Origin of the sequence: Larkinella insperata (assembly GCF_026248825.1) — a bacterium.
GTDB classification, from domain to species: domain Bacteria; phylum Bacteroidota; class Bacteroidia; order Cytophagales; family Spirosomataceae; genus Larkinella; species Larkinella insperata.
Map to the genome: position 1 here is coordinate 3,562,639 of NZ_CP110973.1, position 57,671 is coordinate 3,620,309.

General features: G+C 53.3%; 51 protein-coding genes (2 of these 51 only partly in view). 29 read left to right on the forward strand and 22 right to left on the reverse strand.

The window, feature by feature from the left end; all coding sequences use genetic code 11:
* Both mgtE and rsmA read right to left on the reverse strand, forming a co-directional pair.
* A protein-coding gene (gene mgtE / locus OQ371_RS14275) for a magnesium transporter (RefSeq protein ID WP_265988693.1) crosses the window boundary here: on the reverse strand, nt 1-265 show its beginning. The gene continues 1,088 nt to the left of window position 1, outside the view; only the first 265 of its 1,353 coding nucleotides appear in the window; its start codon is at nt 263-265; its stop codon lies off the left edge, out of view.
* A 42-nt stretch (nt 266-307) separates the two neighbouring features.
* A complete protein-coding gene (gene rsmA, locus OQ371_RS14280) occupies nt 308-1,168 on the reverse strand; it encodes a 16S rRNA (adenine(1518)-N(6)/adenine(1519)-N(6))-dimethyltransferase RsmA (RefSeq protein WP_265988694.1) in 861 nt (286 codons plus the stop codon).
* A 121-nt stretch (nt 1,169-1,289) separates the two neighbouring features.
* Between rsmA and OQ371_RS14285 the strand changes: the two genes are divergently transcribed.
* The 8 genes from OQ371_RS14285 to OQ371_RS14320 all read left to right on the forward strand — a co-directional run bounded on the left by OQ371_RS14285 (nt 1,290) and on the right by OQ371_RS14320 (nt 12,902).
* On the forward strand, nt 1,290-1,901 hold the full coding sequence (locus OQ371_RS14285) for a hypothetical protein (protein ID WP_265988695.1): 612 nt from the start codon (nt 1,290-1,292) through the stop codon (nt 1,899-1,901).
* Nucleotides 1,902-1,985: 84 nt separating this feature from the next.
* Nucleotides 1,986-3,257, forward strand: a complete 1,272-nt coding sequence (locus OQ371_RS14290; RefSeq protein ID WP_265988696.1) for a hypothetical protein — start codon at nt 1,986-1,988, stop codon at nt 3,255-3,257.
* 85 nt (nt 3,258-3,342) lie between these two features.
* Entirely contained in the window at nt 3,343-3,717 is a 375-nt protein-coding gene (locus OQ371_RS14295) for a hypothetical protein (protein ID WP_265988697.1), read from the forward strand.
* A gap of 148 nt (nt 3,718-3,865) precedes the next feature.
* Nucleotides 3,866-5,362, forward strand: a complete 1,497-nt coding sequence (locus OQ371_RS14300) for a hypothetical protein (RefSeq protein WP_265988698.1) — start codon at nt 3,866-3,868, stop codon at nt 5,360-5,362.
* Nucleotides 5,363-5,459: 97 nt separating this feature from the next.
* Nucleotides 5,460-9,041, forward strand: a complete 3,582-nt coding sequence (locus OQ371_RS14305) for a hypothetical protein (RefSeq protein WP_265988699.1) — start codon at nt 5,460-5,462, stop codon at nt 9,039-9,041.
* A gap of 30 nt (nt 9,042-9,071) precedes the next feature.
* Nucleotides 9,072-10,361 (forward strand): hypothetical protein, encoded by a 1,290-nt coding sequence (locus tag OQ371_RS14310; protein WP_265988700.1) that lies wholly within the window; start codon nt 9,072-9,074, stop codon nt 10,359-10,361.
* A 115-nt stretch (nt 10,362-10,476) separates the two neighbouring features.
* On the forward strand, nt 10,477-11,841 hold the full coding sequence (locus tag OQ371_RS14315) for a WG repeat-containing protein (RefSeq protein WP_265988701.1): 1,365 nt from the start codon (nt 10,477-10,479) through the stop codon (nt 11,839-11,841).
* Nucleotides 11,842-12,134: 293 nt separating this feature from the next.
* Entirely contained in the window at nt 12,135-12,902 is a 768-nt protein-coding gene (locus OQ371_RS14320) for a WG repeat-containing protein (protein WP_265988702.1), read from the forward strand.
* Here the strand turns inward: OQ371_RS14320 and OQ371_RS14325 are convergent, their stop codons facing one another.
* From OQ371_RS14325 to OQ371_RS14335, 3 genes are read right to left on the reverse strand one after another with little or no spacing between them, the layout of a single operon-like run.
* Nucleotides 12,903-13,613, reverse strand: coding sequence for a hypothetical protein (locus OQ371_RS14325; RefSeq protein WP_265988703.1), 711 nt, complete (start codon nt 13,611-13,613; stop codon nt 12,903-12,905). It lies immediately after the preceding gene.
* Between the two features lie 9 nt (nt 13,614-13,622).
* On the reverse strand, nt 13,623-14,486 hold the full coding sequence (locus OQ371_RS14330; protein ID WP_265988704.1) for a hypothetical protein: 864 nt from the start codon (nt 14,484-14,486) through the stop codon (nt 13,623-13,625).
* Nucleotides 14,487-14,498: 12 nt separating this feature from the next.
* A complete protein-coding gene (locus OQ371_RS14335; RefSeq protein ID WP_265988706.1) occupies nt 14,499-14,828 on the reverse strand; it encodes a PKD domain-containing protein in 330 nt (109 codons plus the stop codon).
* 225 nt (nt 14,829-15,053) lie between these two features.
* Between OQ371_RS14335 and OQ371_RS14340 the strand changes: the two genes are divergently transcribed.
* From OQ371_RS14340 to OQ371_RS14350, 3 genes are all read left to right on the forward strand, one after another.
* Nucleotides 15,054-18,776: a PAS domain S-box protein gene (locus OQ371_RS14340; protein ID WP_265988708.1), complete on the forward strand. Its 3,723-nt coding sequence runs from the start codon at nt 15,054-15,056 to the stop codon at nt 18,774-18,776.
* 8 nt (nt 18,777-18,784) lie between these two features.
* Complete coding sequence (locus tag OQ371_RS14345; RefSeq protein WP_265988710.1) at nt 18,785-19,171, forward strand: RidA family protein; 387 nt, start codon at nt 18,785-18,787, stop codon at nt 19,169-19,171.
* Between the two features lie 147 nt (nt 19,172-19,318).
* Complete coding sequence (locus OQ371_RS14350) at nt 19,319-19,651, forward strand: winged helix-turn-helix transcriptional regulator (protein ID WP_265994310.1); 333 nt, start codon at nt 19,319-19,321, stop codon at nt 19,649-19,651.
* A 45-nt stretch (nt 19,652-19,696) separates the two neighbouring features.
* On the opposite strand, the gene OQ371_RS14355 is transcribed toward OQ371_RS14350, so the two are convergent.
* A complete protein-coding gene (locus tag OQ371_RS14355) occupies nt 19,697-20,470 on the reverse strand; it encodes an outer membrane beta-barrel protein (protein WP_265994311.1) in 774 nt (257 codons plus the stop codon).
* Between the two features lie 244 nt (nt 20,471-20,714).
* Here OQ371_RS14355 and lysM point away from each other — a divergent pair, with 244 nt between their 5' ends.
* Nucleotides 20,715-21,188, forward strand: a complete 474-nt coding sequence (gene lysM / locus OQ371_RS14360) for a peptidoglycan-binding protein LysM (RefSeq protein WP_265988712.1) — start codon at nt 20,715-20,717, stop codon at nt 21,186-21,188.
* 68 nt (nt 21,189-21,256) lie between these two features.
* Here lysM and OQ371_RS14365 read toward each other — a convergent pair whose 3' ends face one another.
* Complete coding sequence (locus OQ371_RS14365; RefSeq protein ID WP_265988713.1) at nt 21,257-21,622, reverse strand: VOC family protein; 366 nt, start codon at nt 21,620-21,622, stop codon at nt 21,257-21,259.
* 479 nt (nt 21,623-22,101) lie between these two features.
* Here OQ371_RS14365 and OQ371_RS14370 point away from each other — a divergent pair, with 479 nt between their 5' ends.
* Entirely contained in the window at nt 22,102-23,883 is a 1,782-nt protein-coding gene (locus OQ371_RS14370) for a tetratricopeptide repeat protein (RefSeq protein WP_265988714.1), read from the forward strand.
* An 87-nt stretch (nt 23,884-23,970) separates the two neighbouring features.
* Here the strand turns inward: OQ371_RS14370 and rny are convergent, their stop codons facing one another.
* From rny to OQ371_RS14395, 5 genes are all read right to left on the reverse strand, one after another.
* Nucleotides 23,971-25,542 (reverse strand): ribonuclease Y, encoded by a 1,572-nt coding sequence (gene rny / locus OQ371_RS14375; protein ID WP_265988715.1) that lies wholly within the window; start codon nt 25,540-25,542, stop codon nt 23,971-23,973.
* A gap of 135 nt (nt 25,543-25,677) precedes the next feature.
* Entirely contained in the window at nt 25,678-25,971 is a 294-nt protein-coding gene (locus OQ371_RS14380) for a cell division protein ZapA (RefSeq protein ID WP_265994312.1), read from the reverse strand.
* Between the two features lie 62 nt (nt 25,972-26,033).
* Nucleotides 26,034-26,384 carry a hypothetical protein gene (locus tag OQ371_RS14385; RefSeq protein ID WP_265988716.1) on the reverse strand — a complete coding sequence of 117 codons (351 nt, stop codon included), beginning with the start codon at nt 26,382-26,384 and terminating at the stop codon, nt 26,034-26,036.
* Nucleotides 26,385-26,426: 42 nt separating this feature from the next.
* Nucleotides 26,427-28,856 (reverse strand): phenylalanine--tRNA ligase subunit beta, encoded by a 2,430-nt coding sequence (gene pheT, locus OQ371_RS14390; protein WP_265988717.1) that lies wholly within the window; start codon nt 28,854-28,856, stop codon nt 26,427-26,429.
* 149 nt (nt 28,857-29,005) lie between these two features.
* Complete coding sequence (locus tag OQ371_RS14395; RefSeq protein ID WP_265988719.1) at nt 29,006-29,632, reverse strand: DUF1684 domain-containing protein; 627 nt, start codon at nt 29,630-29,632, stop codon at nt 29,006-29,008.
* A gap of 170 nt (nt 29,633-29,802) precedes the next feature.
* Here OQ371_RS14395 and OQ371_RS14400 point away from each other — a divergent pair, with 170 nt between their 5' ends.
* From OQ371_RS14400 to OQ371_RS14425, 6 genes are all read left to right on the forward strand, one after another.
* A complete protein-coding gene (locus OQ371_RS14400) occupies nt 29,803-30,180 on the forward strand; it encodes a sugar 3,4-ketoisomerase (RefSeq protein WP_265988721.1) in 378 nt (125 codons plus the stop codon).
* Nucleotides 30,177-31,292: a DegT/DnrJ/EryC1/StrS family aminotransferase gene (locus tag OQ371_RS14405; protein ID WP_265988723.1), complete on the forward strand. Its 1,116-nt coding sequence runs from the start codon at nt 30,177-30,179 to the stop codon at nt 31,290-31,292. Before OQ371_RS14400 ends, OQ371_RS14405 begins: the two co-directional genes overlap by 4 nt.
* 211 nt (nt 31,293-31,503) lie before the next feature.
* On the forward strand, nt 31,504-32,109 hold the full coding sequence (locus tag OQ371_RS14410) for a riboflavin synthase (protein WP_265988725.1): 606 nt from the start codon (nt 31,504-31,506) through the stop codon (nt 32,107-32,109).
* Nucleotides 32,110-32,163: 54 nt separating this feature from the next.
* The gene (locus OQ371_RS14415; RefSeq protein WP_265988727.1) at nt 32,164-32,946 is read left to right on the forward strand and encodes a PASTA domain-containing protein; all 783 of its coding nucleotides are present in this window, start codon (nt 32,164-32,166) and stop codon (nt 32,944-32,946) included.
* A 3-nt stretch (nt 32,947-32,949) separates the two neighbouring features.
* Nucleotides 32,950-34,860 carry a T9SS type A sorting domain-containing protein gene (locus tag OQ371_RS14420; protein WP_265988729.1) on the forward strand — a complete coding sequence of 637 codons (1,911 nt, stop codon included), beginning with the start codon at nt 32,950-32,952 and terminating at the stop codon, nt 34,858-34,860.
* A 42-nt stretch (nt 34,861-34,902) separates the two neighbouring features.
* Nucleotides 34,903-35,211, forward strand: coding sequence for a rhodanese-like domain-containing protein (locus OQ371_RS14425; protein WP_265988730.1), 309 nt, complete (start codon nt 34,903-34,905; stop codon nt 35,209-35,211).
* 92 nt (nt 35,212-35,303) lie between these two features.
* Here the strand turns inward: OQ371_RS14425 and miaA are convergent, their stop codons facing one another.
* Nucleotides 35,304-36,221, reverse strand: coding sequence for a tRNA (adenosine(37)-N6)-dimethylallyltransferase MiaA (gene miaA / locus OQ371_RS14430; protein WP_265988732.1), 918 nt, complete (start codon nt 36,219-36,221; stop codon nt 35,304-35,306).
* Between the two features lie 106 nt (nt 36,222-36,327).
* Between miaA and OQ371_RS14435 the strand changes: the two genes are divergently transcribed.
* The 3 genes from OQ371_RS14435 to OQ371_RS14445 are packed head-to-tail and all read left to right on the forward strand — an operon-like array spanning nt 36,328 to nt 39,485.
* A complete protein-coding gene (locus OQ371_RS14435) occupies nt 36,328-37,011 on the forward strand; it encodes a DUF4230 domain-containing protein (RefSeq protein WP_265988734.1) in 684 nt (227 codons plus the stop codon).
* Nucleotides 37,012-37,014: 3 nt separating this feature from the next.
* The gene (locus tag OQ371_RS14440; RefSeq protein WP_265988736.1) at nt 37,015-39,030 is read left to right on the forward strand and encodes a M1 family aminopeptidase; all 2,016 of its coding nucleotides are present in this window, start codon (nt 37,015-37,017) and stop codon (nt 39,028-39,030) included.
* An 8-nt stretch (nt 39,031-39,038) separates the two neighbouring features.
* Nucleotides 39,039-39,485 carry a VOC family protein gene (locus OQ371_RS14445; RefSeq protein WP_265988737.1) on the forward strand — a complete coding sequence of 149 codons (447 nt, stop codon included), beginning with the start codon at nt 39,039-39,041 and terminating at the stop codon, nt 39,483-39,485.
* Between the two features lie 54 nt (nt 39,486-39,539).
* Here the strand turns inward: OQ371_RS14445 and OQ371_RS14450 are convergent, their stop codons facing one another.
* Together OQ371_RS14450 and OQ371_RS14455 are read right to left on the reverse strand one after the other, a co-directional pair.
* A complete protein-coding gene (locus tag OQ371_RS14450) occupies nt 39,540-42,191 on the reverse strand; it encodes a DUF7133 domain-containing protein (protein ID WP_265988739.1) in 2,652 nt (883 codons plus the stop codon).
* 92 nt (nt 42,192-42,283) lie between these two features.
* A complete protein-coding gene (locus OQ371_RS14455) occupies nt 42,284-43,894 on the reverse strand; it encodes an NFACT RNA binding domain-containing protein (RefSeq protein ID WP_265988740.1) in 1,611 nt (536 codons plus the stop codon).
* 90 nt (nt 43,895-43,984) lie between these two features.
* On the opposite strand from OQ371_RS14455, the gene OQ371_RS14460 reads away from it, so the two are divergent.
* Nucleotides 43,985-44,236: a hypothetical protein gene (locus OQ371_RS14460; protein WP_265988742.1), complete on the forward strand. Its 252-nt coding sequence runs from the start codon at nt 43,985-43,987 to the stop codon at nt 44,234-44,236.
* Between the two features lie 128 nt (nt 44,237-44,364).
* Nucleotides 44,365-45,552: an AGE family epimerase/isomerase gene (locus tag OQ371_RS14465; protein WP_265988744.1), complete on the forward strand. Its 1,188-nt coding sequence runs from the start codon at nt 44,365-44,367 to the stop codon at nt 45,550-45,552.
* A gap of 6 nt (nt 45,553-45,558) precedes the next feature.
* Here the strand turns inward: OQ371_RS14465 and OQ371_RS14470 are convergent, their stop codons facing one another.
* Together OQ371_RS14470 and OQ371_RS14475 are read right to left on the reverse strand one after the other, a co-directional pair.
* Nucleotides 45,559-46,320 carry an MBL fold metallo-hydrolase gene (locus OQ371_RS14470; protein ID WP_265988746.1) on the reverse strand — a complete coding sequence of 254 codons (762 nt, stop codon included), beginning with the start codon at nt 46,318-46,320 and terminating at the stop codon, nt 45,559-45,561.
* 67 nt (nt 46,321-46,387) lie between these two features.
* Nucleotides 46,388-46,765: a response regulator gene (locus tag OQ371_RS14475; protein WP_111627195.1), complete on the reverse strand. Its 378-nt coding sequence runs from the start codon at nt 46,763-46,765 to the stop codon at nt 46,388-46,390.
* Nucleotides 46,766-47,157: 392 nt separating this feature from the next.
* On the opposite strand from OQ371_RS14475, the gene OQ371_RS14480 reads away from it, so the two are divergent.
* On the forward strand, nt 47,158-47,598 hold the full coding sequence (locus tag OQ371_RS14480; RefSeq protein ID WP_265988748.1) for a WapI family immunity protein: 441 nt from the start codon (nt 47,158-47,160) through the stop codon (nt 47,596-47,598).
* A gap of 139 nt (nt 47,599-47,737) precedes the next feature.
* Here the strand turns inward: OQ371_RS14480 and scpA are convergent, their stop codons facing one another.
* From scpA to OQ371_RS14495, 3 genes are all read right to left on the reverse strand, one after another.
* On the reverse strand, nt 47,738-49,900 hold the full coding sequence (scpA, locus tag OQ371_RS14485; RefSeq protein ID WP_265988750.1) for a methylmalonyl-CoA mutase: 2,163 nt from the start codon (nt 49,898-49,900) through the stop codon (nt 47,738-47,740).
* 18 nt (nt 49,901-49,918) lie between these two features.
* Nucleotides 49,919-51,295, reverse strand: a complete 1,377-nt coding sequence (locus tag OQ371_RS14490; protein ID WP_265988751.1) for a methylmalonyl-CoA mutase family protein — start codon at nt 51,293-51,295, stop codon at nt 49,919-49,921.
* A 127-nt stretch (nt 51,296-51,422) separates the two neighbouring features.
* The gene (locus OQ371_RS14495; protein ID WP_265988752.1) at nt 51,423-51,578 is read right to left on the reverse strand and encodes a hypothetical protein; all 156 of its coding nucleotides are present in this window, start codon (nt 51,576-51,578) and stop codon (nt 51,423-51,425) included.
* Between the two features lie 139 nt (nt 51,579-51,717).
* Between OQ371_RS14495 and dnaA the strand changes: the two genes are divergently transcribed.
* The 3 genes from dnaA (at nt 51,718) to OQ371_RS14510 (ending at nt 55,199) form a co-directional block, all read left to right on the forward strand.
* Nucleotides 51,718-53,127, forward strand: coding sequence for a chromosomal replication initiator protein DnaA (dnaA, locus tag OQ371_RS14500; RefSeq protein WP_265994313.1), 1,410 nt, complete (start codon nt 51,718-51,720; stop codon nt 53,125-53,127).
* Nucleotides 53,128-53,208: 81 nt separating this feature from the next.
* On the forward strand, nt 53,209-54,168 hold the full coding sequence (locus OQ371_RS14505) for a GNAT family N-acetyltransferase (RefSeq protein ID WP_265988753.1): 960 nt from the start codon (nt 53,209-53,211) through the stop codon (nt 54,166-54,168).
* Nucleotides 54,165-55,199 carry a GNAT family N-acetyltransferase gene (locus OQ371_RS14510; RefSeq protein WP_265988754.1) on the forward strand — a complete coding sequence of 345 codons (1,035 nt, stop codon included), beginning with the start codon at nt 54,165-54,167 and terminating at the stop codon, nt 55,197-55,199. The genes OQ371_RS14505 and OQ371_RS14510 overlap by 4 nt, the downstream gene beginning before the upstream one ends.
* On the opposite strand, the gene OQ371_RS14515 is transcribed toward OQ371_RS14510, so the two are convergent.
* Complete coding sequence (locus tag OQ371_RS14515) at nt 55,196-55,999, reverse strand: DUF3108 domain-containing protein (protein WP_265988756.1); 804 nt, start codon at nt 55,997-55,999, stop codon at nt 55,196-55,198. The two genes, OQ371_RS14510 and OQ371_RS14515, sit on opposite strands and share 4 nt — an antisense overlap.
* Before the next feature lie 100 nt (nt 56,000-56,099).
* Entirely contained in the window at nt 56,100-57,143 is a 1,044-nt protein-coding gene (locus tag OQ371_RS14520; RefSeq protein ID WP_265988758.1) for an aminopeptidase, read from the reverse strand.
* A 245-nt stretch (nt 57,144-57,388) separates the two neighbouring features.
* On the opposite strand from OQ371_RS14520, the gene OQ371_RS14525 reads away from it, so the two are divergent.
* Nucleotides 57,389-57,671: the beginning of a Nal1-like putative serine protease gene (locus OQ371_RS14525; protein ID WP_265988759.1), read on the forward strand. It continues 806 nt past the right edge of the window; 283 of the gene's 1,089 nt are visible here — the first part of the coding sequence; it begins with the start codon at nt 57,389-57,391; the stop codon falls past the right edge of the window.

A 57,671-nucleotide genomic window follows, 5' to 3' on the forward strand; every position in this document is an offset into this window, starting at 1 on the left:
CGTACTGCGCCAGTTCTCCGGAGGTGAAACTTTGCAGAAACTCCCGCCGGTCAATGACTTCCAGGTTGGCCAGGATTTCGGCTCCCACTTTCTTATCGAGCAACGCCAGCAGATACCGGGCTGATTCGGTATCCAATTCGTAGAGAATTCCGGAGATATCGGCCGGATACAGCTCTTCCATCTCCGTCCGCAACGTCGCGTCGTCGTGCGTGTCGATGGCCGTCTGAATGTGCTCTACGTATTCTTTGGTAAGCTCGAACGTCATGTATGGCAAGAGTGAATGATGGACGATGAATAGACCGATTGCTTATTTCATCGTCTCCTGTTCATCATTCATCAGTAACGTTAATTGAACAAATTCCGCCACGCCCAGCTGTTCGGCCCGTTTGTCGAGCAGCGGGTGAGAGAGCAGGCTTTCCGGCGGATTTAGCGGTTTCAGCGCGTTCCGGAGCGTTTTCCGGCGGTTGTTGAAACCCTGTTTGACGACCTGCTTAAATTTCTTTTCGTCGCAGGGCAGGGCCACCACGCTGTTCCGGCGCAGGCTGATAACGCCCGACTGCACATTGGGCGGGGGCGAAAAAACGCTGGCGTCGACCGTGAATTCGTATTTGATGTCGTAGTACGCCTGCAGTAAAACGCTCAGAATGCCGTAATCCTTGTTACCAGGGGGCGAAGCAATCCGCTGCGCTACTTCCCGTTGCAGCATACAAACGACTTCCGGGACCTGCTGGCGGTATTCTAATACTTTAAATAGAATTTGCGACGAAATGTTATACGGGAAGTTGCCAATAATGGCCAGCGGCTCCAAAAACTGGGTCGACAGGTCCATTCTGAGGAAATCGCCTTCCAGGATGCGACCGTGCAGCGCTGGAAAGTGGGCGTTCAGGTAAACAATCGATTCGGTGTCGATTTCGACGACGTGGGTGGTGTAGGGCAGACCGTCTTTCAGCAGGTACTGCGTCAGAACGCCCATACCGGGTCCGATTTCCAGAACGGTTTTGTAGCCGTTGTGACCGGTTAGCAGTCCGGCGATGCGTTCGGCAATGCTGAGGTCTTTTAAAAAATGCTGACCCAGGTGTTTTTTGGCCCGGACGGCATCGTCGCGGCCGGGTGCCGACCGGTCGGGTTTGGTTGATTTTGATTTTTTTCCGTAAGAACGATCAGACATATATCCACCATTTTGAGTTACAAAGGTACGCTTACCAAGTGATGAACGGTATAAAATCCGGTGGCATTTGCTGGGAGATTTGGTTAATTTTACGGCTTTCGGGTCGATCCGTCATTAATTCATGCAGAAGGGCGTTATTCATTACGATGAGTTGACCGAATGCGGGCTGTTTAAAGATGCCAGCGGCCAAATCTATGTGTTCCGGAAAGGTGACCCGGTTTATCAGCGGGTGTGGACGGATCCAACGCCGGAAAAACCGTTGGTTGCCGCCCCCTCCAGAACCGAGCCCGGCCCCGCCCGGCCCGCTGTGATGGCCGGGAAACCGTTGCTGGCAACCCCGCAATCCCGTTCTGCCGTACTGCGGACGAGCCGGTTGAAGTTTCTGAACTGGGCGGGCATGGCATTGTCCGGACTGGCTCTGCTGTTGCTGATCAACATCGGGGGCGAACCCCGTAAAGACGGTATGGGCACGAATCCAAAGCTCATCGAATCGATTTGGGCCGTTGCCGCCGGGGGGTTGCTGCTGGTTCAACTGATTTATTTCAGCATTGGGGCCGCCCGATCACGAATACGTACGAATTACTGGGGAATTGTCGTTTGTACAGTATTTGCCAGTTTGCTCATGCAGGGTTGCGAAAACTACCAGGCCGACCGGGTGGCCGACGTTTACACCATCATACTGGGCATTCTGTTGATAGTCGTTTATTTGCTGCCGAGGCAGAAAAATGGATGACAGTATTCCTTATTTATAGTTAACTACCGGAAGCGGCTGCGGTAAGCTTGCTTCCCGATACAAAATATACGACGCACACAACGAATGAATCAGTCATCTTTCCGGGCCAACGGCCTGTTTTTTTTAGTACTTCTTCTGCTGTTCCAGGGGTGTGGCCGAAAAGAGAAAAAAGCCGAGAAACAACCCGAAACCAAACCCGCGGGCATTAGCAACATCCTGTTTTTCATGGAAACGTCGGCCAGCATGGGCGGCTACCTGAAAGGAGAAACCAACTTCAAAGTGGCTGTATCCGAACTGGTCACCAAAATGAATCAGGTGGCCCCGGTTGAAGTATGGACCATTGCCGGAAAGCCGCAGCCATTTGTCGGAGGCTACAATCAGTTTGTAGTAAACCTGGCGACAACGCCCCTGGCCAACGAACGGAGTTCGGAACTGCACAAAATCTTCAAGCAGGTAGGGGAGAAGGCCAAAGGAAATACCGTTGCGCTGCTGGTGTCGGACTGTATCCTTTCGTTTCCGGATGCCGAAATCAAAAAGAACCCCGAAATCAACCGTCAAAACGCGGAAAGCGTCCTGAAAAGCCAGGTGAACGACCAGTTTGCGGCCCTGAAAAAACAGGGCGTCAGCGCGACGGTTTTTGCCTACAGCTCCGGTTTCAACGGTACCTACTACGACTACCAGAACAACAAACACAAACTGACGGGCGAATCCCGGCCGTTTTACGTCTGGGTCATCGGCAAACAGGAATTGGTGGCCGATCTGAACCAGAAACTGAATGAAATGCTCATCACCAAACCCGCCAAACAACTGGATTTCGGCGCCAGCGGTGCGCTGAAGCAATACGATCTGTTCTTTTCCCTCAACAAAAAAGGCAACTGGCGGGCCGAGAAAGCGGGTATTTCCGAACTAGCGGTCAAACCCGCTAAACCGGCTGAATTTGCGGTGGGCGTTAACCTGGGCGCTTTGCCGACCTACGCGCAGGCCGAGGATTACATCCGGAAAAATCTGGCAGTAACGTCGTCCAACGCGACTGTCAAGCTGGTCAATGTTCAGAAGAAAGAAAAGGTGCCGACCGAACGCATCAAAGAGCGGGAATTGAAGCTGCTCAACCAGAACTCGCACGTTCTGACGTTCCGGGTCGAAAATCTTTATGATGAAAAAGCCGATGTAGCTGTTAAATTGCCGGTCCGATTCGACGACTGGTACGCCACCGGCTGGTCGACGATGGACGACCGGACGCCTTCGAGCCGGTTCAACAAAACCTTTGCGCTGGTCCACCTGATGAACGGTGTCAAGGAAGCCTACCAGTCGTCGGCCAACGATTTTCTGGTCCTGAATCTTACGTTGGAAAAATAAAATACCTCAATCCTGAAGGAGTCTGGCGGTGTACGTGCCGGTACCTTCGGGGGTGAAATGCAAACAAATACTAACCGCTACCCCAATGTTTGTAAACCTCTATGAACTCTGGCTGGGCCAGAACAACGACCCCATCTACGCTGACGAAATTTTTACCCCGGTTGGGCTCATTACGCTCTTATTCTCACTAGCGTTAGCGGCATTATTCTACCTGATTCTGGGCCGTTGGAAATCTGTTTTTTACCGTACGTCTCACTGGATCATCACGCTGGTCGTCGCCGGTATTTTCGGATACGCCTACGCGCTCTGGTACGCTCTGGACGCAACCGATGCGGAAGAGACCGATAGCTACATGCAGGGCTTTGGCGGAGTAAACTTATTGTATGCTCTAATTTACTTCTTTGTTTTTTCGTTACTCCTGAAGCGGTTTTCCATTTTTGCGAAACGAACTCCTTTCTGAACCCGGATTACCCAGAGTAAAGAAGTAACGGAACGTATCCGCACCGGAACGGCCCCGAATCAAGGATTCGCTACGAGATTCCGCGGTTTGTCAAATTCCGGTTAATTCTTTAATCCTGCCGCATCCCGGTTCCAGACTAGATCTGTCTATGAAACTATTTCTCTTCGGTATTGGCGGGACGGGCGCCCGCGTCCTTCGCTCGCTGACGATGTTACTGGCGGCTGGCGCCAAAGCCCCCGCGGATCTGACCATCATCCCCATTCTGCTTGACATGGACATGCAGAACGGGGACACGGAACGGGCGCTGCGGGAAGTTGAACTCTACCGCGCGATCCGCCGGGCGGCTTACAAAGACACGGCGGCCAGCCAGGGCGCACAGACCGAACGGCGGACGTTTTTTGCTACGCCCCTGCAACCGCTTGGTACGCTCCAGGCCGAAAATGCGCAGGAAAAAATCGGGGACTCGGTGCTGCCCAAGCTCACCGACCACGAAGGAACGTTTGAGGAGTTTCTGAGCGTCAGCAACATGGATGATATTGACCGGGAACTGCTCAAGCTGCTCTACGACAATTCGGCCAAGCCAACCAGCGCGGAACTGAAACTCAATCTGTCCGTCGGTTTTAAGGGCAATCCCAACATTGGCTCGGTGGTATTTAACGCGCTGGAAGATTCGGCGGTGTACAAATATTTTACCGGCGCTTTCAACGACCAGACCGACCGGATTTTCCTGATCAGTTCCATTTTTGGCGGAACCGGTTCGGCGGGTTTCCCGCAACTGGTCAAGCTGCTGCAGCACCCGAGCCAGAAAATCCAGATCCGCAACGCCAGGAAAGGGGCCGTCACGGTGATGCCGTATTTTGCGCTGGAGGAAAACAGCCAGAGCGCCATTGACCAGAACCGTTTCCTGTCGAAAACAAAGGCTGCGCTGTCGTACTACCAGACGCAGGTAAACCTGGACGCACTTTATTACATCGGCGACCGGCCCGGCAGCAAACTGTACCCGAACGTGGAGGGGGGAGCTAAGCAGACCAACAACGCCCACGTGGTGGAAATGCTGGCGGCTGCGTCCATTTTGGATTTTGCCAACAAACCCGAGGGCGAGTTCGGTGATGCCAAACGGTATTTTGAATACGGTCTGAAGCGCAACGACCGCACGCTCGACCTGCCGCATTTTTACGACCAGACCTACAACGGGCTGTTTGAACCCCTCATTCGGTTTGCCTACGCGGCCAAATTCTTCACCGACTTCGTGCCGAACAACCTGGGGGAAGCTTTTTCCAAAAACCTGGCGCTCTCGCAGAACCTCAGAACAAACACGTTCTACACCTCGCTGGACAATTTCATGACGCACCATTTCAAGACCTGGCTTAGCGAGATGGCGCAGAACGACCGGGCTTTTTATCCGTTCGATATGCAGAACGATTTCAACGCGATGGTGCGCTCGAAGCGGATCGAAACCGGGTTTTTCGACAAAGGAATCAGCGAGAAATTCCTGCGCGATCAGGCCGGGAGAACTGAGAATTCGCTCCAGGCGGCCTTCCCGGAACCGGAAAAGCGGTTTATGCAACTGCTCATCGAAGTAGCCGAAAAGTGCCGCGAAAAACTCGGCCCGCTGAACCGGCAACTGTCGGATGCTGCTGTTTAAGTTATTTCACAGATTTAGCGGAGATCATCCGAGTGTATCAGAGACTCCGCTTAGCCCTGATTCCCTCTGATAAACGCTGCGAAATAGTATTTTAAATATGCCACATATTCTCAGAATTGATAACGACCCCAACGTCAGCCAGCAGAACCACCAGGACTGGACGGGTTCGCACACGGGGCTGACGGGCAACCGCATCGAACACATTCCTGACACGCTTTCCGGCGCGGCTGGCGGAGCCGCCGGGGCCGCAGCGAAAGCCGGAACGTCGATTCCCTCGCCGTTTGCGCGGCTGTATCTGTTCGATACGGCGTTCCGAATGGTTAAAAACAACCAGAACCCGCGCGAACTGTCGCTGTATCACGTTCTGGTGTCGCACGCGCTCGACATGCTGGAGCTGCTGTTTCAGGCCGGCAACAGCGCCGACCTGACCTACCGGGTCTGGAACCGGGCCGATCGCCTGGATGCGCTGCGTCAGAAGGCCAACAGCTCAACGACCGTCCGGCATGCGCACCAGATTCTGGCCAAGGCGCTGGAGCTGGATTTCCGGAACGAACTCGGCACGATCCAGCAGTTTACGCTCATTTATTACAAGGGGGCCCTGCTCGGCGGCACCTCACCGCTGACGCTGGTTTTTACCTCGCCCAACTGGGAGCAGGAACGGCAGAACAAGTTTATCGATCCGCCCAAAAGCACCACCGGCCGCACCTTATTCCAGAATGAATACATTCCCCTGCAGGACCGCGACACGGCTTTTGTAACCTACCTGCGACGGCTTTACGATCAGTACAAAGATTACCTGCCCGCCAAAAGCGGTTTTGCAGAATTTCTCTACAAGGCGTTTTTTGATAACGCCGTGCAACTGCCGGTAGAAGGAAACACCACGCTGTCGAACTTCGAGCCGATCCAAATCGGGGGCGAAGGTAACTCGACCCTGCAGGTCCTGCCGGGGCTGGCTCTTTACAAGGTGCGCGAAAACGACGTGCTGGACGACATCGAGGAAAACAGCGATTTCGTGATGCAGCCCACAGTTTCGTACTACCAGCAGGAAAGCCGTAACGGAGCACCCACGAACGTTAGAAAACCGCTGGCGCTCGCGTCGCGTATGGACGTGGCCGGGCGGTATGTTAAAAATACCAACTGGAACCCGCAAACGGTTATCCTGCGGTCGATGCTGAACAACCTGAGCGAAGGCGGATTGCTGGCCGAACGCTATTTGCCGGGCGTCGACAATGTACGGTATCCGTTCCTGGCGACCGACGATTTTCTGGAGGATTTCCTGATTCAGGTGCCGTTCAAGATCAATAACAAACGGTTTTTTACGGGAACCATTGGAGAGTGTGAATTCTTGCTGCCGGTGCGGAAGGAATACTTCAACTTCTTCCGGATTGAAGATTTGCAGAAGCAGTTCAGCTTTTCGGCCGAACACCGCGGAACCGATAAAATCATCACGGCCACCCTGCGGATACCGATTCGCAACAACCGCACGATTGAATTTCGGAAGGAATATAACCTGTCGCGTCCGGAAACCGTCGTTGATTTCCGGGCCGGGCTGGCTTTCTTCCCGTTCTACCGCGTGACGGTGCCGGATCTGCAAAACCTCAATCAGTACCACGTCATGCTGGCCGACGTCAGCGATCCAAGCATCGGCTTCCGGGCGCACAATTCGGTCCAGTTTTACGAACTGCCCAACATCATCGCCGGGAAACCGCTCAACGTGCCGACGCCCGAACCGCGCTCACCGAAAGTCAACCCGCTACCGGCTTCGTATTTTTACAAAGTGCCGCAGGCTTTCGACGTGATGGAAATCCGGCTGGAGCGGAACGGTATTCCGTACCGTGGGCTGGTTCTGCCGCTGTTTACGACCATTGCCGAGAAGGGTTACAAAAACTTTACGTTTGCTATCGACTTTGGAACATCCAACACGCACATCGCCTACACCGATGCCGCCATGGGCGACGTGGAACCCAAAGCGCTGACGGTGAGCGATCAGGTGACGGCGCTCGACAAGGACGAACTGCAGATGGTGCTGTTCAACAAACCATATGAGGGCTACGAAGCGCAGACCGTTTACGACAAATACCGGCTTCCGGCCAGCTACGGCGGTATTGTTCCGCTGGACGCCCTGATTCGGCGCGAGTTCATTCCGGCCATCATCGGCAAGGAGTTTGGCTCGCCCTTCTCGTTTCCGCTGCGGACGACGGTATACGAAAAAAGCGGCTTTACGGACAGCGGGAACAACCTGTTTGCCAAGGTCAACCTGGGCTTCAACATTGATCTGGAAGAAGGCAGTACGGGCGTCAACCACTACGTGACGAACCTGAAATGGCTGTTTGAAAACCAGCCCGGCGACACGCTGAACCGGCCGAGGGTGCGGGCTTTCTTTGAAACGTTGTTGTTACTGATCCGCAACAAAGTGATTTTGAATCAGGGTAATGTTCAGCAAACAGCGGTGTCCTGGCTGGCGCCGTCGAGTATGCGGGCTGTTACCGAAGACAACCTGGTGCAGGAGTGGGAGCAGGCTTTCCGGAACGTGTTTGGCACGACGAGCAATTTCCGGTCCCGCCCGGTTCCGGAGTCACTGGCTCCGTATTTCTATCTGGTGAAAAACGGCGTTAAGTCGTTTGCCGATACCGTCAACGTGGATATTGGGGGCGGAACGGCCGATATCATGCTGTTTATGAAGCAGCAGGGCCGTTACCTGAACACCTCATTCCGGTTTGCCGGGTACGACATCTGGGGCGGTGGGCTGGATGAACAGGGCCATCCGTCGCACCGCAAGGACAATGGTTTCGTCAAGAATTACCTGGCCTACCGACGGACGCTCAACCAGGCACCCGCGCGGGAGGACTCCATTCTGGACACCTTCCTGAATAAGCCAGAGCTAACCGCCGAGGACATTGTTAGTTTACTGTTCAAGTACGATAGTCATTTCAAGTTTACACAGTCCATTCAGGACGGCAAACCTGCCCTGCGGATTGTTCTGTACCTGCACTACAGCGCCATTGTCTACCACCTGGTGCAACTGCTCGAGTCGCATCATCTGGCCCTGCCGCGCTACCTGACGTTTACGGGACGGGGAAGTCAGTACCTGGCGATGCTCGGGTCGCGTTCGCGTCTGATCCAGTTTACCAAAATGCTGTTCAAGGCGTACTCCAAGCAACCGATCCCGACGGATTTTGAAGTTCTACTTTCCGACAATCCGAAGGAAACAACGGCCAACGGAGCGGTGCTGTATGAAAACGCCGGGGCCGAAAAAGTCCAGTACGAAAACCGGGAAACGACCAGCTACTGGGGGAATCTGCCCGAAACCGCCGAAGAAGGGCAGGAGCCGCAACCGAATTTTGCCTTTGAATACCGCCGGACGAAAATCGGGGAGGTGAGCCCGCAGCGCGAGTTCCACCACTCGGTGTTGCACAACATGAAGCAGTTTCTGGAACTGACGCTGCTCGACCGCGACATTGCCTATTTCCTGAGCGAATACAACATCCAGACGCCCGAACGGTATGTCGAGTACCTGGTTGGCTCGGATATCACGCGCGGGGGGCGGCTGTACGACAGCTACATGCTGGCGCGGATGGGTTTTGAACAGCGGCCAAACGATGCGCTGGGCGAAACCTACTTCTTTTTGCCGCTCAAACATGCACTCTATGAGTTGTCGAAACACATTGCCGAATCGTAACTATCAACTTACTAACCACCGACTCAACGGATGATTGCTTCCATTACCCGCTGGTGCCTGCTGCTTAGCGTGTTGCTGTTGAACCGACCGGCTTTTGCCCAGACTGATGCCGAATACCGGGTAAACCTCGAGCAGGCTTCCTTTCTGCTTATTAAAACAACGGTTGAGTTTCTGACGACCGACCGGCAGACGTTTCCGAATGTGCAGACGACGCAGTGCGACTGTGACTCGTACGACAGTTTGAAAGCGTTTATCAAACAGAACGATTTGGTTGGAGCGGATAAACTGGTGGACGAATCTCGGCGGAGGGCCGCGCAGCACATTGCCCAGATCAACCAACCCCGGACGGCCTTGAATGAAATTAAAGACTATCTGATTCAGAAAATCGCGTCGGGCAACCGGGAGGAGCGGAAGAATCTGCCCACCTACGCGGCTTTCGAAGCATCTCTGGACGACATCATCAACCGCACGGTTTCTCCCGGAACGGCCACACCGGTATCCCAGAAACCGGCGACGGTTTCGGAGTCGGCGGGGCTGCCCGATACGCTGGAAACGCCCTCCCCACCGATTACCCCCACCCCAACTAATCAATCAAACTGGATTTCTATGGCTGGAATTGCGCTTTTTTTATCCATACTTAGTCTTATTGGCGTTGCTTTTCTAACGTACACCGTATTAAAAAACCAGAAGCCGGACCAGTCGGCGCGGGATATACAATTTGATTCACAACTGGCAAAGCTGGCCGACCGGGTGACGAAGCTGGAGGTCCGTAAAAACCAGCCCAATGAGAGTTTTCAGGTGAATGCGCAACTGGAAGCCCTCGAAAGAGCCGTTCGGCAACTCGAGCAGAACCGGGCCGAGAAACCGGCAGCTCCGCAACCGGCCCCCGCTCCTAAAGTACCGCTCGAACTCGTTCCGGCCGCACCGGCCAGCCCGGATGAATCGGACGCGGCTGCGCGTCCGATGAACCGCTACCGTACCCCGTCCGTTGAAGCTCCTAAACCGACGGTTTTTTACGCACGAACCGCCGATCTGGGCGACGGTTTCAGCGCCGGGGGGCTACTGACCAAGCCTGAGCGGGACACGGTTTTCGACATCGTCCTGGAAAGTGATACCCAGGCAACTTACCAGATTTCGGAAAACCCGGATGCCCAGCGGCTGGCGTTGAGCGACCCGTATTCGTACCTCAATGATGCCTGCGAGTACCTGACGCAGCCCAACCCAACGAGCCGGATTCGTACGGAGCAGGTTGGCCGGCTGAGCTTGCAGGGTGATAAGTGGAAGATTAGCGAGAAAGCGAAAATTCGATTTATTTCGTAATTTAAGAGCCAGCCGGGGTTTACGTAAACCCCGTCGATGGAGAGTAGGAACATTTTGACCGCTAATGATTGCATAACCGGTCTCCTATGTATCTGGATAGGCAGTTACTGGTAACATGACACTGGAAGAATTACGGGAGCGTATTAAAAATGAGGTCGTTTTGTACGAAGGCGAACTGGCCGACTGGCAATGGCGCCAGAAAGGGCTGGTAGAAGAAGCCAACGAACTCGGTATTAGTGATTTTACCCGGCTGGTCAATGACATAAGCCGTCAGCTAAACCGTGATTTTGGCAAGATTCTCGATCTCAAAAAGAAAATTGTTACGATTGCTCTCCAGCAACAGAAGAAACTCTCCGAAGCCGATATCAACCAGTTTGTGGCCGAAGCCGAACGGATTCAGCTCTCCCGCCCGTTTGTAACGGAGCAATGGATACCAACCATTCTGGAGGCCCTTCCCGCGGTGCCGGAAGCCGAACATCCGGTCAAGCCGGAGCCCAGTGCCGCTCCCGTAGCGCCCAGCCCGGCCGCTGCGGAACCGGCGCCGATGCCCGATAGAGTGGAAGCCGTTCGGAAGAAGATCAAGAGCATTCTGGACGATTACGACAAGCATATTCAGGCGCAAAGCCTGAAGTTTCTGTTTAAAGCCGTCGATTACGATGAAGCGGCTCTGGCGGAGGAAATCCGGCGCTATCTATCGGATAACTATTACGCTTCCGTCAACCCGCCCCGGGGTGATACGCTGAAGGAAAAGCTGATTTCGACGGATTGGCGGCATTTAAGCTGGTGGGAAAAGGAAACGCCCAAAGTCAATCCTGAACCGTCTGCCTACGTCAAAACCCCGACGGGCTACACCCCCGCGCCAAATCCGGCGGTTTCTTCCACTCCTCCGCCCTGGCCACCCACTGCCAAACCGCAAAACGGGCCGCCGGAGCCACCCAAAAAGGGCGGTTTGTCGGATGCTGCACTGATTGGGCTGGCGGTCTTATCGGCGCTGATCCTGATCTGGGTGGTGCTGCGGTTGACGCGCGGTGAAAGCGAAGACGAAAAACCGGTTCGGCAACCCTCTAAAAGCCGGACGAGCCAGCACCGAAGCAGTCGGCACAACAGGAAGGAATCGGCGTCATATGCGGTAGCGAAAACGAAAAAACCGTCAAAAGGGGAGAAAATGGCTTTGGCGGAAACGGAAAATCCGGAAAGTATAGCGTATGGGGAGGACGAGTTCGACGAAGACGAACCGAAATCGGAGAAAAAGTTACAAAAACCGGATTACGATAACGTGGATGACCGGGTTGGCGAATTCGGATTGCGGCCCGCTCAGAAGGGCAAGTTCTGGGGGTATATCAATGACGAGAATACCTGGGTGATCGAGCCGCAATTCGATCTGGCTGCTCCTTTCAATGCGGGAAAAGCCAGTGTTGAGCTGGAAGGAAATCAGTTTTTTATTAATCGGCAGGGTAACCGAATTCGGGAAACTAACTAGTTGAGTATTAATACTCTGTTGAATGCCGCTAAACTCGATTTGGTTCATTGTGTTTGACCGGATTATCAAAAAAAATAAACAGACAGCCACAAGCGGTGTTATATTGACAAGTGCCGCCAATCGGGCCGATAAAAAATTATGAAGACAACCTGACTTTTCGTAACTTTTCGAAGTCTAAAGAAGCGATTATCTCGTCGATTGATACACTTAAAATGATCTACACCGTTAGACAAAGAATTCAAGAAGTTTTTGGCCACTATGATCGTCATGTTCCCGCCGAGGTGATAAAGGGATTGTTTTTAGTTATACCAAACGACGAAACGATCCTGACGCAGGAAATCATGGGATACCTGCTGGAGCATAATTACGAAGCTCTCAAAACCCCGGAAGGCCAATCATTGCGGGAACGCCTGATTTCGACGGACTGGCGTCAGAAAGAAGAAACAAAGTGGGTGCCTGAGCCCCAACCACTGCCTATTGCAACCGATGTTTCGGTTCATCCCGTTGCCATTCCATTGAGTCAATCGAACAAAGTTCTGATTGCATTGGTCATTTTGTTTGTAAGTGTGCTGTTGTGGCTCTGGAAAGGAAAGCTTTCCGCAATTGATAAGAGTTCCGTCAGTGATTCCACCGAATCGCTCTCCAGCGTAGGGAGCACGGCCGTTGCAGGTAAAGAAGTAACCACGCAGTCGAACGCAGCCCTTGTTCAGCGGCCACATTCCGCTTTTCCGGGCGCGGCAACTCCGGTTGCAAAAGAAGCTAGGGGCACAAGCCCGGCTTCAAAAAGCGAAAAGGTTTTGGAAACGTCTTCCGTGAATAAAATCGGTGAGAATAGTGTAGCCAAGCCGTATGACGCGGTGGACGACCGGGTTGGCGATTTTGGTTTACGGGCAGCCCGGAAAGGCAGCAAGTGGGGATATGTCGACCAGAAAGATCAGTGGCACATTGACCCGGTCTACGATGATGTGACTCCATTCCAGAACGGAAAAGCCGTTGTCATGCTGGACGGTCAGCAAATCAGCATCGACCGCGACGGCGTGCGCATCCGGGAAGACGAATGATCACCGTGAGGCCGCGCTGGTGCTGACGGTCAGGTTCTGAAACAGGGTTCCGTCGGTTGTCGAAATAAAGCCAATACCGTTTCCCTGGTATTGCCGGAACTGATAAGGACTGGTCGGAATCTCCCTCCCATTGATGTAAAAGTGAATCTGATCCCCTTTTTTACGAACCGCTAGAGTGTTCTTCATCGAAGAGAGGGGAATACCGGCCGGCACGTAATCGCCCCGCATGTAAATCGTATAGCTGAGTCCGTTAATTACGTATTTAACAGACACTTGATTTTTATTATTGATCCGGAAGTGGCAATAATTTAGCGAATCCTTCACACCAAGCAGCAAACCCGCATCAGGAATGATTCCGCTGGGACCGGCCACGTCGACCTGCACCATAAACGTGTCGACTTTGTTTAAGTTCAGAGTTGATGGCAACGGAATAGAGCTAATTGCCGGGGTTTGAACGTTGGTGGCCTGCTTGCGAATGCGGTACGAATTCTGAAACAGATCGAATGAGTAAGCCCCTCGCTGCCCAATGCGCCAGCGGTTATGGTTATCGCTGAAGTCGTCGGTCAGCAACCGGCTGTTGGTAGCGACCGGACTTTTAGGTTTTATCCGAACGGACACCCACGAACTGGACGCCGAATAAACCCCAACCTGGGCTTGGCTTTCGCTCAGCAAACTGCACAGAATTCCCCAAATGATGGCGAAACGGATCATGATTAATGCTTAAAATTTATATTGAAAAACCGCAACCGGATACCCCGCCTGAGAACCCGGTAGCAGACTGACCTTCGGTTGGGCGGCTCTGGCCCGCTGCTTCTGATTCTGAACGCCTTTGATAAACGTGGCAACGATATCGGTAACCCAGATCGCTCCGGCCAGCCGGGTAGCGAGGTAATACCGGTGGTGATGAGCGTTGGCCCGGTCGTAAAGGGGTTGAGCGGCCGTTCGGTTGCGTTGCTGTTCATAGAGCGCGTATTCGTCGCGGGACCGTTTCTTTTCGACAAGCCCGTAGGCCATCAGACCGTAACAGGTTGCCGTAATGCCGAGCCGGTGGCCAATGACGGGCCGGGGCGACTGAACAAAGATATTGCCGACGCCCGGTGCAACCACGGACAATAGAGCGAAGGCCGGGCCGCCGGGCCGGTATTTGCTTTCTTTGGCTGGTGACTCAGCCGTTGTTGGTGTCTGCGGAGCCGCTGGAGTTACGGTAACGGGTTGTGAGTTAGTTTTTTGCGCGGTCTTGACCAGGAGCGTAGCCCGAATGGGCTCGTCCAGTTCGTAGCCGTTCTCCAGGGCTTTCCAGACGATGCGCCGGTTTGGACCCGGCGCCACATCCTGTCCCCAGTCCCCGGAGAGGTACTGAGCCGCCGGATTGAGTAAGCCGTTCGTCTGGCTGCGAATGCGGAGGTACAACGAGTCGGCGGGTTGATTGCCGGTCAGGTCGTAAAGGATTTCAACCGCCGATTCATCAATGGCGTTGATGCGAATATTGGTGATGGAAACCTGACTGAGAGCGGGTAGTGCCTGAATGAGCAGCAGAAAAGCGACAAACCGTTTGGGCCAGGAACGCGTGTAGAGCTGGTGCATAGCGGGAGAGGGCTAGTTGGAGACGGTAACCAGTTGGGTGGCCGTATACCGATCGTCGCACTGATTGGCCAGAATCATGGAAACCTTGTAGGTGCCGGCTTTTTGGTAAATCACCGTGAATTGATTCCCGGAACGGTTGCGACCATCGCCCAGATCCCAGCCAACGGCGCCGATGTCGCCTTTCGGATTTTCCAGGTAAAACGTAACTTCCAGGTTAGAAACCGTGTAGCCAATACCCCCCTCCGGTTTTTCGCAGATTGGAAAGTTTTTCTGATCCAGATCAAACGGTTCACAGCCAAAACAACACAGGCTAATCAGAATCAGCGCAAGTAAGACTTTCATGATACAATTCAATAAGTCTACGAAACTAATCAAGTCGTAGGAAACGTACTTCCAAAATACGACCATTCCGGTAACGAACCAAACCTTTATGACATTGCCGGTATTTTTTTGTAAATTTATCCAATCATGCTGCCTGGGTTCTGTGAGGTATGGGGTGTACAACAACCGCGCGCAGAAACCCGCAGAGAACAAAGTGCTACTGCGTTCAAACACCGACACTTACTAATGTCCTGGTCTGCAAAAACAAAAGATGAGCTCGTGGCCGAGATTCGGCGGCTCAGCAAAGAAGTCAATATACGGAACTCCCTGGAGGGCAGTCCCGAAATTACCCACGCGACGGTTTTCGACGTAAGTAAAACCGTTGATCAACTGAATCTCATTGGATTAACGATTGAAAAGGACGGAACAGTAACCTTCTGTAACCAGTATACGTTCCGGATTACGGCCTGGCAACCCACCGACGTGATCGGGCAAAACTTTTTTGAGCTTTTCATTCCCGCAGCCGAGCGCGTCCAGGTGCAACGGTATTTTGACGATGCCATCGGCCGGGATGGGGTGTTTGAGCAGAAAGAAATCAACCTGCTGGCCAAAAGCGGGGCCGTTCGGAGTGTTCAGCTGAACTCGTTTATCATCAACAATGCCGCCGACGTGTCGGGGGTGGCGTCGTATACCATTATTGGGGAAGACGTTACAAATAAGAAGCGGGTAGCGTCGGCACTTTCATATTCCAATTCCCAGTTGCAGGATCTGGTCGACAACACCAGTGACCTGATTCAGCTCGTTACGCTTGACGGCAAATTTATGTTTGTCAACCGGGCGTGGCGCGAGACGCTGGAATACAGCTCCGACGAAATCTCATCGCTGACCCTGAGAGATGTTTTGCATCCTGATTACGCCGAAAGTACGCTCATGCGCCTGCAACGCGTGCGGGACGGTGAGAAATTTCCGTACTTCGAGACGGTATTTCAGAGCAAGCGGGGGAAAACGGTGTTTGTGTCGGGAAGCGTAAACTGCCGGTACGATCAGGGCAAACCCACGGCGTACCGTTGCATTCTGCACAACACCACGAGCCGCATTCGGGCCGAAAAAGCGCAGAAGTTGTATTACAGCATCGCCAACTGGACGCTGAATGCGACCGATCTGGATGAACTCTACCAGAATATTCACGATGAGCTGAGCAACATCATCGACGCCCGCAACTTCTTCATTGCGCTGTACGACCAGAGTAAGAGTTTTCTGTATTTTCCGTATTACGTCGATGAATACTTCACCGGGATGCGGTTTACGAAGCGCAGACTCGGCAACGGCTTGACGGAGTATGCTATTCGGGCCAACCGACCGCTGTTTCTCTACGAGCAGGATATTCAGCAACTGGCGGCAACGCAGAATCTATACCTCTACGGCCAGGTTCCGAAGGCCATGCTGTGCGTACCGCTCCGGATTGGCGAACGGATTACGGGGATTATTGGGGTGAAAGCGTACGATAAAGCCGATACCTACAATATCCGCGACCTGGAGCTGCTTGAGTTTATCTCGGGACAGGTGGCGCTGGCGATTGCCCGGAAGCAGGATGAAGCCGCTATCAACAAACAAACCGCCCGGTTGAACGCCATTTTTGACAGCAGTTCGCACCTGATCTGGTCGGTCAATAAAAGCTTCCAGCTTACGTCGTTTAACCGTAATTACAGCCGGCTGATCGAAAACCAGCTGGGCGAAGTACCGCAGCTAAATGTGACGACCGAGAAACTGGGGTGGCGCATCATCGGGCTCGAAAACCGGAAGTTGCTGGAGGAGAAATACCGGCTGGCGTTTCGGGGGTTGCCGCAAACCGTTGAACTGCACTTTCAAACGAAGAAAGGCGAAGCCTGGCTCGAAGTTCATCTGAACCCGATTTTACTTTCGGGCGGTGTAATTGAAGAGGTGTCGGGAATTGCCCGCGATATTACGGCCCGCAAACGCACGGAGCTGGAGCTTCGCGGCAGTGAAGAGAAATTCCGGGGCATTTTTGTCAACCTCCAGGATATTTATTGCCGCGTCGACCGCGAAGGACGGATTACCATGATCAGTCCGTCGGTGCTGAAACGGACGGGGTATACGCCGGAAGAAGTGCTGGGCCGACCCATTACGGATTTTGTCGATAAGCAGTACATCCGGCGGGCGCTGGTTCGGCTGATCCGGAATAAAAGCCTGCGCAATTTTGAAGCTACCTTTCAACGGAAGGACGGGACGGTTCGGCAGATCATGCTCAACATGTTGACGCTGAACGACAAGAATGGCCGGGTGGAAGAAGTGGCCGGGCTGGCCCGCGACATCACCGAACTGAAGCGCAATGCGCAGGAACTGATGAAAGCCAAAGACGAAGCGGAGCGGTCGCTGAAGGTGAAAGAGCGTTTTCTGGCCAACATGAGTCACGAAATCCGGACGCCCATGAACGGGGTAATCGGGATGATCGATCTGCTGAACGACACCCCTCTCAATCAGGAGCAGAAAGATTACGTGCAAACAATTAAAAAATCGTCGGAAACGCTGCTGAACATTCTGAACGATATCCTGGATTTGTCGAAAATCGAAGCCGGGAAAATGGTACTGCACGAAGCGCCCATCCGGTTTGAGGAAGTTTTCGAAAAACTCGTTTCGCTGTTCGGGCAGCAAGCAACCGTCAAGGGCAATAAGCTGACCTATAACCTGGCCGACGACCTGCCGAAATTCGTTATCGCCGACCAGACGCGGCTGTTGCAGATTCTATCCAACCTAACGTCCAACGCCATTAAGTTTACCGAAAACGGAGCCGTCACCGTACGGGCCACGCTGGTCGGGAAAAAAGGCAAGTTCAACCGGATTAAGGTGGAAGTGAAAGATTCCGGGATCGGTATTGCCAAAGATGACCTGGGAATCCTGTTCAATTCCTTCAGCCAGGTGGAAATGTCGTCGCGAAAGTCGTTCGGGGGCACGGGGCTGGGGCTGGCTATTTCCAAGGAACTGGCGGCTTTGATGAAAGGCAGCATTGGGGTTGATTCGGTAGCGGGAGAAGGCAGTACGTTCTGGTTTACCATCGAACTGAAAGAAACCCTGATCAGTCCGACGGCGCAGAAAGCCGATCAGGGCGAAGTGTCGTTGCAGGATGTGTTTAAAGAGCACAAACCGTATCTGCTGCTGGTTGACGACAATGCCGTCAATCGGAAAGTGGCCACCGAAATCCTGAAGAAATCGGGCTGTATCGTCGACATGGCATCGAGCGGGCAGGAAGCGATCGACAAGGTAACGGCGGCCATGGCCGAAAACGGGAAGCCGTACGAAATGATTTTCATGGATATTCAGATGCCGGACATGGATGGGGTAGAAACCACCAGTCGGCTGCGGGGCCAGTTCGGGGCTCAGCTACCGCCGGTGATTGCCATGACGGCCTATTCGATGCGCGAAGACCGGGATCGTTTTCTGAGTCAGGGCCTCGACGATTACATTGCCAAACCCATCCGGGCGCAAAGTCTGATTGCCAAGGTAAAAGAGACCGTTGATGCCCGCAAAGAGTTCAGGGAGGCCGCCCACATGCGTTCCAAGCAACTGGAAACCCTGCGGGAACTGGAAGCACCCATGATTGATACCGAGATCATTGCGCAACTGGAGCAAGTAGGGGGGCGGGACCTGGTGGTGTCGATCTACGAAGACTTTGAAATAGAAGCTACCACGCTTGTGCAGGAATCCCTGGATGCGTTTGCTATTGGCGACGTACCAACCGTCAAAAGCCATCTGCACACCCTGAAGGGGAGCGCCGGTACGATCGGCGTAGCCCGAATGGCGCAGGTCGCCCGCGAAGCTGAAGCCAAGCTGAAGGTAAACGATACGAGTTCGCTGGCCGATGATTTGCATCTGCTGGACAAAGAGTTTAAGGTTTTTATTCAGGATTACAAAGCCGCGCTGGATCGGTTAGTCGCCGAAAAAGCCGGGTAAGATATTCTATGTCAGAACGTCAGCTTATTTCGTCGGGCACGCCCTGGGAGCCCGTTGTCGGCTACAGCCGTGCTGTTCGGGTTGGAAATCTGATCGAGATCTCGGGCACTACCGCTATGGACGGGGACCGTTTAATAGGTCAGAACAACATTTATGAGCAAACCTGTTTTATTCTACAAAAGGTTAGTCGGGTGCTTGAGGAGGCCGGTGCCTCCTTGCAGGATGTAGTACGTACAAGGATGTACGTTATCGATATTTCGCAATGGCAGGAAGCCGGTCGGGCGCATGGCGAAGTATTTAAAGAAATACGCCCGGCTACGTCCATGGTGGAGGTCAATGCGTTAATTCATCCTGATTTATTGATCGAAATTGAAGTGACGGCGGTAGTAAATTGATTTAAATTATTTTAGCTAAATAATAAACCAATTTTCAAGGCCGGTTATTTGCATTAAAGTTTCTTGATGTATTTTTGTCTGAAATTAGTAGCGTAAGCGCCTACTAATCAGTTTATTGCATACCAATAGGTAAGTATTGAAAAAATGATGCCAGAACTGGAAGAAACGGGTAAAGAAAATATCCCTATTGAGTTAACGATTAAAAAAGCAGTAGAAGTTATTTGCGGGAAGTGGAGACTAGTAATTGTCCATCTGTTACGTGATAAAACGCTCCGGTACGGGGAAATCAAACGGTTGATGCCCGGTATAAGCGAAAAAGTTCTGGTTCACGAATTGAAACAATTGGTAGAATTGGGAATGGTTGAAAAGCAATCATACGGCGAAGTGCCGCCCCGCGTCGAATACCGGCTCAACGAGAAAGGCCGTACGGTTTTGCCGGTTATTGATCTTCTCGGTCAGGTAGGAAAAGTGTTTATTTAACAAAGATTCAGGCAGTAAGGTCAGTTCTTACTGCCTGAACTCTTATTAAAAATCAAACAGGCGGTATCCTACGGCAATCGTTGCATAGCCAATATAGCCCGTAATGCCGCTGTCGTTGAAGACTCCGCCGACGGGCAGGCCATACCGGAGGTCAACTTCCAGCCGTTTGAGCAGCGTAAGTCCGGCACCCAGTTCAACGCCGAAATTGAAATTTTTCACTTGCAGAATACCGGCCTGCTCTGGGTCGGTCAGATCCACTTTGTCGGATATGGAAACGGGGAAACTCGGGTTTGGTCCCACCTGACCGGAAGCCGTCCGCGCTGCCTCCGATTTCTGGGTAAACAGAAACGTTGGACCGCCGTAGATTCGCCATTTCCCTTCCTGCCCTTGCTTCCCAATATAAACAGGGATGTTAACCGAATTGAGAACGGGGTCGGATGTCGTATTCAGGTTTGCAAACAAGGTGCCAACTGGAATATTTGGAATGGTCACGCCAAACTCCGAAGCAGCAGCTACGTCAATGCGATCAATGTTGGCCTTTTGCTTCAGGGCCAGTTTGGAATAACTCACCTCAGCCTGCAGAAAAAAACGGCTGAATGTCTTCCGAACCCATACTCCTCCGAGGTAGCCGGTTCCGATTCCGTTGTTCTCGTTTCGAATTTTGGGGATCTCCAAACCCGGTGCTAATGTTCGGGCCGGAATGGTTGTAAAGCCGTGCATGAAGGTTCCGCCCCCCCTGACTCCCAGTGCAATAGTACCCTGCGCCTGGGCCGTTGTGGCCATCAGCAACACAATCCACACAACGCCAAAGAATTTCATTTCGCTCAAAATAAGTCTGGTTTGCCTTTTTTCAATATCAAAGTACCGCAAGAACGCAAAAGTCCGGCAAGGCAAAAACAGAACACGAAAGATTTTGTCGCGGATGAATTACCTGTAGATTACTCGGACGTCTAAAATAGGATTGTTATGTAACCAGAAAATCGGCGTCAAACAGTTAGGGGACATTTGCAGTTGTTTTAGTTAAATCATTTAAAGTACTCAAAAACACACAAACGAAACACACATGGGACTGCTCAGTTTTTTCAAGGGTGTAGGAGAAAAAGTATTCGGCAAAGAACACGAGGCTCCGGCTGCCGAACCAGCCAAAGCGGCCGAAGTAGAGCCGTTGAAAGCCAGCGCACTGCTCAATCACGTAAAGCAGCTTGGCCTGTCTTATAAGAAATTAACCGTCAAAACGGCGGGCGACACCGTCGTTCTGGAAGGTGAAGTGGCTACCCAGGAAGATGCCGAGAAATTGGCCCTGGCTGTTGGTAACGTTGAAGGGGTGCATCAGGTCGATAACCGTCTGGTGGTTGACACACCGGAACCCGAAGGCCAGTTTCATACCGTCGAAGAAGGAGATACATTATCGGCCATCTCCAAGAAAGTCTACGGCGACCCAATGAAGTACGGTATTATTTTTGAAGCCAACAAACCGATGCTGAAAAGCCCCGATCTGATTTATCCGGGTCAAGTGCTGCGAATTCCGCGGTTGTAAACCAAGATAGTTTTCATAAAAAAGCCCCGTACAGTGAATGTACGGGGCTTTTTTATGAAGCTAAACCGTTACTCAGCTCTGAAATGCGGGTTTTCAATAATACCCAGAACATTGCCAAACGGGTCTTTTACGCTGGCAACTTTGATGTCTTCACCCACTTCTTCAATGCCCGAATGGAGGCTGGCCCCGTGGCTCATCAGATGTTCCCAGGCTTTCTCGATATTCGGAACGCCCCAGTAGGTAATGGTACTGCCGTCAGACGGTTTTGCCGCCGGGTCTAGCCCCAGTTCATAACCACCCACTGAAAATCCTACGTAGAATGGCTCATCAAAATACGGCTTAATACCCAAGATGGTTGAATACCAGCTTTTTGCGTAAACCAGATCGGGTGCCGCATAAATAACCGTTCGTAGGCCCAGAAAAGCGGATGCCATATAAATGGAAAGAGTTGTCCACCGCGGTTGGGTCCGCGAATGGAAATGAAATGGAAAAATAAGAAAAAAGATTAAATAGCGGGTAGAGAATTTCTTTTCCGGTTTATACTCCTTCCTGAAACCAGACAATTGGTGTCTGGTTTTCTAAGCATAAAATTTTGTCGGGTGAATCCGAAGTCTGGTTCCTATACGTTCCGCTGGTCAACCGCAGCCCCGGGTAATTTACTGGAATTGTCAGCCTTTATTTATTGATTTTTTGGCGAATCTTACCAATTTTACATCTAAATTTGAAACCTTAACTTGTTTCGCTAAGCAAACAAAAGACGTGATATTAATTGACCTGAACAGTTTGTATGTCAAAGAAGAAACAATCACCATCAGGACAAAAACCGCCCATCCGGCCTGCCATCGGAGCAACTAAGCCAACTCCCCGCTCCCCGGTTTCTGGCCCTCCACAACAGCCGGCTTCAAGTTCCCCCGTGTCGGAACCTCTGGCATCGCATCCGATTCAGTGGCTCTGGGCCTTGCTCATTGCGGCTGTATCCTTTGCATTGTATGCCAACACGTTCAACCACGGTCTGGCACTCGACGACATTGCCGCCATCACGCAAAATCTGTTTGTTCAGAAGGGGATTGAGGGTATTCCGGATTTGCTTAAAACCGAATTCTGGCATTTCAGTAATATTTCACTGGGCTACTACCGGCCGCTGGCTCTCATCACGTTTGCCTTGGAAAAAGAGTTTTTCAATGCCGACCCGCACATCAGCCACATCATTAACGGGATCCTGTATGGATTAACGGGTTTCTTTTTGGTGATTTTGTTACAGAAGTGGATGCCCGGGCGGACGGTTTTAACGACACTCATTGCCCTGTTATTTGTGACGCACCCGCTGCACACGGAGGTCGTGGCCAACATCAAAAGCCGGGACGAAATGCTCAGCTTCCTGTTTCTCACGCTGGTGATGCTGACTTACTGGAAATTCCTGGAAACAAAAGAAAAAGGCTGGATTGCGTTTTCAGCTTTCTGGATGTACCTCACGTACTTGTCCAAAGAATCGTCGCTAGTTGGGTTGGGACTAATCGTTATCATGCAGTATACCTTCGCCAAACGCACATTCTGGCAGTCGCTGATCAGCATCTGGCCGTATCTGATCGTGACGGCGCTGTTTTTCTGGCAGAAGAAAGCGATGATTGGCACCTTGAGCGGGAATCCGCCGGTCGATTGGGCCAATTACCCTTATGCCCTGGAAAACACGAAGTTCCTGACCACCTTCAAGTTTTTCGCTCAGTACCTGCGTCTGTTGATTTTCCCGCTGCATTTATCCTATGACTATTCCTATAACGTCATTCCGTCCGGGAAACTGGGTGATTGGGAAACCCTGCTGGGGCTGTTTACCTTCGGCGGACTGGTCTGGCTGGCCTGGAAGGGATTCTGGCAACGGTCGCTCTGGGGCTTCGGGCTAACCTGGATGTTTATCACCATGACGCCGGGTCTGGGTTTTGTCCTGTTTCGGGGCGGCATTCTGGCCGAACGGTTTTTATATGCCCCAATCCTGGGCTTTGCCGTAGCCGTCATTGCCGGGCTCGATCTTTTGCTGTCCAAACGGCTGGATTTGGCTGACAACAAGCCGGTTTTAAAGCGATACGGTATTTTGATTGGCTTGTGCCTGGTCGTTGGTAGTTTGTTCAGCTTTCGAACGGTGGTGCGTAACAAAGACTGGAAGGATAATTTTACCCTCTTCACCAGCGGTCTGGATTATGCATCCAATAGTTGTCAGGTAAACCGGCACGTGGCCAACGAGTGGATCAATAAATGCGCGGAGGAGAAAGATCCCAAAAAGAAACGGTATTACTTCAACAAGGTCATTTACCACCTGCAACGGTCGACGGAGATTTATCCTGGCTTCGGGGAAGCGTTCTTTTCGATTGCTTACTCGTATCAGAAGCTGATTCCCAACCGGGATTCGGCGGTATATTATTACAAACAGGCCATTCGCGCGTCGTCAAACTACGCACCGGCTTACAACAACCTCGGCGTAATTTACCAGAACGAACGGCGCTACCACCTGGCGTCCTACTTCTACAACATGTCGATGATGGTGAACCCGGCTTACCAGGATGGGCGCAACAACTGGGAGGGTTTACGAAAACAGCTCGGAATTGACGTGAAAATCCTACCGGACAGCCTGAAAAACGAAGCCGTTTTGTCGGTTGCACCAACGCCAACGACGGTACCAAACCTGCGCTTTCCGGTTCAATAAGACGGCTACCAAGGGGCTTTCAACTAAAAACCCGTACCGGATTTAACCGGTACGGGTTTTTTGTGCTACTTGTTTTCTTCGAAGGAGTTACTTCGCGTATGCTACCGAACGCATCTCCCGGATCACCGTAATTTTGATCTGCCCCGGATACTGCATTTCTTTTTCGATTTTCTGCGAAATATCAAACGAGAGCGTATTGGCTTTTTCGTCGGTCACGTTTTCGGCATCCACCATCACGCGCAGTTCACGACCGGCCTGTATGGCGTAGCATTTGAGAACGCCCTGGAAGCTCATCGCCAGTTCTTCAAGTTCCTTCAGGCGTTTGATGTAGGATTCCATCATCTCCCGACGGGCACCCGGCCGTGAGCCCGAAACCGCATCACAGACCTGGACGATGGGGGAGATCAGGCTGGTCATTTCGATTTCGTCGTGGTGAGCCCCAATGGCGTTGCACACTTCGGGGTGTTCTTTGTATTTCTTGGCCAGCTCCATGCCCAGAACCGCGTGCGGCAGTTCGGCTTCCTCCGGCCAGACTTTCCCGATGTCGTGCAGCAGTCCGGCGCGTTTAGCCAGTTTAGCGTTCAGTCCCAGTTCGGCGGCCATTGTAGCGCAGAGCTTGGCAACCTCGCGGGAGTGTTGCAGCAGGTTCTGACCATAGCTCGACCGGAAGCGCATCCGGCCGACCATTTTGATCAATTCGGGGTGCAAACCGTGAATTCCCAGGTCGATAACCGTCCGTTCGCCAATTTCCACAATTTCGTCTTCGATGTTCTTGCGGGTTTTGGCCACAATTTCCTCAATCCGGGCGGGGTGAATCCGGCCATCCTGCACGAGCCGGTGCAGCGACAGACGGGCAATTTCGCGCCGGACGGGATCAAAGCCGGAAATGATAATGGCTTCCGGTGTGTCATCCACAATGATTTCAACCCCCGTAGCGGCTTCCAGCGCCCGGATGTTCCGGCCTTCGCGGCCAATCACTTTACCCTTGATATCGTCGCTTTCAATGTTGAAAACCGATACGCAGTTCTCGATCGCGTGTTCGGTCGCCGTCCGCTGAATGGTTTCGATTACCACTTTTTTGGCTTCCTTGGTCGCCGTCAGCTTGGCTTCTTCAACCACGCTTTTGATGTAGGACGACGCCCGCGAATCGGCTTCGGCTTTCAGGGCGTCCACGAGTTGTTCGCGGGCCTGGTCGGCGGTGAGGTTGGCAATTTTTTCCAGTGCTTCTACCTGCTGCTGGCGCATCCGCTCGGCTTCTTCCCGGCGTTTGCCAACGGATTCCATCTGCTGATCGAGCTTGGCTTTCTGCTGATCCAGTTCGGCTTCCCGGCGTTTATATTGTTCAGCTTGCTGCTGGAGTTGTTGTTCGCGTTGCTTAAGCTTATTCTCGTTGGTAATCAGGATGTTTTTCTTTCGGTTGGTGTCTTCCTCAAATTCGGCTTTCAGTTTAAGGTACTTTTCACGAGCTTCCAGAATGCGGTCTTTCTTGATATTGTCAGCCGTCAATTCGGCGTTTTTGATAATCTCCGCCGACCGAGCTTCGGCGTCTTTTTCACGCTGGGTAAATAGGCGGCTCAGTAGCTTCCGGCCAATGTAAATGCCCACTGCTATCGAAACAATGTCCGACAGGAGCATTACCCAGAAATCGATTTTATTCATGGTCCGTAGACGTTTGTGTGAAAAATAGAACTCCCACAGACAACTACAGTGCCGAAAAAGAAGCAAGCCGACTTTTCAGCCAGCGAGTGAAAGGGTAGGAAGAAGATCGGTTTTACGTTGCTACCATCCAATAAATCAGGTTGTTAACGTTGAGTCGATCAGCTCGTCTAAACGGCTTATCCGTTGTGCTATCTTATCTTGCAGGGCCGTTCGTTCATGGCGCGCTTCCAGCCACCTTACGGTATTCATGACGGCCACTACCGCCAGAATATCCTGGTCGTCGCGCTTTTTTTTCTTATTCTTCTCCTCTAAAAAGCGTTCATTGACCAGACGACCGGCTTCACGGGCCGTTTCTTCGTCTTCGGGACGAACGCTCAAGGGGTAAGTTCGGCCTGCAATTCGGATATTTATTGGCAATAATTCTTCCATCCGTACAGCTTGTCGGTCCGGCGTCAAAAGGAATACGCCTTTCAACAAGCCGGTTATATGCTTTATGACAAGTCACTCAAATAGGCAATACACCGATCCAATTCTTCGATGTACACCGTCAATTTTTGCTTCAATTCAGCAGCCGTTGCTGCGTCGTTGAGTTTGTTATTTACAATCTTATGAATATTTGTTGGTTTTGAAAACTCTTTTGGCAAATTATTCGCCATTTTTTCCAATTGTTTCAGTTGATTCTGCTGTTTCGCCAGGTCATTGCTTAAGTTCGTCTTTTCTTTGATCAACTCAGCTTTGTCCTTTTGCAGAACCACAATTGTTTGTTCCAGTTCCTGAATACGTTGTCCGTCCGCGTTGATCCTTTCGATCAAGCTGTAGAGCTTTTCCTCGAAGGAATCCATTCGTGAAAAGACCGACGACGTATTGCTCATAAGAAGTGGAACTTATTTTCGAATCACGGCACCCAATTCTCGTTCGAAGGCCGACATCAGCCGGTTCATCGTTTTATCAATAACCGCATCGTTCAGCGTCTGGGCAGGGTCTTGCAAGATAAAACTGACCGAATACGACTTTTTCCCTTTTTCCAGATTTTCTCCTTCGTAAACGTCAAACACGTTCAGGTCGCGGAGGAGTTTGCGCTCGGTCAGGTAAGCCAGCCGGCTGATTTGCGCATAGGTGACACCCGTATCGAGTACCAGCGATAAATCACGCCTAACTTCCGGAAACCGGGATACCTCCTCAAATGCCACTTTGCCGTTGTAAAGCTTCAGCAAGTACTGCCAGTCAAAATCGGCGTAAAAAACCGCTTGCTTGAGGTCAACCTGTTTGGTCAGACCGGCTTTCACCAGACCCAGCGATACCAGCGGCTTTTTGTTGACCAGCAACGTCAAGCCATACTGGAAGATGGCAGGATCAGCGGGTTGGCTATCAGTGAATTTAACCCGGAACGATGTCAGGATTCGCTGCACCACAGCCGCCAGATCATGGTAGCTGACGCCGGCATCAGCGGGCCGCTGGTTACCCGTCAGCCAGCTTTCCGATTGCGTCCGTCCGGTCATCCAGATGCCCAGCCGGGGCCGTTCGAAAAACCGTTCGTCGTTGCGGCTGTAGATCTTCCCAAACTCAAAGATTCTCAGATCTTTCTGACGCCGGTTGATGTTGTACACCAGCGTTTCCAGGCCGGAGAAGAGCAGCGTCTGCCGCATCACCGACAAGTCTTCGCTCAGCGGATTGAGCAACTGCACGTCGGCATTGGGCAGGGTGGGCCGAACGGCGTCGTGGTAGGCCGGACGGGTCAGCGAGTTAGTCATGGTTTCGTAAAAACCGTTGGCCGCCAGCAACTGACTGGCGCGCGCCTGCAACTGATCGGGATCGGTTTCCGGCGTTTCAGACAGGTAGTCGGCCGCCAGATAGTCCGAAATCGGAACGTTGTCGAGACCGTAAATGCGCAGAATTTCTTCAATGACATCGGCTTCGCGTTCCACATCCACCCGGTAGGGGGGCACCAGCGCCGTAAAGCCTTCTTCGGACGCATCTGCCACGCGAATGTCCAGGCTCTCCAGAATCCGGGTGATTTCGGGCCGGTCGATTGCAATACCGATCAGCCGGTCAACATTCCGGTAGCGGATGGCCACCTGACGGTCGGAAACCGGATTGGGGTAAAGGTCTGTGATCGCCGAACTGACGGTTCCTCCGGCAACTTCCTGCAGGAGCAGAGCCGCCCGTTTGAGCGCAAAAACCGGCATGTTGGGGTCCGTACCGCGTTCGAAACGGAACGAAGCATCGGTTTTTAAACCGTGATGCTGGGAGGTACGCCGAATCCAGGCTGCATCGAAATAGGCCGATTCCAGGAAAATCCGGGTTGTCTGGGCCGTTACGCCCGACTTCTGCCCGCCGAACACGCCGGCAATGCACATGGGTTCGCTGGCGTTGCAGATCATCAGATCGTTGGCCGACAGTTTGCGTTCAACCCCGTCGAGCGTTACAAACGGGGTTCCTTCGGCGACGGTTTTAACGATTACCTGCCCTCCGGCAATCTGATCGGCATCGAAGGCGTGGAGAGGCTGGCCTAGTTCATGACAAACGTAGTTGGTGATATCCACGACGTTGTTGATTGGGTTCAGGCCAATCGCCCGCAGTCGCTGCTTCAGCCAGTCGGGCGATTCGGCTACGGTCAGGCCGTCGATGGTCAGGCCCGTGTAGCGCGGGGCGCCTTCCGGCGTTTCGACCAAAACCGTGACCGGCAGGTTCTGATTGTCAACCTTAAACGCATCAACCGAGGGCCATTGGACGGGCCGTTGCAAGACGGCTTTCAGGTCGCGGGCTACACCCAGGTGCGACGCAGCGTCGGCCCGGTTGGGCGTCAGGCCAATTTCAATCTGGTAATCGGCTTCCAGTCCGAAATAAGTAACGGCCGGTGTTCCGTTCGGCAGGTCGGTGTCGAGAACCATAATACCGGCGTGCGACGTGCCCAGCCCGATTTCGTCCTCCGCGCAAATCATCCCTTCGGAGGCTGCACCCCGAATTTTTGCCTTTTTAATGGTAAACGGTTCACCACTGGTCGGATGCAGGGTAGCACCGACCAGCGCCACGATCACTTTCTGTCCGGCCTGAACGTTGGGGGCTCCGCAAACAATGTTCAATGGAGCGGATTGGCCTGCATCAACCGTCGTCAGGCTTAATTTATCGGCTTCGGGGTGCTTTTCACACGTCAGGACCTCGCCGATCACGACGCCTTCCAACCCCCCGGGAATAGACTCTATTTTTTCAATACTTTCAACCTCTAAGCCGGTACTGGTTAATAACTTACCAATAGTTTCCGGATCTTCGGTCAGGCTCACCAACTGACTGAGCCATTGATATGAAATCTTCATACAGTAACTGGAAATGGATTACAAAGATAGCTATGATTCCAGTGATTAGGGCGATTTTTTTTAAATGGTAACGAGGGGCATGAACAATGGATTGCCCGGCGGCAGCCAAGCAACTTTCTTTATTTGGTTTTCATCCGCAAACTCCGGCATCAGGGTTCGGAATATTTCTCCCCGGCCTTCACGTCAACAGGAAGTGTGTTCTCGGCGGGTGGCACCGGGCAGGCGTATTCGTGGTTGTAGGCACAGTAAGGGTTATACGCTTCGTTGAAGTCGATCACCAGCCGGTTTTCCTTGACATCGTCATCGCTGAAATCCAGGTACCGCCCCCCGCCGTAGGTTTCTTTCCCGCTCGTTTTGTCCTTGAACAAAATGGACAGCGTGTTTTCGTGCTTGAGTACGAGCAGACGGCAAATCTCGTCCTGGAGCGTAAAAACCGCGTGGGCGTATTTCTCGTAAACCTGTTCGCTGCCATCGGTTAGCCGGACGACGAGTTTTTTCTTATCGGCAAACGGTTCGAGCCGGGCCTGAACGCGGTAGGCGGGGTCCGGATTAAAATAAATCAGGCGGCTTATCTGGCTTTTATCGGTAAAGGGCGATTCGTTGCTGGTTCGGAAAAACTCTTCTTTATCTTTTCGTTTCTGCGCAACTTCCAGACGGTAAGTTTCGGGATTCCCTACTGCGGGGGTGTCGACGTTGCCGCCGTCAAAAAACGAATAATAAATGATGGCTAGCACAATCAGGAAGAGGCCCACCAGCACGAAACGATTCCGAGGCATATCCGTAGATGATTTAAAGCCGTGAAATTACAGATTCCTGCAATGATTTAGCAACGGAATTTAGACAAGCCCGCAAAGAAGCAAAGAATTGGTTTGGTTATTGTACAAGCATTTATTGTGTATATTTAGAAAACATTGGTGTTAGCGAGTTGTATCTCTATTTATTAAGCATGGCTCAACTTATTGATCTGCCTACATTTGGCTCGGAAGCGGGTAATTTGACCGTCCTGGAAAAGGTGATGCCGGGGGCAATCAGGCGGGTTTTTTACATTTACGGGGTGGATGCCGCTCAACGGGCCGGTCACCGGCACCAAACGGCCTGGCACGCCATGATCTGCCTCAGCGGGAGTTGCCGGGTATATTGCAACAACGGTGACGACGAAAGCTTTGCCGTCCTGGACAATCCTCGGAAATGCCTCGTCATTGAACCCCGGGACTGGCACCTCATGGAACAATTCAGCAGCGGAACCATTCTGTTGGTGCTTTCCAACGAATATTACGATCCCGCCGATTACATCTACGAACGTTATTCTCTGCAAACGGTATGAGCTGCCCCGTTACCCGACCGGCCATTGCGTTTCTGGATTTGCGGGCGGTAAATGCGCCCCATCAGGAAGCCGTCCGTCGGGCCACGGATCGGGTTCTCGGATCGGGCTGGTACATTCTGGGTAAAGAACTTGAGCGGTTCGAACAACAATTTGCGGAGTATTGCGGGGTCAGGTATTGCGTGGGGGTGGGCAACGGGCTGGATGCCCTGACGCTCATCCTGAACGCGTACGACTTTCCGCCGGGCAGTGAAGTCGTTGTTCCGGCGCAGACATTCATTGCGTCGGTGCTGGCCGTTACCCAGGCGGGTCTGAAACCGGTTTTGGTTGAACCCGACCCGCAAACGTACCTGATCGACCCCGGGCGCATCCAGGCCGCTATCAGTCCCCGCACCCGGGCTATTCTGGTAGTCCATCTATACGGGAAGTGCTGCGCAATGAAACCGATTACCGAGCTGGCCCGGCAACACGGTTTGAAGGTGATTGAGGATGCGGCCCAGGCGCACGGTGCAACGTACCAGAACCGAAAAGCGGGCGGTCTGGGCGACGCAGCCGGATTTAGTTTCTATCCCGTCAAAAACCTGGGAGCCCTGGGCGACGGGGGCGCCATTACCACCAACGACCCGGCCCTGGCCGAGCGGCTGCGTTACCTGCGCAATTACGGTTCCCAACAAAAATATGTTAACGAGTACGTGGGGGGCAACAGCCGGCTTGATGAACTTCAGGCGGCTATTCTGGCTGAAAAATTACCGCGTCTGGACGCTGAAAATAACCGTCGGCGGCACCTGGCCCGGCGGTATCTGGACGGGATTCGGCACCCAAAGGTGGTGCTGCCCCCGGCCGACACGCTTGCGGAAGACGGCTGGCACCTGTTCGTGATTCGGCATCCGGATCGGCCAAAACTGATCGATTACCTGAGCCAATACGGTATTCAAACCGCAATCCATTACCCAATTCCCCCGCATCATCAGCAAGCCTACCCCGATCTGCGGTCATTATCGCTTCCGCTGACCGAACAACTTCACCGCGAAGTGATCAGCCTCCCCCTGAATACCGTACTGCATGACGATGAAATTGATTGGATCATTCGGACCATCAATCAGGCTCCCCTGTAAACGTTTTCTTTCCTGAAAAGCCGGCAAAAAACGCCGGTTATTTTTATAACCGATGGCTACCATAAAGACGGGTTAGCAGATTCAGCCTGAAAACGGAAGCCTCGTTAACAGGGGGGAAGCCGCAAAACCGCGCCCTGCTATACAAAGAAGCTGGAATTCTTAGCCGCAACTTCCTGTTAACCCTTTTATCAGTGTAATCCAAGTTTAAGACATGTTTACCGGAATTATCGAAGCGACCGGCGAAGTAACCGACATCACCGCCGAAGGAACCAACCTGACGTTCCACCTGACCTCCCGCATTGCCCCCGAATTAAAAGTTGATCAGAGCCTGAGCCACAACGGGGTGTGCCTGACGGTAACATCGGTGAGTGGAGAAGCGTATACCGTGACCGCGGTGGACGAGACCCTGAAAAAAACCAACCTGGGCCAGCTGAAAATAGGCGACCGGGTTAATCTGGAGCGGTGTATGCCCGCCAACGGACGGTTTGACGGCCACATTGTCCAGGGGCACGTTGACCAGACTGCCCTTGTTACCAACATCGCCGACCAGGACGGGAGCTGGCTGTTTGATTTTCAATACCAGTCGGCGGCCGACGATCCCCGGCAGAATAATATTACCGTTGAAAAAGGCTCCATTTGTATTAATGGGGTTAGTCTAACCGTTTTTAACTCGGAGCCGGATTCCTTTCGGGTGACCATCATTCCCTACACGTACGAACACACGACGTTTCGCGATCTGCGGGTGGGCGATGTGGTCAACCTGGAGTTTGATGTGGTGGGGAAATACATAAAAAAAATGCTGGCCCTGTATCAATAACCGACCGGCAAACCGCTAATATTGTGATTTAACCAAGCGTTTCTAGTTGCTTTCATGGCGAAAATCAGTACACGTACCACCGCCGACCTGCTTACGCATATCGGTATCCTGCTGGGCCTGGTAGCCGTTCTGTTTTTAGGCTTCTTTTTTCTGTATTTACCCTTTACAACCAGCCACGGTCAAACCATTACGGTGCCGGATCTGAGCCGGATGACTACGGCTGAACTGGAGGAGTTTCTAAACGACCACGATCTGCGGTACGAAGTCTCAGACTGCACCTACGTAGCCGGAGCCGAGCCGCTGACGGTGGTGGCGCAGTACCCCAAGCCCGGTTTTAAAGTTAAACAGGGCCGGAAAGTTTACCTGACCATCACGACCGAGAATCCGCCGATGATTCCGATGCCCAAGCTGGTGGACCAAACCTACGTGAGTGCGCAGTATGCCCTGGCGAGCAACGGGTTACAGATGGGTAAGTTAAAGTACGTACCGGATTTGGCGCAGGGAACGGTGCTGAAGCAACTTTACGAAGGCAAGGAAATCCTGCCGGGTACCCGGATTGCCAAAGGGTCCAAGATCGATATTGTGGTGGGCGACGGGCTGGGCAATACTATGTTTGCCGTTCCTGACGTTGTAGGTAAACCCCGCGATGAGGCTGAAATGTTGATTCGGGGATCGAATTTGCAGGTTGGCACGATTCTTCCTGTTGATGATCCGGAGAAGGAGGTTGGTACGGTGGTCCGGCAGAACCCGGCCGCCCGGCCCGGCGCCACCATCCGGGTGGGTGATGTAATTGACCTTTGGGTGGTTGGCCCGGTCGAAAATGATGACTCTCAGTAAGGAATGAAGCAACGTTTAGGAAGTAGAAGGCCGGTGCGCGAACCGCAGGAACCCGGCAGTACCCGGCAACAGTTGGTTACGCATGCATGCAACCGAACGGCTATTTATGGCCTTCTGATCCTTGCTTACCTGTGGGGCACGACGGCTTCGGCCCAGATTCGGATTGTGCCGATTGAATCGTTTCCGCAGCCCGCAGCGGCCGCCCAATCGCCAACTGCCGGAGCTCGGACGCAGGCCCTGCAACTGCCTTTCTTTGATGATTTCGCGACGGCAACGACCCGTCCTGATCCCACGCTCTGGCAACCCAGCAGTGTTTACATCAACAATACGCTGCCCATCAACCACCCATCCCGGAACGTAGCCACCTTCGACGGGCTGAAAGCCGACGGTTCGCCGTACGATTTTACAAATTCAAACGCCACCGGACCGACCGATACCCTGACCACCCAGCCCATCAACCTGGCCGGGCGCACGGCTGGCGATGCCATTTTTCTGAGCTTTTACTGGCAGCGCAAAGGCCTGGGCGAATTGCCCGATGCCGAAGATTCGCTGCGGCTCCAGTTTCGAAACAACACCGGGGCCTGGGAAACGGTCTGGAAGCAAGCCGGTGATACGGCCAGCAACAATTTTACGCAATCGTTCGTCGCCGTCAATCAGGCCCGCTTCCTGCACGATGCGTTTCAGTTTCGGTTTCAGGCCTTCGGCCGGGCTTCCGGAGCCTTCGATAGCTGGCACCTCGATTATATTTATCTGGACCGGGGGCGTTCGGCCACCAGCCTGTACATCAAAGACATTGCAACCCGTCAGCCGGTATCGCCGTACCTGAAGCGGTATACGGCCATGCCGCTGAAACAATACCTGCTGAATCCGGCGGGGGAAACGGCCGACACCATCCGGACCGATATCGTCAACCTCTTCAATAACTTTAACTTTACGACCTTCCGGGCCGTGATCCGCGATCAGGTGACCGGGACGGTTTTGCAGCAATACCAGTCGCCATCGGAAGGAATTGCCGCCCTCAGTTCCCAAACGCGAACCCTAAGACCGCAGTCGTTACCCGCCAATTTTGCGGGACAGCGGGCGTTGTTGCAAACGCAGTTTGCCGTTCAGACCACCGATACCATTCCCGGGGTTAACCTTCGCCGGAACGATACGATTGCCGCCGTGACGGTTTTGGATAACTATTACGCCTACGACGACGGTACGGCCGAGGCCGCCATTCAGAATACACAACGCCAGGGGCGGGTCGCCATGCGTTTCATCCTCAATAAAGCGGATGCCGTTTCGGGGCTTCGGGTCAGCTTTGCGCCCGTCAAGACAAACCTGACCGGGCAGACGGCCGTATTTGGCATTTACGCCAATCAGGACGGCAAACCGGGCCGGACGCTGTATCAGAAAGCCACAACCATTCGTTACGCCAGTTCGCGCAACGGCTTCATCGACATTCCGTTTGACTACGGCGTTGCCGTAACGGACACCTTTTACGTGGGCTGGACGCAGGTAAATGAAGAATACATTACCGCCATCGGATTTGATAAAAACAGCCCTTTCGGCGGACAGATTTTTGAAGGTCAGGGGACATCTTGGGACGCGGTTAATCCGGGTGGTGTGCCGATGATCCGGCCCATTATCGGTGGAGGTGGTACGGCCCCGGTGACGGGGGTGGAAGAAGAGCCCGCAGCCCTGACTCAACTGATGGTGTTTCCAAACCCGAACGCCGGCCTCCTGATCTGGCAGAATCCGGCCCTTCGGCAGATTGAACTCGTTGATCTGAACGGTCGGAGCGTGTTGAATGTTAGCCTAACGGAAGGGCAGCGGCAACTGGATGTTCGTCAGCTGACCAACGGTTTTTACCTCGTTCGAATGTCGGACGGTAAAAAGACCGTCGTCCAGAAATTAATTATCCGAAAGTAACCTACTTTTGCCGTTTCTAGGAATGAAAAAACCAAAACAGCCATGGATATTACCGTACAGGAACTCAAAGAACGATTAGACAAAGGCGAGAAAATCAACCTGATCGACGTTCGTGAAGAGCACGAATACGAAGAAGATAATCTGGGCGGAGAGCTTTATCCGCTCGGCAGCCTGCCCAGCCAGATCGACGAACTGGAAGACCGTAAAGACGAAGAAATTATTATTCATTGCCGGTCGGGCGCGCGCAGTGCCCGGGCGCAGCAGTTCCTCGAACAAAACGGCTTTTCCAACGTCCGCAACCTGACGGGCGGCATCCTGGCCTACCGCGAGAACGAGCGGAAAGCGGGGTGAGTAGAAGGTTTTGAATCGGATTTATAGTGGAGAAAAAGACGGACAGGTTGGTGATCAACCTGTCCGTTTCCTTTTGATTATGAATAGAGAAGTCAATCCAGGACAGATGACTCCTCAATCAGCTTCCTGATTCCTTCAAAATCCTCGGCGCCAAACCAGTGATACTCCCCCTGGTGCCGGAACCAGGTCAACTGGCGCTTGGCGTAGCGCCGGGAATTTCGCTTGAGCAACCGGACCATTTCATCGTAATCGTATTCCCCGTCCAGATAACCGAAAACTTCTTTATAACCAACGGTTTGCAAGGCCGTCAGGTCGCGGTAGGCCCGAAGCGAGCGGGCTTCTTCCACCAAACCGTTGGCCAGCATTTCGTCCATCCGGCGGTCGATGCGGTCGTAAAGCTCCTCGCGCGGGCGGTCCAGGGCGATAAAAAGCGTTTGGAACGGCCGGGCTGCCGGGCCGGCTGCTTCCTGCTTTCGGAAGGCGGAAAACGGCTTTCCGGAGCTCAGAATCACTTCCAGCGCCCGAATGACGCGCTGCGTATTCTGCAGGTCGGCGGTTTGGGCGTACACCGGATCAAGCTGGCGGAGCTGGTGCTGCAACGGTTCCAGTCCTGCGGTTTCGAGCCGGTTCATCAGCTCCGCGCGAAGGGCCGGATCGGCCTGCGGCACGTCGTCGAGGCCAAAGCAAACGGCGTTGATGTACAAACCCGTTCCGCCCGACAGAATAACCCGGTTTTTCTCCCGAAACAAGTCATCCAGCACGGCCAGGGCTTCCCGCTCGTACTGCCCGGCGCTGACGGGTTCCAGGATGCTGTGCGAGTGGATAAAATGGTGCCGAACACCCTGCATTTCTTCCGGTGTTGGCTTGGCCGTTCCAACACTGAGTTCCCGGTACAGTTGCCGCGAATCGGCCGAAACAACGTCGGTTTGCAGCATTTTAGCCAGCCGGACGCAAAGGCTGGTTTTACCAACCGCCGTCGGCCCGGCCACCACAATCAGTAATTTATTCATTAACAAGACGAAACTAAACCCGTTTTTACGCGTCTTTAGGAAAGACGCGGTTCGTTTTTGGTAGAACTGCAAAAGTCAGTACCTTTCGTTAACTATCCAACTCGTTATGGAGTCTTCAAATACGTTGTTAGTCTTGGTTACGCTGCTGTTGGGTGGATTTAGCGGCATTGTGGTATCCAACTGGTGGCGCAGAAAAAAAGAAAACCCGGCAACGGTCATCCGGAAGGAATCGACGGTCCTGCTGGATCGGATCGAGAAAGTGTTTAAGGTGGTCATGGCCGAGGGGTATTTCACCGAAATTCTGAGTTATCAGGACGAGAAAAAGTATTTGTATTTCATAACGGACCCCAAAAAAGCGTTAATCATTGCGAAGGCAAAAGTGCTGGTCGGGTTCGATTTTGCGAAGATTCGATTTCAGCAGCCGGTACCGGGTGAGAAAAAACTCGTTATTGAGTCATTTCCTGAGCCGCAGGTGCTGTCCATCGATACCGATTACAAGTTTTACGACATTGATCCGGGTTACCTGAACCATTTTCGCAGCGAGGATTACACGCGGCTGCTCGACGAGTCGAAACAAACGATGCTCGACCGGGCTATGGAAAGTGATTTGCCCCGGATTGCCAGCAATCAGATTCAGTTCATGATGTTCCAGCTTGCCGACTCGATGGGCTGGCAACTCGAGCTACCGGAAGCCGATCAGCGTAAATTAGCAGAATTGAACCGGCAGTATGATCAGTTGAAGGCCGAACCCAAGGCCCTGCCGGGTAATACCTTAGACGAAGAACAATAGCGTATGCAAACACCCTTTACGAAGTATGGCAGGATCGCAGCCATGTGGGGTTGGATCCTTTTTTGGGCCCTTTCAACGGCCTACGCCCAGCAACCCGATGAAGGCGTGGCCTCCTGCCGCCACACCCGGCTGAATTATTTTGGTTCACTGGCGAAAAACCGGGCGGCCCGGGTCAAGTACCCCGGCGATGCCACCATCGATATCAAGTATTACAAACTCGACCTGAACATTACCTACACGCCCAATTATCTGCGCGGGGCTGCGACGGTGGGGCTGCAAAGCGTGAATGACAACCTGAGCCAGTTTTACCTGGACCTTGCCGCGGCTATGACCGTAGATTCCGTGAAGGTTGGTACGCAAAAACTCGCTTTTTCGCAGCAGGACAATCAACTGCGCATTACACCCGGGCAGCCCCTTCGGCAGCGGCAAACCCTGTTCGTAACGGTTTATTACCAGGGCGTGCCGGGAGCAACGGGTCTGGGGAGCTTTGCGTTTGACCTGCACGGTTCACAAAATCAGCCGGTGATCTGGAGCCTGAGCGAACCCTACGGCGCGCGAGACTGGTTTCCCTGCAAAGACACACCCGCCGATAAAGCGGATTCGTCGGATGTCTGGATTACGGCCCCGAAGCAGTTTGTGTCCGTCTCCAACGGTATTCTGGAGCAAACCATCGACAACGCCGACGACACCCGAACCTACCGCTGGCGCAACCGCTATCCCATTGCTAACTACCTGATTTCGCTGGCTATGGCTAATTATGCGCTTTACGAGCAGACCTACCGCCCGGCTTCCGGCGGCTCGATGCCCGTAACGCATTACATCTATCCGGAAGCCCTGAACGATAACCTGCGCCGGACGCTCGACCAGACCACGTCGATGCTGGACGTTTTCTCCACTTACTTTGGACCGTATCCATTTCTGAAAGAAAAATACGGCCACGCTCAATTTGGCTGGGGCGGGGGCATGGAACACCAGACCATCAGTTCGATGGGGGTGTTCAATACCGACATTATTGCGCACGAACTGGCGCACCAGTGGTTTGGCGATAAAATTACCTGCGAAACCTGGGAGCACATCTGGCTCAACGAAGGTTTTGCGACGTATTCGGAGGTGCTGTACCGGGAGGCAACCGGCGGAGCCGCAGCCCTGAACGCTTACGTCAACACCTACATGCTCCTGGCGCGCCGGGCGCGGGGGAGTCTGTATGTGGAGGATATAAATGATGTAGACAACATTTTTGACGCCAATCGCACGTATTACAAAGGGGCGATGGTGCTGCACATGCTGCGGGGCGTGGTGGGCGATCAGAAATTCAAGGAAATTCTCCAGAAATACGCAGCTTCGGAGTTTGCGTATGGAACCGCCACCACCGAAGATTTTGTCGCCATCGCGTCGCAAGTTTATGGGCAGTCGCTTGATTATTTCTTTAAACAGTGGATCTACGGGGAAAACTACCCAACGTACCGGGTTCGGTGGAGCAGTGGTGCCGTCGCGGGCCAAACCGATCGGTACCGCGTCGAGTTGCGGCTGGAACAAAATACCAGTACGGCCAACCCGACCTTTTTCACCATGCCGGTGCAAGTCAAAGTGCTGACACCAGCGGGCGATACGCTGATAACGGTGACGAACAACAGCGCCAGCCAGACGTTTGAACTGATCGTGAAGGGGCAGCCAACGCAGGTGCAGATCGACCCGAACAACTGGATTTTAAAGCAGGTGGAGGTAACGGAAATCATCACGGCGGTGAACGAACCGGTTACGGCCACGCAACTGACGGTTTTGCCCAATCCTGTCCGCGAGCAGCTAACGGCGCAGGTCGAGGTAACCAAGCCGTTTACGGGTCGGCTGGCCCTAACAAATTTGGCCGGGCAGGAAGTAGTTACGGTATCCGACCGGCTTTTTACGTCCGGACGGCACACCATAACCTGGCCGGTGCTCAACCTGTCCGCTGGCCCGTATTACCTGACGCTGAACACCGGAGAACGTCGGTTGACCAAAGCCGTCCTGATTATTAAATAAAACAAACTATGATGAAACGATTGCTTTTAATTGCCTCTTTGTTGCTAACCGGCAGTCTCCTTTTTGCTCAGGATCAACCTCAGTCGCTCGGCATTGTCGGCCATAATCACCTGGCATTGCAGGTCAAAGACATTCAGACGAGTGCGAAATTTTACCGCGAGATTCTGGGCCTGAAACCCATTCCGGTTCCGGATAACCTGAAAGCGATCCGCTCGTGGTTTGACATCGGCAACGGGCAGCAGATTCACTTACTGGCGGGGCGGACGGCGTCGTTCGTGCACGACAAGGACGGGAGCCATTTTGCGCTGTTCGTCGATGATATAGCCAAATCCGAGCGGTTTCTGACCCAGCATAACATCAAATTCCATAAACAGGTCCGCTTCGACGGCGTGGTGCAGATTTACTTTCCCGACCCGGACGGGTATCTGTTCGAATTAAACGAAAAGAAGAAGTAAGCAGTAAGCTGGTCATCCCGACGCCCGAGTTGGCCGCCGGGATGACCAGAAATTTTATTTTTTCTGTTCCGACAGGAACGTAATCAACGAAGCAAATTCCTCGTACGACAGGGCGTCGGCCAGCCCACTCGGCATCATCGACGTTTCCATTTCCTTGCGGCTCGTAATATCGCTCGCTTTAAGCGTGGTGACGGTGCCGGTGATGTCCCGCAGCACCACGCGCGTTGCGGATTCTTCGGTCACAAATCCCGTGTAGCTTTTGCCGCCTTTTGCCGTAATCAGAACCGTCGCAAAGCCCTGCGAGATGGACGCGTTGGGTTTCAGAATCGACTCGGCGATCTGCTCCCGGTTCATGATCGAGCCGATTTGCCCCATGAACGGGCCTTTCATCGTTTCGCTTTTCGACAGGCTGTGGCAGGCGATGCACCCCTGCTGGGCAAAAAGCGCCTTTCCTTTGATCGGATCGCCTTTGATTTTCGCCATCGCCAGCATCACGTCTTCAATCGACGATTTACCAATCTGCCCTTTTTGGTTGCGAATTTTTTCCAGATCAATCTTAACTTCTTCCTTCGCGGCAACGGCTTCTTCACCGCCAAATTCCGAGATTTCCAGGCGCAGACGGCTGTTCAGGTCGGCAAAAAGCGGCTTTTCGGCTTCGCCTGACTTTTCAAATTCGGCCTTCAGAAACTTCTCAATCGCGGGCGACGATTCCCAGGTGATGCCTTTGTAATACGGACCGTGGGTGTCGGGGCGGGTGCTCCACCACCACGAACCGTCGTAGGGCGCTTCTTTTTTGTACAGCCGGGCAACGGTTGTCAAAATCTCTTTTTTCAGTTTTCCGTCGTTGGTTTGCCGATAAGCCGCCAGCAAACCGTCAACGGCTTTCGGATCGTGCATGTAGCGCAACGCCCAGAGTGCCAGCGCCGAATTGCCGGTACCGATGGCACGAACGCAGGCATCCACCGCCTTCAGGCTCACCAACGCCCGGACGGCCAGGTGGGGCGGAACAATGGCCGCGTTGGGGGTCGCGTGCGGACCTTCCGTGCCTTTGGCCGGTTCAACAAACGAAGCCGGAACCGGAACCTGCAGCAAAGCCGTCGCGGCCTCCGGGCGACCCAGGCGGCCCAGCCCAACGATCGCGGCCGTCCGAACCCGCTCGGAAGGATCGCTCATAGCCTGCGTAAACGGTTCGAGGGGAGCGCTGGCAACAAACGGTTTGCGGTCACTGAGCGCCCGCAGCGCATATTCGCGCATGTCATTTTCCGCGGTCAGCTTGGCCAGGTTTTCAATACCGTCTTGCCCGGCGATTTGTGCGTAGGTGTACATACCGGCGATGCGGATGTGAAGCGGCAATTTTTTGTCAGCGGCAATCTCCCAAGTCGCTTTTGTAACTTGTTTGACCGGGCGGGTGAGCAACTCCTGCTGAGCCGCCAGCCGGGCAACGGCGCTACCGGATTGCAGTACCTTGGTCAATTCTTTCACCGACGCTTTTTTGATACTCGGAAACGCTTTGTAGGTCCAGTTGGTCGGCACGGCCCGAACGACAAACCCCTTGCTCGGGTTTCCGGAATACCCCGCGCCATCCCAGGCCGAAAGGTACATCCGGCCCGACGCATCCACGTCAACGTCGGTAATCTGCGCCAGTTTGATAAATTCTTCTTCTTTCTGCTTGTAGCTCGGGCCGTCCGGCGTCACCCGGTGGATGTACAACTGGCTCCGACCCCAGTCGGCCATCATCGGAACGTGGTTATACTGGTCGGGCCAGGTCGGGTCGTCCATGAAGAACGAACCGGTGCCGGAACCACCGCCCACATCAACCAGCGCCGGAATGATTTCGTTTGTAAAGTGCTTGAACAGAACCGGATAACCGTATTCGCCCGACTGGATCTGGTGGCTGAATCGGATGTTCCAGCCCCCGCCGTCGTTGGTGTTGTCGCGGGTGAAAATGTTCATGTACGGGTCGATGGCCACGTCATAAATGTTCCGCATCCCGTGCGAATAGATTTCCATTTCGGTGCCGTCGGGCCGGACGCGCACAATGCCCCCGCCGAGCATGGTCAGTTTTTTACCGCTGCGGTCGACGGCTTCGTGGAAACCGAAATCACCCACGGCAATGTAAATCCAGCCGTCGATGCCCATCCGGATGCCGTTGGTGGCGTGGTCGGTGCCCCGGCTTTGGAGGAATTTGGGGGAGCAGATGTTCTGAATGAGCGGTTTGGAAGGGCCGTCGGCTACACCGTCCTGATTGGCGTCGTCGAACACCACGAGATCCATGCCGGATGCTTTGCCAGTTTCTTTCGAAAAGGTGGTATGTAGCACAAAAATCTGGTCGCGGACCGGCAGAATACCGCGCGGGTTATCAACCATCGCAAATTTCGTGTGCTCATCCACCTTGCCATCGTTGTCTTTGTCGATGAGTTTGATGATGTAGCCTTTTCCCGGCGTCTTGCCCAGCGACCCGATCATGTCCACACCCACGAAGACCTCGCCGGTCGGAGCCACCGCCAGACAGGCCGGGCTCGGTGTCAGGTCCGGTCCGGCAAAGTTGGTCAGCTTGATATCGGCCGGAACATCGGGAGCGGTTTTAAAATGAGCGGGTTGGGGGGCCGGGGTTAAGCGGTTGTGCGTTTCGGGATTTCCCAGTTTCTGCATCAGGCTGAGCAGAAGCAGGAAAGCGTAAACCAGGCTTAGTGAGATTTTTAACATGGTACCTTTTTAAGAAATGCTTGGGAAATTGCACGAATTTCGGTTAAGCGCCTGATAAATAAAAATGAAGGATTGGTCGTATTGGCCTGGAGTTAACCCGCAGAAGGCTTTTTGTCGTCTTCTCCCCGCGGTTCGACCAGAACAACTTCTTCTTTATCAACCTTCACCTGGCCCGCTGCCAGCCCTTTGGGTTTTCGGACAAATTTTTTGGGCGTGTAAATAACCGGGCAAAGCGAGTCGGTCCGGCGTTTGGAAAACCAGGCCGCCAGCTCCGCGGCCCGCTCGATAACGGTTTTGGGAAACGGTTTTCCGGCTTTGTACTTGACGATCACGTGCGACCCCGAAACGTCGCGGGCGTGCAGCCAGAGGTCGTCTTTGTAAGCGTACTGCTGCGTGAGCAAATCGTTGTTTTTGGCGTTGCGGCCAATCAGGATCACGAAGCCTTCGTGAACCACCTGCTTGAAGAGGGGGGCGGTGCCGTCGGCGGCTTTTTCGTCGCTGACTGGGTTTGCTTTCAGGTATTTTCGCAGTTCCCGCAGCGATTCGATGGGTTGGATGGCGTCAATCTGTTGCTGAATCTGCCGGATTTCCTGCTCCCGGTTGTCGATCTGCTGCTGCAACAGATCCTGTTCAATTTTTTCGTTTTTGGCTTTCCGGTAATAGTTTTCGGCGTTTTTCTGCGGACTGAGGTCGGTTTTGAGCTTTATTTTAATGGGTTTGTTCCGGTAAAAGTCCTCCAGTTCCACCACGTCCGGCGACCGTGCCCCCGGTTTCTCCGGAATCTGGTGCAGGTTGGCCATCAGGATGTTGGCGATCTCCTCGTTTTTTACCGCATCTTCCAGATCAATCAGCCGTTGCAGGTTGGTTTCAATGAAAGCCTGTGTTCGTTTCAGCCGTTTTTCCAGCAGCCGAAGGGCGTCGCCTTTCTCGCGGTCCATCGTGTTCTGCCCCATAAAAGCCGAGTAAAACCGGTTGCTGGCGGCCAATGGATCCGTAAACTCCTGACGGATTGGTTCACCGTAAGGCAGCAGGGCGAGCGTCGGTTTATGCTGAAACGTTGTGAGGTAATAGCGTGGATGCTCCAGTTGCCGAACGGTTTCCTGAATCAACTGCCACTTTTCCGGTGGCTCTTTCTCCAGAATACCGTTTTCCTCCAGGTACGCATTGACGAGTTTGCCGAACGTCGGAAAAAGCTTCCGGTGGTCGTAACCGTTCTGGACGTAGGCGTCCCACGACTGGTCGAGGGGGCGGTCGAGGCCGGAAAGGAGCAATTGTGTATCGGCAACCAGTTTGTTGTTGAACAGATCAATGACGGTATCCTCAGAAAAGATCAGCAGGTTGGGCCGGTTCCCGAAAAACTTGAACAGCAACGTTACACCGCCTTCCAGCGTAATGCCTAGACACCGCTCGTTCAGAAATGAGCGAACGGCCACCACGTCCCGGTCGTAAAATGTTTCAAACAGATCGACACTGTTGAAACGGGCGCGCTGCACGGTTTCCGGAAACAGCAGGCCCGAAAAGTCCGGCCGGAGCGTCGCTTTGATGAAAAAAGGCCGGTAAAAGTTGATTTTCCCCCTTGCCTGGGCAAAAACCAGCACCAGTTCGTCGCGGTCCTGACTGAAACATTCCATGAATTTCAGGCCGGTCAGTGGGGAGTGGAGAGCTGGCGCAAGCTGGCGGAGGAAATAAAAGTTGGTGTGCACAGGCAAACGGGTTAATAATTCACAAACTTACTCATCCGAACAATTGAGGCTACCGGTCGGTTAACCTTTATCACCAAATAAACCAAGGCCATGGCAAATAACAAAACGACCGACCAGCCGGGTTCAAACGACAAACAAGCTAACTCGAAGCGGACCCGCGACTACGAAGCACGCGATACTTCCGCCATGTCGACCAACATGGAGAAGATGCGTTCCAACCAGGATAAGTCCAAGCAAGGCCCCGACGAAGACCATACGGAAAAAACCAAATCCGAATTGCAGGAGGAGCGCGGAGGCCACGGACACAGCGGGCACAGCAGCTCGCGAAACGGCAGCAGGTAATTAAGCGACGGTTAAACACCGTAAAAAGGAATATTGACTCGGAAATATGGAAGCCGAAGTAGAATTTTTCACTTCGTAATTCGATATTTACTAATCAATATTCCTTTTTTAATTTTACTAAACCCGCTATGTTCGACCTGCGAACAACCCGACAAGAACTCAACCAGGAATTGAAAGATATTCTGGCGTACTGGCAGAAATACGGTCCCGATCCGGTGGGGGGCGGCTATTACGGCCAGGTCGACTATCAGAATGTTCCCAAAACCGATGCCGCCAAAGGCATTGTGGTCACTAGCCGCATCGTCTGGACGTTTTCGGCAGCCGCCCGGCACATGCAGCACGACGAATACCTGCCCTACGCCGAACGGGCCTACAACTACATCGAGAAGTATTTCCGCGACAAGGAGCACGGCGGGGTGTATTGGTCGGTGGATTACAAGGGCGAACCGCAGCAAACCTTCAAACAACAGTACGGCCAGGCGTTTGCCATTTACGGCCTGAGCGAATATTACCGGGCTACCAAACACCAGCCAGCGCTGGATTTTGCCAAAGAGATTTACGGGTTGATGATTAAACACGCCTACGATCCGAAGCGGGGCGGTTTTTACGAATGCCTGACCCGCGACTGGTCGGGAATGGCGGACGATTACGTCATCAGCAAGAAAGAGAATCAGGAAAGTAAAACCATGAACACACACCTCCACATTCTGGAGGCTTTTACGAACCTATACCGTGCCTGGCCGGATCAAGGGCTGAACGGGCAAATCCGTGGTTTGATCGCTATGTTTGAAAAACACATTGTCGATCCGAAAACGTACCGGATGAACCTGTTTATGGATGATGACTGGAACGTCCGGAAAACCGCTATTTCCTACGGTCACGACATCGAAGCCTCTTGGCTGCTGGTCGAATCGGCCGAAGCCCTGCACGACGAAGCATTGACAAAGCGAATCAAGGCGTTGTCCGTAAAAATGGCGCGGGCGGCCGCTACCGGTCTGGAACCCGACGGCGGTATGAACTACGAATACGACCCCAGGGAAAAGCACCTCAACCGCGAGCGTTCGTGGTGGGTCATGGCCGAAGCGATGGTGGGCTTCATGAATGCTTATCAGCTCACGAAGGAAAAGCAGTTTCTGGACAAGTCGCTGAAAAACTGGGAGTTTATCAAAACATACATGCTGGACCGGAAGAACGGCGAGTGGTACAGCGGCATCGACGAAAACCACAAAGTGCTCGGCAATACCAAAATCAGCATGTGGAAATGCCCGTATCACAACGGCCGGGCGTGCATCGAGATGGTGGACCGGTTAGGATAACGCGAATTAGAGCGTGATTTTCAAGCCATCGTAGCCCAGGCGGATGGACTCCGGCAGCCGCTTTTCAACCTCGCGGTGCAAACCCAGTTTGTGGCTGATGTGAATGAAATACGCTTTCTCCGGTTGAATCCGCTCCACCAGCGCAATGGCCTGATTGAGCGTAAAATGGGAGATATGGGGTTCGATCTGCAGCGCGTCCAGCAGCAGGACCTGAGTGCCGTAGACTTTTTCCAGTTCCTGCTCGGAAATGTAGTTGAGGTCGGTCAGGTACGTGAAATCCTGGATGCGGTAACCAAAAACCGGCAGGCGGTGGTGCAGTACATCGATGGGGGTAAACCAGACGCCTTCGATTTCAAAGGCTTCATTATCAATCGCGTTGAGCTGGATGCGCGGAATGCCGGGGTATTTTTTCTCCGCAAAAATATACGCGAACTCAGTCTGTAACTGCGTGAGCACCCGTTGGCGGGCGTAGACGGGAATATCCTGCCCCTGAAGAAAATTATAGGCCCGAACCTCGTCCAGCCCGGCGGTGTGGTCTTTGTGCTCGTGCGTAAACACAACGGCATCCAGATGCCGGATGCCCGTGCGCAGCATCTGCTGGCGAAAATCCGGACCGGTATCGATGACGAAGCTTTTGCCCCCGACGGCGAGGTGAACCGAAGTCCGCAGCCGCTTGTCCCGGAAGTCGATCGAACGGCATACGTCACACGTACAGCCAATCAACGGTACACCGGAGGATGTTCCTGTTCCGAGTAAAGTAACGATCATAAGGAATGAGGGAGTGAGGGAGTGAGGGAGTGATTTCCAATCCTGCGGTCCCTCACTCGTTCAATCCTTATTTATCCGTAAGCTGATTGACAACCTCCACCAACCGGTCGAAGTTTAGGGGTTTAACCAGGACATCGTTGAAACCGGCTGTTTTAAACTCCTCTTCTGTATAGTTTTTCGCGTTGCCGGTAATGGCAACGACGGGAATATTGGCTTTTTCCTTATCAGCCAGCGCCCGCACCCGGCGTACGCATTCCATTCCATCCATCACCGGCATGTTGATATCCAGCAGGATGATGCTGAAATCTTCTTTTTCCAGAATCTGCATGACCTGCTCGCCATTTTTGACGGAAGTGATATCGTAATTCTGAAACTCAAGAATTTTACGGGCTAGGTTCTGGATAACGGAGCTGTCTTCGGCAATCAGTACTCGTTTGGTAGACATAAAGTCAATGGCTTGTGGTGAACTACTTCACAGAAAATTTGGACAGGTGAAATTAACGACTATTCCAATAACACAAAAAAAATGTTCGTATCCTGTCCCACTTTATTGATTCTTGAAAGTAGTAACGGGGTGAATTTGAATTATTTCTTTGTCTGATAAATTTTTTAATATCTGATTAATATAAAATCGAGTTGGTTTTGTATTTTTACTATGCGTTGTGACTGACCTCACGGCGAGCGTCCAAAAAGGCTATCGAATAAAACGCTGACGACCAGATTTTTCTGCTGCCTCTGTTTCCATTTGCTATAGCTGCCCCGTGCCAACTGATTCCACGAGATTTTATAGTTTTCCAATGCGACCTGTTTACGGCAGTTCGGTTGATCTTCTAACCCATGAAACTAACTGGTCCTGATTCTTCTTTTGAACTGAATATTCTGGATTACGAGTACAGCGATTCACAGCACTTTATGGATCGTAACTGGCTGTTGATCAGTCTGAAAACCCGCTACCGGAATAAGGAATACACCACAACAGCACCCCTGTTGTCAACCTGGGAAGTAGAACTGCTGATTCAATGGATGCGTTCGGTGGTGTCTCAGCGGCAGTTGTCGCCCCGGTTGTCTTTTGTAGAACCGTGTCTGGGTTTCCAGTATGCCTCCAACGAGATGAATGGTTACCTGTTTGGAATTAAACTTGACCAGGAAGCGACGCCGGACTGGTACGACGATAGTTCAAAACCGTTCTGGTTGCCCGTTACGCCCGACGACAGCGAACTGGAGCACGCCATCACCGACCTGGAGAAGCAGCTAAACATTTTCCCAATCCGGGAGTAGGGCGTTTTGCCCCTGTGCACGAATTAAACAAAACCCGCGTACGTCGTTTCCCGAGCACCGGACAGTAAACACAGATCTGCAGAAAACAAACCAGTGCCTTACCCTGTCAGGCTTCCTGCCATACCATCGTATTTGTCGTTTAACCCTTGTCCAATTCCGGCATCAACTCTTTCAGGATTTTTTGGGCCGCTACCGAAATGACCGTTCCGGGACCGAAGACGCCTTTGACCCCCGCATCGTACAGAAACTGATAATCCTGGGCTGGAATGACGCCCCCGGCAATGACCAGAATGTCGTCGCGGCCAATTTTTCGCAGCTCGTCGATCAGTTGCGGTACCAGCGTTTTGTGTCCGGCGGCCAGGCTCGACACCCCGACAATATGGACATCGTTTTCGGCCGCCTGACGGGCCACTTCCGCGGGCGTCTGAAACAACGGCCCCATATCCACATCGAAACCCAGATCGGCAAAGCTCGTAGCAATGACTTTAGCGCCCCGGTCGTGACCATCCTGCCCCATTTTGGCGACCAGGATACGGGGGCGACGGCCGTCGTATTCAGCAAAACGGTCGGTTAGCTGGCGGGCCAGCCGGAAGTTTTCGTCGTCGGAAACCTCCGCTGAGTAAATGCCCGATACGGCCCGAATGGTGGCTTTGTGACGGCCAACGGCTTTTTCCATAGCGTACGAAATTTCTCCTAAAGTGGCCCGGCGCCGGGCGGCTTCGATGGCAAGAGCCAGCAGGTTGTTGGTAAATCCGGGAGCCGACGGTTCGGCGGTTCGACGGGCAGCTTCCGTGATGGCGGCCAACGCGGCCTCTACCTGATCCGGGTTTCGCCCGGCTTTAACGTCGTTGATGCTCCGGATCTGGGCTTCCCGAACGGCCTGATTGTCGACTTCCAGCAGTTCGAGCGCGGTTTCTGATTCGGAACGGTATTGGTTGACGCCCACAATCACGTCTTTGCCCGCGTCGATCCGGGCCTGTTTGCGGGCCGCAGCTTCTTCAATGCGCAGCTTCGGCAGACCGGTTTCGATGGCTTTGGTCATGCCGCCGAGTGTTTCCACCTCCTGAATCAACGCCCAGGCTTTCTGAATCAACTGATCCGTCAGGTACTCAACGTAATAAGAACCGCCCCACGGATCGACCACGGCGGTAACGTCGGTTTCGTGTTGCAGATAAAGCTGCGTGTTGCGGGCAATCCGGGCCGAGAAGTCGGTGGGCAGCGCGATGGCTTCGTCCAGGGAGTTGGTGTGCAGCGATTGGGTGTGCCCCAGCACGGCCGCCAGGGCTTCCACGCAGGTCCGGGCTACGTTGTTGAACGGGTCCTGCTCGGTCAGGCTGTACCCGCTGGTCTGGCAATGCGTCCGCAGCGCCAGCGACTTTGGGTTTTTTGGGTGAAACGGCTTGACCAGAGCGGCCCAGAGAACCCGGGCGGCCCGCATCTTGGCAATTTCCATGAAGTGGTTCATGCCGATGCCCCAGAAAAAAGACAACCGGGGCGCAAACTCGTCAATGCTCATGCCGGCCTTCAAACCCGTTCGGATGTATTCCAGGCCGTCGGCCAGGGTATAGGCCAGTTCCAGTTGCGCCGGAGCACCCGCTTCGTGCATGTGGTAACCGCTGATGCTGATGGAGTTGAACTTCGGCATGTAGCGGCTCGTGTAGGCAAAAATGTCGCCAATGATCCGCATGGACGGCTCGGGGGGGTAGATGTAGGTGTTGCGCACCATAAACTCCTTCAGAATATCGTTCTGAATCGTGCCCGACAACTGCTCCGGCCGGATGCCCTGCTCCTCGGCGGCCACGATGTAAAACGCCATAATCGGAATGACCGCGCCGTTCATCGTCATCGAGACGGACATCTGATCAAGCGGAATCTGGTCGAACAGAACCTTCATGTCTTCGACGGTGTCGATGGCAACCCCGGCTTTTCCTACATCACCGACTACCCGCGGATGATCGGAATCGTAGCCCCGGTGCGTTGCCAGATCGAACGCCACGGAGAGTCCTTTCTGCCCGGCTGCCAGATTCCGGCGGTAAAATGCGTTGGATGCTTCGGCGGTTGAAAAACCGGCGTACTGCCGAATGGTCCAGGGCTGCGTGAGGTACATACTGCTGTAGGGGCCACGCAGGAACGGCGGAATGCCGGCCACCGAACCCAGGTGCTGAGCCTGGGCGAGATCTTCGGGGCCATACTGCGGTTTAATTCGGATGCCTTCGGCGGTCACGACGGAGCGGGTCGACGGAGTACCGGGAGACGGGTCGGCTTCGGGTTGCGGGGGTGTGGTCCTGAAATCTGGGCGCATAATGGTTGCAGATTGAGTTTATTCGAAAGCTGCCGCTAACCGGCGTTCGGGTAAAACCGGGAGGGAGTCCGGCATTTCGTCGGGCTGACGGCCGGGCGGGGTGGCTAATCCTTCATCCGTTCGAAACTTCGTGACGCCCACCAGAACCCGGCCGTTTTTAACGGCTTCAAGGCTAGCCTGGTAGGATTTTTCGATCTCGTCCCGAAGGAGGCCCTGCTCAAACGCTTTTTGCAAACCACCCCGATCTTCCACCGCCAGGAACAGCGCCCAGGCCGATTCGGCCAACTGATGCGTCAGCGTTTCGAGGTAATACGAACCGGCCGCCGGATCGAGCGTTTTGTCCAGATGCGCTTCTTCCTTCAGCAGAATGGATACGTTCCGGGCAATGCGGCCGGAAAATGCGCCGGGTTCGTCGAAAACCGTATCGTACGGATGGACGGTCAAGGCGTTGCATCCGCCAATCACGGCGGCCATCGCTTCCGTTGTGCCCCGGAGCAGGTTGGTGTAGGGCGTGGCCGTAGCGTCGTGAAAAGTGGAGGTTTGGGCGTGGACGAACAAGGATTGCTGGTTGAGGAGCGGTGCGTTGTAGTGGCCTACCAGCCGTTGCCAGAGCAGACGGAGGGCGCGGAGTTTGGCGATCTCGGTAAAGTAGCTCGTTCCGACCGAAACCGAAAGGGTGGTTTTCGTAAGAAACTGCTCGGGGGATAAACCCGCGTCGGTCAGCGAGTCGTAGAGCTCGACGGCCATGTTCAGCAGAAACGCCAGTTCCTGCGTGGCGTTGGCTCCAGCGTTATGAAAAACGTGGCTGCTCAGGGTGATGGTCCGGAACTGGGGTGAATCCAGCGTCTGGCGGGTGGCTTCGGCCAGTTGAGCAAGGCGGTCGCCGGGGGGCGTGCCAAACCGGAGATAACGAAAAAAAGGCTCCTCGAAAATACCGCCCTTCAGCTGGTAGGGCAGAAACTCCCGCAACTTAGCGACCAGCGTCTGGGCCAGGCCATCCGTCTGAAACCAGATCGGGTTTTCGCTCAGCTTCAGGCCGTTCAGCAGGCGTTTCCAATCGGTATCGGCCTTATTTAAACCGGTCAGATCCAGCAGCACCCCGTCGGCCCCGCTGGCCAGGGCGTCGCGCAGGGCGGTGTTGGTATCGCCTGCGGAACGAAACCGGATGCGGGTCACCGTCAGCCAGCCCGGCGACCGGCCCGCTACGGTTTGATCGGCTGCCTGGGGCAACCCGTCGCGATCTTCGGCAGTATAAAAAGGTTCAATTTCAATTCCTTCCGGACTGGTTCGCTTCAGGGACTCAAACGGTTTGCCTTTCAGGTCGGCAACCACCTGCTGCGTCCACTGCGCCTTAGAAACCGGCGGAAACATTTCTTTTAGATTAAAATCGGTCATGGTTCTCAGTGCATAAAATGGCTGGATCATTCCAACGGGCAGTCTTAAGGGCTGAAAGCCTGGTCCGTAGATCAATTTACCAGCTCTATAACGCTTCTTCGCCAAAAAAACCACTTGTTTTAACCCGTTAACGCTCAAGCGATCCGGTCGTTTTTTTCAAAGTTAGGTCTTTTTGGAGTAAAGCCACCGGCATTGCGGTTGCCATTGGTCGTGACGTTGCATTATTCCTATAATCTATTTCCCTGGCTTGACCAGCAAAAATTTTGCCTGTATTTTTATCCATACAGAGTTTACAATCGGCCTTGTCAGCTCTGATTTTTTTCCTACTTTTGTCTCCCTTTTTTTACCCACCGGGCTAAGTATCCTCGGGTAATTGGCTTTTGAATTGGCAGAATGTAACAGTGAGCATACCCGTACCCGGCATACAGCGCGAAGCAGTGACGGTCTGGAACCGTTGCCTGCAGGTGATTCAGGAGAACATCTCTGACCAGAGTTTCCGGACCTGGTTTGAGCCCATTGTTCCCCTGCGCCTGAATGGCAGCGAACTAACCATCCAGGTCCCGAGCCAGTTCTTCTACGAATGGCTGGAGGAGAACTATATTCATTTGCTCCGGAAAGCCCTGGACTTTGCCATCGGGCGCCACGGTCAGTTGCAGTACTCCATCATTGTCGATAAAGGCGACGAAAGCAGCAAACCGCTGACGGTAAACGTACCGACAACAAAATCACCCCAGACCGCCAAGCCCGATAACGTCGACGCCGACATTCTGAAGAGTCCGTTCGAAATGAAGGATCTGGACTCGCTGCAACTGGATTCTTACCTGAACCCGGCCTACACGTTTGATAATTTCGTTGAGGGCGATTGCAACCGGCTGGGCCGCTCGGCGGGGTTTGCCATCGCGCAGAATCCGGGCACCACGGCTTTCAATCCGCTGATGATTTACGGCGGTGTTGGGTTGGGAAAAACGCACCTGGTGCAGGCCGTCGGTAATTACATCAAAAATAACAACCAGGACAAGTTCGTTCTTTACGTCTCTTCCGAGAAGTTTACGACCCAGTTCATCAACGCCATCCGGACCGATTCGCTGCGCGATTTCATGAGCTTTTATATGCAGGTCGACGTGCTGATCATCGATGACGTGCAGTTCTGGGCGGGCAAGGAAAAAACGCAGGAGACGTTCTTCCACATTTTCAACCACCTGCACGGCGCCAAGAAGCAGATCATCATGACTTCCGACCGGGCACCCCGCGATTTGCAGGGTATGCAGGATCGGCTTCAGTCGCGGTTCAAGCAGGGGTTGACGGCGGATCTCCAGCAGCCGGACCTGGAAACGCGGACGGCGATCATCCAGAAAAAACTCCAGGCCGAAGGGATTTTTATCGAGCACAACGTTATTGAATACCTGGCGCACAGCATCAATACGAACGTTCGGGAACTGGAAGGTGTCATTGTGTCGCTGATGGCCCAGGCGTCGCTCAACCGCCGGGAAATTGACCTGGACCTGGCCCGAAGTACCCTCCGCAACATCGTGATCGATTCGGACAAGGAAGTAACCATTGATACTGTTCAGGATGTGGTGGCTGATCATTTCAGCATCACGGTGGCGGACCTGAAAAGCAAAAGCCGGAAGAAAGAAGCGGTTTTTCCGCGCCAGATCGCCATGTTCCTGGCAAAAGAACAGACGGAATTATCACTGAAGTCGATCGGTTACCACTTCGGTGGCCGCGACCACAGCACGGTAATTCACGCCATCCAGACCATCAGCGATCTGGTGAGCAACAACCCCCAAATCCGCGAGACCGTCGAAAAATTGAAAGCATCGTTGAAATAACGTTTGTCGGTATTGTTTCCTGAGAAAGTGACTTAATGAGTCTCTCTTACTCTGAACTAGAAACGATAAACCGCTACGCCGTTGGTCCGCTATTTGTCCCGCCAACAGATCGACGTTAATGCCTACGACCGGTGCATCGCGAACTCCCCGCACCGGCTCATCTACGCGTTTTCCTGGTATCTGGATGTAGTATCGCCGGATTGGAAACTCCTGGTGGAAGGTGAGTATGAGCGGGTAATGCCGTTGCCCGTTCGCCCACGGTACGGGGTGAAAGCCATCATTCAGCCTCTTTTTTGTCACCAGTTAGGCCTATTTGCCGCCAACGAAACGCCCGATGCAACGGTGATCGCTCGCTTTCTGCGCGTGCTGCAGCAACACATCCGTTACGTTCCTTCCTATCAGTTTCAGGCCGCAAATACGTCCAGCCTGACCGCTGAAGCCGGGCAACTGGTCCCGATGACCAACCATGTGCTGAATCTGCAAAAACCGTATGTTGAATTGGCCGCCGGGTACTCGAACGGCCAGAAATGGAACCTCAAACACGGTTTGCGGCAAGGCTGGGAATTCACGGAAACCGGCGACATTACTCCGCTGATCGAGTTGTTTCGAACGTATAATACCACTGGCATTGGGCAGGTTGCGAAGGATGCATACGCGAAGCTTCAGCGGTTGGTGGCGGTGTTGCAGGAACGGCAGCAGGTCCGTATCCGGGTGGCCCGGCGCAACGGCCGGATTGAAGCGGGGAATTTGCTGGTGACGGATGCAAACCGGGTGATTCACCTGTTCTGCTCGGCCAGCCCGGAGGGCCGGAAGGGCAATGCCCGGACCGTCATTCTGGACCAGTTTATCCGGGAGTACGCCGGACAACCCGTTTGGTTTGACTTCGAAAGCCCCGAAGTAGAGAGTCTGGCCGCGTTTAACCGGGGGTTTGGGGCGGAACCGGAGTCGTATGTTCGGCTGGTGAGCAACCGGTTGCCGGGGCCGGTGCGGTTTTTGCACCAAATCAAAAAGTGGCTACACCAAACGTTTTGGCGCCGATGATCATTCGCTACCTCGACCGCTCCGCGCTGGATCCGGATCGCTGGGATGATTGCGTACGGGCATCGTCGCAGCGCCTGGTTTACGCGGCTTCGTGGTACCTGGACGCCCTGACGACCGGCGACAAAGCACCGTATTGGGGCGGTATCGTGGCCGAAGAACAGGGGGGGTATGTGGCCGTGATGCCGGTAGTTTACAAAAAAAAGTACGGCATCCGGTACGCTTTTCAGCCCGACTATTGCCAACAACTGGGCGTTTTCAGCCGGAGTGGCGTTGATCTGCAAACCGTCTTTCCTGAATTCTGGAAGCTGCTGAATCGGCACGTTAAGTGGGTAGTGTCCTACCGGTTCAACGAGAAAAACGAGCACGAGCTGTCTTTTCCGGCCGGGTTGCCGCTCGTCAAGCGCAGCAATCACGTGTTGCCGTTAGACAAACCGTACGCCGAGATTTACAAAGGATACGCCACAGACCGGAAAAGTAACCTCAACCGGGCGAGAAATACGGCTTGGGTGGTGGAGGAAAGTCGGGATGTCCGGCCGTTGATTCAATTGCACCGCACGCACAATGAAGAGAAAGCCGTTGGCGGTATCGACCTGGATTTAACGATTTACGACCGCTTTGCCCAGGCCGTCGATGGGTTGCACCAGCGGGGATTGGTGCGCATCTGGATGGCCCGCAAAGAAGGGGAACAAATGCCGGAAGCCGGTGGGGTGTTCGTAATGGACGCTAACCGGATCATCTACCTGTTCAACGGGGCGTCGGTTGCGGGGCGGAAGCAGCAGGCCCGGTTGTGGATGATCAACCGGCTCGTGGAGGAATTTGCCGGAACACCGCTGGAATTCGATTTTGAAAGCCCAGCCGTGGGCGCAGAGTCGGTCAAGGCATACTACCGGAGTTTTGGGGCCGAGAGCCGGTTGTACACCGAAATTTCGTACAATCACCTGCCCCGCTTTTTCACGTACGTCCGGGCTTTCGTTCGCGGGTTGCGCAGCCGGTTGGGCAAAAAAAAACGGGCCGAAGCCCGTTGTCATTAGCGTTTGAAAAACTTGAGTTCGTTGCGCAGGCCGGAGTGGCTTTTCAGGTCCATTTCCATCGAGCCAACCCAGAGCTCCACTTCAACTTTCACCGGAACCTTGTTGGCGTCGTCCGAAACCCAGATTTTAATCGCGTCTTCGCCTTTGAACAGTTTGTTTTCCGGCAGAAGCGGGTTGAGTTTAAGCACGTTGATGTGACCGAACTTGGTTTTGATAACTTCGCGGCCGCGGTAACGCACCTTCATGTTGTAAACCTGATCGTCGAAAAAGGCGGGTACTTCGATTACCTGGCCCGTATTGACGCGGTTGAAGTCGATGGTGCGCAGGTAGTAATAGCCGCTGATGACGTCGTGAACGTTGTCGGGCACCTTAAACACGTCCTTATCGGTTTTTTCCTCCGACCGGACGGTGTTGGCGAAGTGGTTAAAAGTAACGTTCTCTTCCTTGCGGTGGTTGCCTTCTTCAATATGCTGGAAAAATTTCTGCGGTAAAATCGCGGTCGTATCAATGTAAGACCGCCAGGTGTTGCGGATGCGGGTGATCAGATCGAAAGCACCCACTGTACGACCATAGACGTTCACCCGGTAACAAGGACGTTCGTTGACCTTGTAGACCGTCGGCGCCACATCGACCGTTGCTTCGGCCGCGTTGAAAATACCGTAGTGAACCTTGTATTCCAAATGTTCACCGGCTCCGAAACTGGTATTGTTCACGCGCCGGTACGCATTTTCCGGTTTCAGCGCCACCTGCGATAAGGCAGCGGTGGTTATGATGGACAGGATGAGAATAACTTTTTTCATAATCGCTTGACCCATGGCCCCGCAAAGTTCAGGATTAGAGATAGGTATTTAGTACGATAAACGCTTGAACCGACAAAAAAGCCCGTTCAACTGCTAAAATTTATAAGGACGGGTACGTCTTTTTCAAATACGTCAGGTACTGGTTAAAGTTGCTGTTAAACTTCTCCTCAAATTCGCGCCGGAAACGGTTTTGTTGTTGCCGGTAGGTTTTGTACGCTACGAAGTACGCGTTATTGGGGAGATTCTGTTGCGTAAACCGACGTTTTTTAGGATTCGGTTTTCCGACCGGCGGTCTGGTTTTCAGCGTATCCACGGTTTCCACAATCCGGTCGATCAACTGCCACTTCTTACTCTCCCTGACCCGATTGGGCGTTTGGAGGTTGTAAGTAGCGTACAAACTATCCAGTTTTTGGGTACCGCGCAGAATATGCTCGTCGTATTTTTCGCCGTACTGCTTAGCATCCAGGTAACCCAGCGCTTCCGGTGAGTTGGCACCGTACTTCTGGGTTAAAAATTTCAACGCTCCGTATTCACCGACAAAATCCGCCAGGTTTTCGTTGTATTCCAGGTTATCCTTTACAAACAACGTGCCGTGCGTCAGCTCGTGAATAATTAATTCCGCCAGTTGTCCTTCCGACCGTTTCAGCATTGACGAAAGGATCGGATCGCGGAAAAATCCTAAGGTTGACCAGGCAGATACTTCGTTCAGACGCGTGTCGTAATTCTCCTGTTTCAACGCATTTAACTCCTGGTCGGCGCGGTCCTTTTCGAAGAAACCCTTGTAGGCAAAAGTGCCGATGATCGGAAACCTCCATTCTCTGGCCGCAAGCCGGTATTTCTCCGAAGCAACGACCACCCACAAAATGGGTTGCCCGTGCTGGTCATAAAATGTTGTATAGTTGTTCGAAGGATTAATCCCCAAAGAATCAACCGAATAACGTTTAATTTCCTGAATTAGTTCAATTTTTCGTTTGAGCGAATCTGGAAACGACGCGTCCGCCAGCACCTCTTCAACGGGGCGGGTGTTCCATAAAATCCGGAATTGACCTTTGGCCTGCATCCAGCCGTAACCGATTAGTTCGTGGAACCAGATGCCCAGCACAATACATACGCCCAACAGCGCCAGCAGGATTTTTTTGATCATGAACAAAAATAGACTAGAATAAGCCGCAAACCATAAAACCTGTACCGATACTACGGTGTTCTTAAGAAACTAACGGTGTCTACAAAACCGACATCAATAAGACATTTATCCGGGGAAAAACCCTCTTCGGACGGGTAATTTTCTCTTTCTTTTTTTTGGTATTTCGTATTCCGCTTCACACGAGTAAACGGTTTTTAACGTCGTTGGTGGTCAGCAATGACCCCAAATTCTTAAATTTTAACAGCATGGCTAGCTACAACGAAGTATTGGCAGCGCTGCGGGAATACCGCAACGAACTGGAAGAGCGGGTTCAAACCGAGATCGAATCGCAGTTTGAGGAAGGCAGCACCATCCTGAACGCGTTTTCCGCCAGGGGTGGCGTTTCGGCATTTGCTACACCCTTGTCGAACGTGCACGCTTCCGGCGTTGGTATTCGGATCAGGGGAGGCAAGCCCGTCAAGGATAATTTTGTGTTGAAGGTGTACGTGTTCGACAAGCTGGATCTGGGCGCTAACACGCCCGCCATCA

Bases quoted from the DNA above. Each gene is read 5' to 3' on its own strand.
- OQ371_RS14490 (WP_265988751.1), bottom strand. From the start codon at position 51,295: ATGACCGATTTTAATCTAAAAGAAATGTTTCCGCCGGTTTCTAAGGCG.
- OQ371_RS14405 (WP_265988723.1), top strand. From the start codon at position 30,177: ATGAGCTGCCCCGTTACCCGACCGGCCATTGCGTTTCTGGATTTGCGG.
- OQ371_RS14315 (WP_265988701.1), top strand. From the start codon at position 10,477: ATGACACTGGAAGAATTACGGGAGCGTATTAAAAATGAGGTCGTTTTG.
- OQ371_RS14295 (WP_265988697.1), top strand. From the start codon at position 3,343: ATGTTTGTAAACCTCTATGAACTCTGGCTGGGCCAGAACAACGACCCC.
- OQ371_RS14285 (WP_265988695.1), top strand. From the start codon at position 1,290: ATGCAGAAGGGCGTTATTCATTACGATGAGTTGACCGAATGCGGGCTG.
- OQ371_RS14470 (WP_265988746.1), bottom strand. From the start codon at position 46,320: ATGATCGTTACTTTACTCGGAACAGGAACATCCTCCGGTGTACCGTTG.
- OQ371_RS14290 (WP_265988696.1), top strand. From the start codon at position 1,986: ATGAATCAGTCATCTTTCCGGGCCAACGGCCTGTTTTTTTTAGTACTT.
- OQ371_RS14305 (WP_265988699.1), top strand. From the start codon at position 5,460: ATGCCACATATTCTCAGAATTGATAACGACCCCAACGTCAGCCAGCAG.
- OQ371_RS14395 (WP_265988719.1), bottom strand. From the start codon at position 29,632: ATGCCTCGGAATCGTTTCGTGCTGGTGGGCCTCTTCCTGATTGTGCTA.
- OQ371_RS14510 (WP_265988754.1), top strand. From the start codon at position 54,165: ATGATCATTCGCTACCTCGACCGCTCCGCGCTGGATCCGGATCGCTGG.
- OQ371_RS14385 (WP_265988716.1), bottom strand. From the start codon at position 26,384: ATGGATTCCTTCGAGGAAAAGCTCTACAGCTTGATCGAAAGGATCAAC.
- pheT (WP_265988717.1), bottom strand. From the start codon at position 28,856: ATGAAGATTTCATATCAATGGCTCAGTCAGTTGGTGAGCCTGACCGAA.
- OQ371_RS14515 (WP_265988756.1), bottom strand. From the start codon at position 55,999: ATGAAAAAAGTTATTCTCATCCTGTCCATCATAACCACCGCTGCCTTA.
- lysM (WP_265988712.1), top strand. From the start codon at position 20,715: ATGGGACTGCTCAGTTTTTTCAAGGGTGTAGGAGAAAAAGTATTCGGC.
- OQ371_RS14450 (WP_265988739.1), bottom strand. From the start codon at position 42,191: ATGTTAAAAATCTCACTAAGCCTGGTTTACGCTTTCCTGCTTCTGCTC.
- OQ371_RS14420 (WP_265988729.1), top strand. From the start codon at position 32,950: ATGAAGCAACGTTTAGGAAGTAGAAGGCCGGTGCGCGAACCGCAGGAA.
- OQ371_RS14300 (WP_265988698.1), top strand. From the start codon at position 3,866: ATGAAACTATTTCTCTTCGGTATTGGCGGGACGGGCGCCCGCGTCCTT.
- OQ371_RS14380 (WP_265994312.1), bottom strand. From the start codon at position 25,971: ATGGAAGAATTATTGCCAATAAATATCCGAATTGCAGGCCGAACTTAC.
- rsmA (WP_265988694.1), bottom strand. From the start codon at position 1,168: ATGTCTGATCGTTCTTACGGAAAAAAATCAAAATCAACCAAACCCGAC.
- OQ371_RS14435 (WP_265988734.1), top strand. From the start codon at position 36,328: ATGGAGTCTTCAAATACGTTGTTAGTCTTGGTTACGCTGCTGTTGGGT.
- OQ371_RS14415 (WP_265988727.1), top strand. From the start codon at position 32,164: ATGGCGAAAATCAGTACACGTACCACCGCCGACCTGCTTACGCATATC.
- OQ371_RS14520 (WP_265988758.1), bottom strand. From the start codon at position 57,143: ATGATCAAAAAAATCCTGCTGGCGCTGTTGGGCGTATGTATTGTGCTG.
- OQ371_RS14475 (WP_111627195.1), bottom strand. From the start codon at position 46,765: ATGTCTACCAAACGAGTACTGATTGCCGAAGACAGCTCCGTTATCCAG.
- OQ371_RS14345 (WP_265988710.1), top strand. From the start codon at position 18,785: ATGTCAGAACGTCAGCTTATTTCGTCGGGCACGCCCTGGGAGCCCGTT.
- OQ371_RS14330 (WP_265988704.1), bottom strand. From the start codon at position 14,486: ATGCACCAGCTCTACACGCGTTCCTGGCCCAAACGGTTTGTCGCTTTT.
- OQ371_RS14495 (WP_265988752.1), bottom strand. From the start codon at position 51,578: ATGGATAAAAATACAGGCAAAATTTTTGCTGGTCAAGCCAGGGAAATA.
- OQ371_RS14410 (WP_265988725.1), top strand. From the start codon at position 31,504: ATGTTTACCGGAATTATCGAAGCGACCGGCGAAGTAACCGACATCACC.
- OQ371_RS14445 (WP_265988737.1), top strand. From the start codon at position 39,039: ATGATGAAACGATTGCTTTTAATTGCCTCTTTGTTGCTAACCGGCAGT.
- OQ371_RS14350 (WP_265994310.1), top strand. From the start codon at position 19,319: ATGCCAGAACTGGAAGAAACGGGTAAAGAAAATATCCCTATTGAGTTA.
- OQ371_RS14400 (WP_265988721.1), top strand. From the start codon at position 29,803: ATGGCTCAACTTATTGATCTGCCTACATTTGGCTCGGAAGCGGGTAAT.
- OQ371_RS14355 (WP_265994311.1), bottom strand. From the start codon at position 20,470: ATGAAATTCTTTGGCGTTGTGTGGATTGTGTTGCTGATGGCCACAACG.
- miaA (WP_265988732.1), bottom strand. From the start codon at position 36,221: ATGAATAAATTACTGATTGTGGTGGCCGGGCCGACGGCGGTTGGTAAA.
- OQ371_RS14365 (WP_265988713.1), bottom strand. From the start codon at position 21,622: ATGGCATCCGCTTTTCTGGGCCTACGAACGGTTATTTATGCGGCACCC.
- OQ371_RS14480 (WP_265988748.1), top strand. From the start codon at position 47,158: ATGAAACTAACTGGTCCTGATTCTTCTTTTGAACTGAATATTCTGGAT.
- OQ371_RS14325 (WP_265988703.1), bottom strand. From the start codon at position 13,613: ATGATCCGTTTCGCCATCATTTGGGGAATTCTGTGCAGTTTGCTGAGC.
- OQ371_RS14340 (WP_265988708.1), top strand. From the start codon at position 15,054: ATGTCCTGGTCTGCAAAAACAAAAGATGAGCTCGTGGCCGAGATTCGG.
- OQ371_RS14460 (WP_265988742.1), top strand. From the start codon at position 43,985: ATGGCAAATAACAAAACGACCGACCAGCCGGGTTCAAACGACAAACAA.
- OQ371_RS14335 (WP_265988706.1), bottom strand. From the start codon at position 14,828: ATGAAAGTCTTACTTGCGCTGATTCTGATTAGCCTGTGTTGTTTTGGC.
- OQ371_RS14310 (WP_265988700.1), top strand. From the start codon at position 9,072: ATGATTGCTTCCATTACCCGCTGGTGCCTGCTGCTTAGCGTGTTGCTG.
- scpA (WP_265988750.1), bottom strand. From the start codon at position 49,900: ATGCGCCCAGATTTCAGGACCACACCCCCGCAACCCGAAGCCGACCCG.
- rny (WP_265988715.1), bottom strand. From the start codon at position 25,542: ATGAATAAAATCGATTTCTGGGTAATGCTCCTGTCGGACATTGTTTCG.
- OQ371_RS14465 (WP_265988744.1), top strand. From the start codon at position 44,365: ATGTTCGACCTGCGAACAACCCGACAAGAACTCAACCAGGAATTGAAA.
- OQ371_RS14425 (WP_265988730.1), top strand. From the start codon at position 34,903: ATGGATATTACCGTACAGGAACTCAAAGAACGATTAGACAAAGGCGAG.
- OQ371_RS14440 (WP_265988736.1), top strand. From the start codon at position 37,015: ATGCAAACACCCTTTACGAAGTATGGCAGGATCGCAGCCATGTGGGGT.